The sequence below is a fragment of the Sphingomonas sp. genome, from assembly GCF_036387595.1.
In the GTDB taxonomy this organism is placed as follows: domain Bacteria; phylum Pseudomonadota; class Alphaproteobacteria; order Sphingomonadales; family Sphingomonadaceae; genus Sphingomonas.
The window spans coordinates 56845-113365 of the sequence record NZ_DASVTL010000072.1 but is presented as its reverse complement, the minus strand read 5'-3'; the positions used below and the strand labels follow the sequence as shown (position 1 = coordinate 113365).

At 66.2% G+C, this 56521-nt stretch carries 56 protein-coding genes and 1 tRNA gene (2 of these 57 running past the window's edge); 33 read left to right on the top strand and 24 right to left on the bottom strand.

Annotation, left to right across the window (positions count from 1 at the left end):
* The 11 genes from tsf to rpmE all read left to right on the top strand — a co-directional run.
* Window positions 1-72, top strand: partial view of a translation elongation factor Ts gene (gene tsf, locus VF643_RS06490; RefSeq protein ID WP_331042551.1) — the 3' end only. 882 nt of this gene lie to the left of the window's left edge; only the last 72 of its 954 coding nucleotides appear in the window; its start codon lies beyond the left edge, outside the window; the stop codon is at window positions 70-72.
* A 186-nt stretch (window positions 73-258) separates the two neighbouring features.
* Entirely contained in the window at window positions 259-996 is a 738-nt protein-coding gene (pyrH, locus tag VF643_RS06485) for a UMP kinase (protein ID WP_331042550.1), read from the top strand.
* Window positions 983-1540: a ribosome recycling factor gene (gene frr / locus VF643_RS06480; protein WP_331042549.1), complete on the top strand. Its 558-nt coding sequence runs from the start codon at window positions 983-985 to the stop codon at window positions 1538-1540. Before pyrH ends, frr begins: the two co-directional genes overlap by 14 nt.
* Before the next feature lie 73 nt (window positions 1541-1613).
* Window positions 1614-2339, top strand: a complete 726-nt coding sequence (locus VF643_RS06475) for an isoprenyl transferase (RefSeq protein ID WP_331042548.1) — start codon at window positions 1614-1616, stop codon at window positions 2337-2339.
* Window positions 2336-3157 (top strand): phosphatidate cytidylyltransferase, encoded by an 822-nt coding sequence (locus VF643_RS06470; protein ID WP_331042547.1) that lies wholly within the window; start codon window positions 2336-2338, stop codon window positions 3155-3157. The genes VF643_RS06475 and VF643_RS06470 overlap by 4 nt, the downstream gene beginning before the upstream one ends.
* A 10-nt stretch (window positions 3158-3167) precedes the next feature.
* Window positions 3168-4325: a 1-deoxy-D-xylulose-5-phosphate reductoisomerase gene (gene dxr / locus VF643_RS06465; RefSeq protein WP_331042546.1), complete on the top strand. Its 1158-nt coding sequence runs from the start codon at window positions 3168-3170 to the stop codon at window positions 4323-4325.
* Window positions 4322-5455 (top strand): M50 family metallopeptidase, encoded by a 1134-nt coding sequence (locus VF643_RS06460; protein ID WP_331042545.1) that lies wholly within the window; start codon window positions 4322-4324, stop codon window positions 5453-5455. The genes dxr and VF643_RS06460 overlap by 4 nt, the downstream gene beginning before the upstream one ends.
* Window positions 5456-5635: 180 nt before the next feature.
* Entirely contained in the window at window positions 5636-8305 is a 2670-nt protein-coding gene (gene bamA / locus VF643_RS06455) for an outer membrane protein assembly factor BamA (protein WP_331042564.1), read from the top strand.
* Window positions 8305-8973 carry an OmpH family outer membrane protein gene (locus VF643_RS06450; RefSeq protein WP_331042544.1) on the top strand — a complete coding sequence of 223 codons (669 nt, stop codon included), beginning with the start codon at window positions 8305-8307 and terminating at the stop codon, window positions 8971-8973. Before bamA ends, VF643_RS06450 begins: the two co-directional genes overlap by 1 nt.
* Window positions 8970-9461 (top strand): 3-hydroxyacyl-ACP dehydratase FabZ, encoded by a 492-nt coding sequence (fabZ, locus tag VF643_RS06445; RefSeq protein WP_331042543.1) that lies wholly within the window; start codon window positions 8970-8972, stop codon window positions 9459-9461. The genes VF643_RS06450 and fabZ overlap by 4 nt, the downstream gene beginning before the upstream one ends.
* Before the next feature lie 110 nt (window positions 9462-9571).
* Window positions 9572-9802 (top strand): 50S ribosomal protein L31, encoded by a 231-nt coding sequence (rpmE, locus tag VF643_RS06440; RefSeq protein ID WP_331042563.1) that lies wholly within the window; start codon window positions 9572-9574, stop codon window positions 9800-9802.
* Between the two features lie 58 nt (window positions 9803-9860).
* Here rpmE and VF643_RS06435 read toward each other — a convergent pair.
* Window positions 9861-9950 (bottom strand) — tRNA-Ser (locus VF643_RS06435).
* A 112-nt stretch (window positions 9951-10062) separates the two neighbouring features.
* Between VF643_RS06435 and VF643_RS06430 the strand changes: the two genes are divergently transcribed.
* The 7 genes from VF643_RS06430 (at window position 10063) to mazG (ending at window position 17493) form a co-directional block, all read left to right on the top strand.
* Entirely contained in the window at window positions 10063-11085 is a 1023-nt protein-coding gene (locus tag VF643_RS06430) for a lytic murein transglycosylase (RefSeq protein ID WP_331042562.1), read from the top strand.
* 79 nt (window positions 11086-11164) lie between these two features.
* Window positions 11165-12331 (top strand): D-alanyl-D-alanine carboxypeptidase family protein, encoded by a 1167-nt coding sequence (locus tag VF643_RS06425; RefSeq protein ID WP_331042542.1) that lies wholly within the window; start codon window positions 11165-11167, stop codon window positions 12329-12331.
* 12 nt (window positions 12332-12343) lie between these two features.
* Window positions 12344-13324: a DNA polymerase III subunit delta' gene (locus VF643_RS06420; RefSeq protein WP_331042541.1), complete on the top strand. Its 981-nt coding sequence runs from the start codon at window positions 12344-12346 to the stop codon at window positions 13322-13324.
* Window positions 13325-13572: 248 nt separating this feature from the next.
* The gene (metG, locus tag VF643_RS06415; RefSeq protein WP_331042540.1) at window positions 13573-15126 is read left to right on the top strand and encodes a methionine--tRNA ligase; all 1554 of its coding nucleotides are present in this window, start codon (window positions 13573-13575) and stop codon (window positions 15124-15126) included.
* Window positions 15126-15902, top strand: coding sequence for a TatD family hydrolase (locus VF643_RS06410; RefSeq protein WP_331042561.1), 777 nt, complete (start codon window positions 15126-15128; stop codon window positions 15900-15902). Before metG ends, VF643_RS06410 begins: the two co-directional genes overlap by 1 nt.
* A complete protein-coding gene (locus VF643_RS06405; RefSeq protein ID WP_331042539.1) occupies window positions 15899-16663 on the top strand; it encodes an MBL fold metallo-hydrolase in 765 nt (254 codons plus the stop codon). The genes VF643_RS06410 and VF643_RS06405 overlap by 4 nt, the downstream gene beginning before the upstream one ends.
* Before the next feature lie 119 nt (window positions 16664-16782).
* Window positions 16783-17493 carry a nucleoside triphosphate pyrophosphohydrolase gene (mazG, locus tag VF643_RS06400; RefSeq protein ID WP_331042560.1) on the top strand — a complete coding sequence of 237 codons (711 nt, stop codon included), beginning with the start codon at window positions 16783-16785 and terminating at the stop codon, window positions 17491-17493.
* Here mazG and hflX read toward each other — a convergent pair.
* From hflX to dusB, 7 genes are all read right to left on the bottom strand, one after another.
* Window positions 17474-18766, bottom strand: a complete 1293-nt coding sequence (gene hflX / locus VF643_RS06395) for a GTPase HflX (RefSeq protein ID WP_331042538.1) — start codon at window positions 18764-18766, stop codon at window positions 17474-17476. The two genes, mazG and hflX, sit on opposite strands and share 20 nt — an antisense overlap.
* Window positions 18763-19254 carry an RNA chaperone Hfq gene (hfq, locus tag VF643_RS06390; protein ID WP_331042537.1) on the bottom strand — a complete coding sequence of 164 codons (492 nt, stop codon included), beginning with the start codon at window positions 19252-19254 and terminating at the stop codon, window positions 18763-18765. The genes hflX and hfq overlap by 4 nt, the downstream gene beginning before the upstream one ends.
* A 133-nt stretch (window positions 19255-19387) precedes the next feature.
* Window positions 19388-20764, bottom strand: a complete 1377-nt coding sequence (locus tag VF643_RS06385) for a sigma-54 dependent transcriptional regulator (protein WP_331042536.1) — start codon at window positions 20762-20764, stop codon at window positions 19388-19390.
* A 1-nt stretch (window position 20765) separates the two neighbouring features.
* Entirely contained in the window at window positions 20766-22982 is a 2217-nt protein-coding gene (locus VF643_RS06380; RefSeq protein ID WP_331042535.1) for a sensor histidine kinase NtrY-like, read from the bottom strand.
* 68 nt (window positions 22983-23050) lie between these two features.
* A complete protein-coding gene (ntrC, locus tag VF643_RS06375) occupies window positions 23051-24481 on the bottom strand; it encodes a nitrogen regulation protein NR(I) (protein ID WP_331042534.1) in 1431 nt (476 codons plus the stop codon).
* A gap of 24 nt (window positions 24482-24505) precedes the next feature.
* Window positions 24506-25588: a two-component system sensor histidine kinase NtrB gene (locus VF643_RS06370; RefSeq protein WP_331042533.1), complete on the bottom strand. Its 1083-nt coding sequence runs from the start codon at window positions 25586-25588 to the stop codon at window positions 24506-24508.
* Window positions 25557-26555 carry a tRNA dihydrouridine synthase DusB gene (gene dusB / locus VF643_RS06365; protein WP_331042532.1) on the bottom strand — a complete coding sequence of 333 codons (999 nt, stop codon included), beginning with the start codon at window positions 26553-26555 and terminating at the stop codon, window positions 25557-25559. The genes VF643_RS06370 and dusB overlap by 32 nt, the downstream gene beginning before the upstream one ends.
* Before the next feature lie 76 nt (window positions 26556-26631).
* On the opposite strand from dusB, the gene VF643_RS06360 reads away from it, so the two are divergent.
* The 3 genes from VF643_RS06360 to VF643_RS06350 are packed head-to-tail and all read left to right on the top strand — an operon-like array spanning window position 26632 to window position 28801.
* Window positions 26632-27762 (top strand): bifunctional 2-C-methyl-D-erythritol 4-phosphate cytidylyltransferase/2-C-methyl-D-erythritol 2,4-cyclodiphosphate synthase, encoded by a 1131-nt coding sequence (locus tag VF643_RS06360; protein ID WP_331042531.1) that lies wholly within the window; start codon window positions 26632-26634, stop codon window positions 27760-27762.
* Window positions 27759-28274, top strand: coding sequence for a hypothetical protein (locus VF643_RS06355; protein WP_331042530.1), 516 nt, complete (start codon window positions 27759-27761; stop codon window positions 28272-28274). The genes VF643_RS06360 and VF643_RS06355 overlap by 4 nt, the downstream gene beginning before the upstream one ends.
* Complete coding sequence (locus VF643_RS06350) at window positions 28274-28801, top strand: CinA family protein (protein ID WP_331042529.1); 528 nt, start codon at window positions 28274-28276, stop codon at window positions 28799-28801. Before VF643_RS06355 ends, VF643_RS06350 begins: the two co-directional genes overlap by 1 nt.
* On the opposite strand, the gene VF643_RS06345 is transcribed toward VF643_RS06350, so the two are convergent.
* Window positions 28735-29220, bottom strand: coding sequence for a type II toxin-antitoxin system RatA family toxin (locus tag VF643_RS06345; protein WP_331042559.1), 486 nt, complete (start codon window positions 29218-29220; stop codon window positions 28735-28737). The two genes, VF643_RS06350 and VF643_RS06345, sit on opposite strands and share 67 nt — an antisense overlap.
* On the bottom strand, window positions 29213-30151 hold the full coding sequence (gene lipA, locus VF643_RS06340) for a lipoyl synthase (RefSeq protein ID WP_331042528.1): 939 nt from the start codon (window positions 30149-30151) through the stop codon (window positions 29213-29215). The genes VF643_RS06345 and lipA overlap by 8 nt, the downstream gene beginning before the upstream one ends.
* A 116-nt stretch (window positions 30152-30267) precedes the next feature.
* Between lipA and VF643_RS06335 the strand changes: the two genes are divergently transcribed.
* Complete coding sequence (locus VF643_RS06335; protein WP_331042527.1) at window positions 30268-30897, top strand: carbonic anhydrase; 630 nt, start codon at window positions 30268-30270, stop codon at window positions 30895-30897.
* A gap of 4 nt (window positions 30898-30901) precedes the next feature.
* Here the strand turns inward: VF643_RS06335 and VF643_RS06330 are convergent, their stop codons facing one another.
* The gene (locus VF643_RS06330; protein WP_331042526.1) at window positions 30902-31669 is read right to left on the bottom strand and encodes a polyphosphate kinase; all 768 of its coding nucleotides are present in this window, start codon (window positions 31667-31669) and stop codon (window positions 30902-30904) included.
* Between the two features lie 43 nt (window positions 31670-31712).
* Entirely contained in the window at window positions 31713-33506 is a 1794-nt protein-coding gene (gene aspS / locus VF643_RS06325; protein ID WP_331042525.1) for an aspartate--tRNA ligase, read from the bottom strand.
* An 85-nt stretch (window positions 33507-33591) separates the two neighbouring features.
* Between aspS and rnd the strand changes: the two genes are divergently transcribed.
* Window positions 33592-34767: a ribonuclease D gene (rnd, locus tag VF643_RS06320; protein ID WP_331042524.1), complete on the top strand. Its 1176-nt coding sequence runs from the start codon at window positions 33592-33594 to the stop codon at window positions 34765-34767.
* A 111-nt stretch (window positions 34768-34878) separates the two neighbouring features.
* On the opposite strand, the gene VF643_RS06315 is transcribed toward rnd, so the two are convergent.
* From VF643_RS06315 to VF643_RS06300, 4 genes are read right to left on the bottom strand one after another with little or no spacing between them, the layout of a single operon-like run.
* Window positions 34879-36384, bottom strand: coding sequence for a Ppx/GppA family phosphatase (locus VF643_RS06315; RefSeq protein ID WP_331042523.1), 1506 nt, complete (start codon window positions 36382-36384; stop codon window positions 34879-34881).
* A 4-nt stretch (window positions 36385-36388) separates the two neighbouring features.
* The gene (locus VF643_RS06310; protein WP_331042522.1) at window positions 36389-38554 is read right to left on the bottom strand and encodes an RNA degradosome polyphosphate kinase; all 2166 of its coding nucleotides are present in this window, start codon (window positions 38552-38554) and stop codon (window positions 36389-36391) included.
* Window positions 38551-39177 (bottom strand): HdaA/DnaA family protein, encoded by a 627-nt coding sequence (locus VF643_RS06305; RefSeq protein ID WP_331042521.1) that lies wholly within the window; start codon window positions 39175-39177, stop codon window positions 38551-38553. The genes VF643_RS06310 and VF643_RS06305 overlap by 4 nt, the downstream gene beginning before the upstream one ends.
* On the bottom strand, window positions 39174-40436 hold the full coding sequence (locus tag VF643_RS06300) for a heavy-metal-associated domain-containing protein (protein ID WP_331042520.1): 1263 nt from the start codon (window positions 40434-40436) through the stop codon (window positions 39174-39176). Before VF643_RS06300 ends, VF643_RS06305 begins: the two co-directional genes overlap by 4 nt.
* 65 nt (window positions 40437-40501) lie before the next feature.
* Here VF643_RS06300 and purM point away from each other — a divergent pair, with 65 nt between their 5' ends.
* The 4 genes from purM to VF643_RS06280 all read left to right on the top strand — a co-directional run bounded on the left by purM (window position 40502) and on the right by VF643_RS06280 (window position 43101).
* Window positions 40502-41593 (top strand): phosphoribosylformylglycinamidine cyclo-ligase, encoded by a 1092-nt coding sequence (gene purM / locus VF643_RS06295; protein WP_331042519.1) that lies wholly within the window; start codon window positions 40502-40504, stop codon window positions 41591-41593.
* Window positions 41586-42146 carry a phosphoribosylglycinamide formyltransferase gene (gene purN, locus VF643_RS06290; protein WP_331042518.1) on the top strand — a complete coding sequence of 187 codons (561 nt, stop codon included), beginning with the start codon at window positions 41586-41588 and terminating at the stop codon, window positions 42144-42146. Before purM ends, purN begins: the two co-directional genes overlap by 8 nt.
* Window positions 42143-42499 (top strand): MmcQ/YjbR family DNA-binding protein, encoded by a 357-nt coding sequence (locus VF643_RS06285; RefSeq protein ID WP_331042517.1) that lies wholly within the window; start codon window positions 42143-42145, stop codon window positions 42497-42499. Before purN ends, VF643_RS06285 begins: the two co-directional genes overlap by 4 nt.
* Window positions 42500-42576: 77 nt before the next feature.
* Window positions 42577-43101, top strand: a complete 525-nt coding sequence (locus VF643_RS06280; RefSeq protein ID WP_331042516.1) for a hypothetical protein — start codon at window positions 42577-42579, stop codon at window positions 43099-43101.
* Here VF643_RS06280 and VF643_RS06275 read toward each other — a convergent pair.
* The 4 genes from VF643_RS06275 to VF643_RS06260 form a co-directional block, all read right to left on the bottom strand.
* Window positions 43098-43619 (bottom strand): GNAT family N-acetyltransferase, encoded by a 522-nt coding sequence (locus tag VF643_RS06275; RefSeq protein WP_331042515.1) that lies wholly within the window; start codon window positions 43617-43619, stop codon window positions 43098-43100. The two genes, VF643_RS06280 and VF643_RS06275, sit on opposite strands and share 4 nt — an antisense overlap.
* The gene (gene ndk / locus VF643_RS06270) at window positions 43619-44041 is read right to left on the bottom strand and encodes a nucleoside-diphosphate kinase (RefSeq protein WP_331042558.1); all 423 of its coding nucleotides are present in this window, start codon (window positions 44039-44041) and stop codon (window positions 43619-43621) included. Before ndk ends, VF643_RS06275 begins: the two co-directional genes overlap by 1 nt.
* Window positions 44042-44121: 80 nt before the next feature.
* Window positions 44122-44562: a DNA polymerase III subunit chi gene (locus VF643_RS06265; protein WP_331042514.1), complete on the bottom strand. Its 441-nt coding sequence runs from the start codon at window positions 44560-44562 to the stop codon at window positions 44122-44124.
* A gap of 6 nt (window positions 44563-44568) precedes the next feature.
* Window positions 44569-46041, bottom strand: coding sequence for a leucyl aminopeptidase (locus tag VF643_RS06260; protein WP_331042513.1), 1473 nt, complete (start codon window positions 46039-46041; stop codon window positions 44569-44571).
* Between the two features lie 177 nt (window positions 46042-46218).
* Between VF643_RS06260 and VF643_RS06255 the strand changes: the two genes are divergently transcribed.
* From VF643_RS06255 to rsmA, 4 genes are all read left to right on the top strand, one after another.
* Window positions 46219-48444: an LPS-assembly protein LptD gene (locus VF643_RS06255; RefSeq protein ID WP_331042557.1), complete on the top strand. Its 2226-nt coding sequence runs from the start codon at window positions 46219-46221 to the stop codon at window positions 48442-48444.
* A 75-nt stretch (window positions 48445-48519) separates the two neighbouring features.
* A complete protein-coding gene (locus VF643_RS06250; protein WP_331042512.1) occupies window positions 48520-49866 on the top strand; it encodes a peptidylprolyl isomerase in 1347 nt (448 codons plus the stop codon).
* Between the two features lie 10 nt (window positions 49867-49876).
* Complete coding sequence (gene pdxA / locus VF643_RS06245) at window positions 49877-50887, top strand: 4-hydroxythreonine-4-phosphate dehydrogenase PdxA (protein WP_331042511.1); 1011 nt, start codon at window positions 49877-49879, stop codon at window positions 50885-50887.
* Window positions 50884-51699, top strand: coding sequence for a 16S rRNA (adenine(1518)-N(6)/adenine(1519)-N(6))-dimethyltransferase RsmA (gene rsmA / locus VF643_RS06240; protein ID WP_331042510.1), 816 nt, complete (start codon window positions 50884-50886; stop codon window positions 51697-51699). Before pdxA ends, rsmA begins: the two co-directional genes overlap by 4 nt.
* Window positions 51700-51702: 3 nt before the next feature.
* On the opposite strand, the gene VF643_RS06235 is transcribed toward rsmA, so the two are convergent.
* The 3 genes from VF643_RS06235 to guaB all read right to left on the bottom strand — a co-directional run bounded on the left by VF643_RS06235 (window position 51703) and on the right by guaB (window position 54941).
* Window positions 51703-52203: a hypothetical protein gene (locus tag VF643_RS06235; RefSeq protein ID WP_331042509.1), complete on the bottom strand. Its 501-nt coding sequence runs from the start codon at window positions 52201-52203 to the stop codon at window positions 51703-51705.
* Window positions 52204-52232: 29 nt separating this feature from the next.
* Window positions 52233-53411 carry an RsmB/NOP family class I SAM-dependent RNA methyltransferase gene (locus tag VF643_RS06230; protein WP_331042508.1) on the bottom strand — a complete coding sequence of 393 codons (1179 nt, stop codon included), beginning with the start codon at window positions 53409-53411 and terminating at the stop codon, window positions 52233-52235.
* A gap of 72 nt (window positions 53412-53483) precedes the next feature.
* Window positions 53484-54941 (bottom strand): IMP dehydrogenase, encoded by a 1458-nt coding sequence (gene guaB / locus VF643_RS06225; RefSeq protein WP_331042507.1) that lies wholly within the window; start codon window positions 54939-54941, stop codon window positions 53484-53486.
* Window positions 54942-55064: 123 nt separating this feature from the next.
* Here guaB and VF643_RS06220 point away from each other — a divergent pair, with 123 nt between their 5' ends.
* Window positions 55065-56033 (top strand): SPFH domain-containing protein, encoded by a 969-nt coding sequence (locus VF643_RS06220; RefSeq protein ID WP_331042506.1) that lies wholly within the window; start codon window positions 55065-55067, stop codon window positions 56031-56033.
* Between the two features lie 4 nt (window positions 56034-56037).
* Window positions 56038-56499 carry an NfeD family protein gene (locus VF643_RS06215; RefSeq protein ID WP_331042505.1) on the top strand — a complete coding sequence of 154 codons (462 nt, stop codon included), beginning with the start codon at window positions 56038-56040 and terminating at the stop codon, window positions 56497-56499.
* On the opposite strand, the gene VF643_RS06210 is transcribed toward VF643_RS06215, so the two are convergent.
* Window positions 56468-56521: the 3' end of a hypothetical protein gene (locus VF643_RS06210; protein ID WP_331042504.1), read on the bottom strand. Its footprint extends 387 nt past the window's final position; 54 of the gene's 441 nt are visible here — the last part of the coding sequence; its start codon lies beyond the right edge, outside the window; its stop codon occupies window positions 56468-56470. The two genes, VF643_RS06215 and VF643_RS06210, sit on opposite strands and share 32 nt — an antisense overlap.

The following is a 56521-nucleotide window of genomic DNA, read 5'->3' as shown; positions in this document are numbered from 1 at the left end:
TCCGATTTCGCCGCCGAAGTCGCCGCGGCCAGCGGCGTGCCCCAGAAACCCGATACGACGACGGAGGCTTGACCTGAATCCCCTCTCCCCCCGGGAGAGGGGCAAGCTCGCGCAGCGAGCGAGGGGTGAGGGCGAACGCGTCACCCTCACCCTCCCGCAGCCTTCGGCTGCTCCCTCCCTCTCCCGGTGGGAGAGGGGTTTATTCTACCCGCACCCGCGCCTAAGGTCCGGCGCCACCCCCATCACGATCGAGACCGCATGACGCCGCCGCGCTTCAAACGAATCCTGCTGAAATTGTCGGGCGAAGTGCTGATGGGCGAGGGCGGTCTTGCCATCGACCCGGCGGTCACCGCTCGCGTCGCCGGCGAGATCAAGGACGCGCGCGACGCCGGATATGAATTGTGCGTCGTCGTCGGCGGCGGCAACATCTTTCGAGGGCTTTCGGCCGCGGCCAAGGGCATCGAGCGCGCGACCGCGGACTATATGGGCATGCTCGCCACCGTGATGAACGCGCTCGCGGTGCAGAATGCGCTGGAACAGATCGGCGTCGACACCCGGGTCCAGTCGGCAATCCCGATGGCCAGCGTGTGCGAACCCTTCATCCGCCGTCGCGCCGAGCGCCACCTGGAAAAGGGACGCGTCGTGATCTTTGCGGCGGGCGTCGGCTCGCCCTTCTTCACCACCGATTCCGGCGCGGCGCTGCGTGCCGCCGAGATGAAGTGCGACGCCTTGTTCAAGGGAACCAGCGTCGACGGGGTCTATGATGCCGATCCCAAGAAGGTGCCGACCGCGACGCGTTATCACACGGTCAGCTACAGCCGCGTGCTGTCCGACGACCTGAAGGTCATGGACGCCAGCGCGATCGCCTTGTGCCGCGACAATTCGATTCCGATCGTCGTCTTCAACATCCGCGAACACGGCAACCTTGCCGCGGTGCTGCGCGGTGAAGGCGTGTCGACGATCGTCCAGCAGGAGATGACCGATGCCAGCCTATGACAAAGCCGACCTGCAACGCCGGATGACCGGCGCGGTCGATGCGTTCCGTCACGATCTGGGCGGCCTGCGCACCGGGCGCGCTTCGACGACGCTGCTCGATCCGGTCGTCGTCACCGTCTACGGATCGCAGATGCCGCTGAACCAGGTCGCGACCGTCTCCGCGCCTGAGCCGCGGATGCTGTCGGTGCAGGTGTGGGACAAGAGCAATGTCGGCCCGGTCGACAAGGCGATCCGCTCGGCCGGCCTGGGGCTGAACCCGATCACCGACGGTACGACCCTGCGCCTGCCGATCCCTGATCTGACCGAAGAGCGGCGCAAGGAACTCGCCAAGCTCGCCAATCAATATGCCGAAAAGGCGCGGATCGCGGTGCGCAACGTCCGCCGCGACGGCATGGATTCGCTGAAGGTCGACGAGAAGAAGAACGTCTTCGGCGAAGACGAGCGCAAACGCCACGAAACCGATCTCCAGAAGCTGACCGACACGACGATCGCCGATCTCGATGCAACCGCGGCTGCCAAGGAAAAGGAAATCCTCGGCAAGTGACGGGCAAACAGCGCACGCTGTTTAGCTCATGCCGGGGGCATGAGCGGCCCGGCGCTCGCTGGAGTGCCGGCCGGTGAGCACCGCGCCCCTCAGTGCCGTCGCCTCACCCGCACCGCCCGCCATCCCCCGCCACGTCGCCATCATCATGGACGGCAACGGCCGCTGGGCAAAGGCGCGGCACCTGCCGCGGTTTGCCGGGCACAAGGCGGGGGTGGATGCGGTGCGCCACGTCACCCGCGCCGCGCGTGCGCTGGGGATCGAGGCGCTGACCCTCTATGCGTTCTCCAGCGAGAACTGGCGCCGGCCCGAGGAGGAGGTCAACGACCTCATGGGGCTGCTGCGTCTCTTCATCCGCCGCGATCTCGACGAATTGGCGCGTGAGAACGTCCGGCTGCGGGTGATCGGCGACTATCGCCGTTTCGCCCCCGATCTGGTCGAACTGGTCGACGCGGCGATCGCGCGGACGGCTGCGAACACCGGCCCCATTCTGGCGATCGCGCTGAACTATGGCGCTCAGGCCGAACTCGCCGCCGCGGCCCGCCGGCTGGCCGCGCGCCTGGCGCCCGAGGACATTACCGAAGCCGCGATCGAGGCGGAGCTGGAGACGCGCGACCTGCCGCCGCTCGATCTGATGATCCGCACATCGGGCGAACACCGGCTGTCGAACTTTCTGCTGTGGCAGGCGGCCTATGCCGAGCTGCTGTTCGTCGACACGCTCTGGCCCGATTTCGACGGTGAAGCGCTCGCCGATGCGGTGGCGGCGTTCGGGCGGCGGCAACGACGCTACGGCGGGCTATGAGCGAGCCGCTGCCCGAAACGCCCGACGCAAGGCTGCGGACGCCCTCCAATTTGCGCCTGCGGATCGTCGCCAGCATCGCGATGATCGCGACCGCGCTGGTCGCGCTGGCGGTGGGCGGTGTTCTCTTCTGGCTGCTCGCGGTGATCGCTGCCCTCTTCATGATGGCGGAATGGGCCGATCTGGCGGGCGTCGGCGCGCGCGAGAAGCGGATCGCGCAATTCGCGCTGTCCGTCCCGCTCGCGCTGATGGCGCCCGCATCGCTGCTGATCGAGGTCCATGACTTCTTCACCCTCGGGCTGCTCGCCGGGGCGGCGTTCTTCGTCGTCATCGTCACCGGGGGGCGTCAGCTCGCGGCAGGCATCCTCTATTGCGGACTGCCGGTTCTCGCGTTGGTCGTCATGCGGCGTCAGGAGGAGGGCATCGTCTATGCCACCTGGGCGCTCGCGCTCGTCTGGGCGACCGATATCGGCGCGTTCTTCGCCGGGCGCACGATCGGCGGCCCGAAGCTGGCGCCCCGGATCAGCCCGGCCAAGACCTGGTCGGGCCTGATCGGCGGCATCCTGCTCGCCACCGCGCTGGCCGTCGCGATGCACGCGTATTACGGCCTGCCCTTGCGGCTGGTCGTCGCCACCCCGCTGCTGGCGATTCTGGCGCAGGTCGGCGACCTGTTCGAAAGCGCGATCAAGCGCCGCGCCGGCGTGAAAGATTCGGGCCACACCCTGCCTGGCCACGGCGGCGTCCTCGACCGGCTCGACGGTGTAGTGCCGGTGGCGCCGGTGGCGGCGCTGCTGGTGATGTTGCCGCTGCTGCTGGCATGAGCAACGTCCGATGAAGACGGTGACCATCCTGGGCGCGACCGGATCGGTCGGCACCTCGACGCTGGACCTGGTGGAGCGCGCGCCGCAGGATTTCCGCGTTCTGGCGCTCACCGCCAATTGCGACGTCGCGGGGTTGGCCGCCGCCGCGATCCGCACCCGTGCTGCCCTTGCGGTCGTTGCCGACGAGACGTGCCTGCCAGCGCTGCGCGATGCGCTCTCGGGGACCGGCACCGTCGCGAACGGCGGCGCGCACGCGGTGAGCGATGCCGCCGCGATGGGCGCGGACTGGACGATGGGCGCGATCGTCGGCTGCGCAGGCCTTGCCCCGACGATGGCCGCGGTCGCGCAGGGCGGCATCGTCGTCCTGGCCAACAAGGAACCGCTCGTATCCGCTGGCGACCTGATCCTCGCGGGCGCGCGAGCGAGCGGCGCGACCCTTCTGCCCGCCGATTCCGAACACAATGCCATCTTCCAGTGCCTGGATGCCGCGCGTCCGCAGGGAGTCCGCCGCATCATCCTCACCGCCAGCGGCGGCCCGTTCCGCGACTGGTCGCGCGAGGCCATGCGCAGCGTCACCCCGGCTCAGGCGGTCGCGCACCCCAATTGGTCGATGGGTGCCAAGATCTCGGTCGATTCGGCGACGCTGATGAACAAGGGGCTGGAACTGATCGAGGCCGCGCGGCTGTTCCCGATCGCGCATGATCGGATAGAGATCGTCATCCACCCGCAATCCGTCATCCACAGCCTGGTCGATCATATCGACGGCTCGATGCTGGCCCAGCTCGGCCCCTCCGACATGCGCGTGCCGATCGCGCACTGTCTGGCCTGGCCGGCCCGGATGGCGACGCCGATGGCGCCGATCGATCTGGTCGCGATCGGCCGCCTCGATTTCGAAGCCCCCGATGCCGTCCGCTTCCCTGCACTCCGCCTCGCGCGTCAGGCGCTGGAGGCCGGCGGCGCGCGCCCGGCCATCCTCAACGCCGCCAACGAGGTCGCGGTCGCCGCCTTCCTCGCGGGGCGAATCGGCTTCCTCGAAATTGCCGCAATCGTGGCCGATACGCTCGATCGCTACGATCCGCCCGCGCCGGAGACGCTCGACGCCGTGCTTGGGGTCGATGCAGAGGCGCGGGTGTATGCGGATGCCTGTGTGAAGGATTGCGTCATTTGATCCAGACTCCTGGCCTGCTGCTGACGATCGCCGCGTTCATCCTGGTGATCGGTCCGCTCGTCTTCGTCCATGAAATGGGCCATTACCTCGCCGGGCGATGGTTCGGGGTGAAGGCGGAAGCCTTTTCGATCGGCTTCGGGCGCGAGGTCGCCGGATGGACCGACAAGCGCGGCACCCGCTGGAAGCTCGGCTGGCTCCCGCTCGGCGGCTATGTCAAATTCGCCGGCGACATGAACCCGGCCAGCCAGCCCAGCGCCGAATGGCTGTCGCTGCCCGCCGCCGAGCGTCAGCGCACGTTTCAGGCAAAGCCGGTGTGGCAACGTGCGATCATCGTCGCCGCCGGACCGGTGGTGAACTTCGTGCTGGCGATACTTATCCTCGCCGGCTTCGCGGCCACCGTCGGTGTCGATCGCACCCCGCCCGTCGTCGGTACCGTCCAGGCGGGAAGCCCGGCGGCGCAGGCGGGGCTTCGCGCAGGCGACCGCGTCACCGCGCTCGGCGGACGCGGGATCGACACCTACCGCGATCTCCAGCTCTACGTCATCATGCGTCCGGGCGAGCGGGTCGCGATCGACTATGTTCGCGGACAGACGCCTGCCGTCGCGCAGGCCACCTTCGGCAGGGTCGCGATGCGTGATCGCTTCGGCAACGAGACCGCAATCGGCCGCCTCGGCATCAGTTCGGGCGCGATCGTCTATGAACCCGTGCCTCTCCTCGAAGCGCCGGTCGCCGGCGTTCGCATGGTCGGGGGTATCCTTCGCGGCACCCTCGACGGGCTCGGCCAGATCATTACCGGTCGGCGCAGCCTGGACGAACTCGGCGGGCCTATCCGCATCGCCAAGGTGTCGGGCGAGCAATTCTCGCTCGGCTGGTCGGCGCTGGTCCTCTTGATCGCGTTCGTTTCCATCAATCTCGGGTTCATCAACCTGCTGCCAGTTCCCATGCTCGATGGCGGGCATCTGTTCTTCTATGCGATCGAGGCGGCGCGGCGGCGGCCGGTGGCGGCGAGCACGCAGGAATGGGCCTATCGCGGCGGGCTTGCGGCGTTGCTCGCGCTGATGTTGCTCGTCACCGTCAACGATCTGGGCAGCCTGGGCTTGTGGAAAAGCCTGTCCGGGTTGATCGGGTGACGCAGGTAGGGCAGGGCGCGCGCGGGATGCGCCGGGCGACGTGGATCGGCGGGGCATGGGTTGGGCGAACGTGATTTAGGCGATCAGGGGTCGACGCGACTTTTCTGGGATGGGTTTTCTGTGACAGCGATTCAGAGTTCTTCTTACGTGCGTGCGGGCGCGATCCTGCTTGCGGGCACGATGCTGTCGGGGGTGCCGGTTCAGGCCCAGACCCCGGCCGCGCGCCCCGCTGCGCGCCCGGCCGCGCCGGCGCGGGTGGTGCCGCCGGCCGTCGTCGCCCCCGCCGCACCGCAGCGCACGATCACGACGCTCAGGGTCGAAGGATCGCAGCGGATCGAGCCGGACACGGTGTTGTCCTATACCAAACTGCGCCAGGGCCAGGCCTATACCAACGAGACGCTCGATCAGGCGATCAAGGACTTGTACGCGTCGGACCTGTTCGCCGACGTGTCGGTCAGCGGCGCCGAAACCGGCGAGATCGTGCTGCGCATCCGCGAGAATCCGATCATCAATCGCGTGATCCTGGAGGGCAACAAGCGCCTGAAGGAAGACAAGATCAAGAAGGAGATCAAGCTCGCGCCGCGACAGATCTTCACCCGCACCGCGGTGCGCCAGGACGTTGCGCGCATCGTCGAGCTGTACCGCCGGCAGGGTCGCTTCGCCGCGGTGATCGAACCCAAGCAGGTCAGCCTCGATCAGAACCGCGTCGATGTGGTGTTCGAGATCAGCGAAGGACCGAAATCCAAGGTCCGCCAAATCAACATCATCGGCAACGAGAAATTCTCCGACGATGCGCTGCGCGGCGAGATGGCGACGAAGCAGTCGCGGCTGTTCCGCCTCCTCTCATCCAACACGTCCTACGATCAGGACCGCCTGGCCTATGACCAGCAGAAGCTGCGCCAATTCTATCTAACCAATGGCTACGCCGATTTCCGCGTGACCTCGGCGGTGGCCGAACTCACCCCGGACAAGCGCGATTTCATCATCACCTACGTCGTCGAGGAAGGATCGCGCTACAAATTCGGCGACGTCACCGTCGACAGCGAAATCCGCGACTTCGACAACAAACGGCTGGCCGCGTCGCTGCCGCTCAAGAAAGACGACTGGTATAACGCCAAGCTGGTTGAAGATGCGATCGACTCGCTGAGCCAGTCGGCGGGGCTGTTCGGCTATGCCTTCACCGAGGTCAGTCCCGAATACGCCCGCGACAAAGACACGCTGACGATGGGGATCAATTTCGTCATCGCGCAGCAGCAGCGCAGCTACGTCGAGCGGGTGGACATCACCGGCAACACGCAGACCCAGGACAAGGTGATCCGCCGCGAGATCCGTCTGGCGGAGGGCGATGCCTTCAACAGCTTCCAGATGAAGCGGTCGCAGGACCGCATCAACAGCCTGGGATATTTCCAGGACAAGTTCGAAATCAAGCCGGTCCAGGGATCGTCGCCCGACCGCGTCGTGTTGGAGGCCAACGTCGAGGAGAAGTCGACGGGCGAGCTGCAGCTGTCGGCGGGTTATTCAAGCCTCGAACGCTTCATCATCCAGGCGTCGATCACCCAGCGCAACTTCCGCGGCAAGGGCCAGGAGCTGCGCGCGGGCGTCAATTATTCGACCTATTCCAAGTCGGTCGAACTCGGCTTCACCGAACCATATCTCTTCGACAAGAACATCGCGATCGGTGGCGACATCTTCCGCCGCGATTTCAACTCGTTCAACTTCAACGGCAACCAGCGCCAGACCACCTATTCGCAGGTATCGACCGGCTTCCAGGTTCGCGCCGGCGTGCCGCTCACCGAATTCTGGTCGCTTTCGGGTCGCTACGGTCTGTCCTATGACGAGGTCGGGCTCGACGAGGCCAGCTTCTTCACCAACGGCGTCTGCGATCCGCTCAAGGCCGGACGCTATCTGTGCGAGGCGATCGGCAATCGCTGGACGTCGTCGATCGGTTATTCGCTGATCTACGACAGCCTCAACAGCCGCCTGCGCCCGACCGCGGGCCAGCGCTTCTCCTTCAGCCAGGATTTCGCCGGGCTGGGTGGCGACGTGAAATATCTGCGGTCGCGCGCCGAGGCCTCCAAATTCTTCAACGTCGGCTCGGGCTTCATCTTCTCGCTGGTGGGTGAGGGCGGCTATATCCGTTCGCTCGAAAAGAGCCGGGGCGAGGGTGTGGACAAGGTCCGCATCACCGATCGTTTCTATCTGGGCGAACCGCAGTTCCGCGGCTTCAACATCCGCGGCGTCGGCCCGCGCGTGCAGCGTATCCCCTATACGACCGACGCCAATAACAAGCAGGTTCTGGTCACTGATCGCGACCAGATCATCGACGATGCCCTTGGTGGCACCGCTTACTATCTGGCGCGTGCGGAGCTGGAAATTCCGCTCGGCTCGGGCGCGCGCGAACTCGGCCTGCGTCCGTCGATCTACGTCCAGGCGGGCAGCCTGTTCAGCATCACCCGGCCGCTGCCGACGGTGACCTTCCCCGTCGCGGCGGATGGCACCGTCTTGCCGATCACGACGCCGTTGTTCGACAGTTCGGGCAATGCGCTCTACCTCGTCAGCGCGACCGATACGACCAATGCCGGCGCCATCACGACCTGCCGGACGGGCTTTTCCGCGACCTTGGGTGGCGCCTGCACGGGCACATCGGTGAACGGCGTCTATTCGTCCTCGACCGCGCCGTTCAAGGAAGTGTTCTACGGCAGCAACGCGCGGCCACGCCTGTCGGTCGGCATCGGCGTCAACTGGAATTCCCCCTTCGGTCCGCTTCGCATCGACGTGGCCAAGGCGCTGCTGCGGCAGCCCGGCGACGATCCCAAACTCATCACCTTCAACGTAGGAACCCAGTTCTGATGAATACCTTCCAGAAAACCGCCGCACTCGTCGCCGCACTTGCCGCGCCGCAGCTGCTCTCCGCTCAGGCCGCAGCGCCCGCTCCGGCCCCCGTCGCCTCGGCGCCGGCCTATCCCGCAATCGCGGACTTCGCCGCCGCCGTGCGCAGCTCGAACGCCTATCAGGCCGCGGCGCGCGCGATCCAGACGCAGTACAAGGCGCAGATCGACGCCTATAACGCGCGCAGCCAGCCGCTTCAGGCCGAGTTGCAGCGGTCTGCGCAGGAAATCCGCACGCTTCAGCAGGCAAACACCCCCGAAGCCACGATCAACCCGCGCATCCAGGCGTTCCAGGCGCGCCAGCAGGCAATCCAGACCGAACTGGCCCCGCTCGCCGCACCGTTCGAGCGTCCGCTGGCCTATGCCGAGGAGCAGATCACCGCGAAGCTCGATCAGGCGACCCGCAACGCGATGACCGCCAAGCGCGTCAACATCCTGCTGCGCCCGGAAGGCGTCGCCTTCGCGCTGCCGACCTCGAACATCACCGCCGACATCGCACAGCAGCTGAACGCGCTGGTGCCGACCGTCTCGACCGCAGTGCCCGCGAACTGGCAGCCGGGCGGGCAGGGCGGTGCGGCACCCGCCGCCGCCGCGCCGGCCGCCACGCCGCGCCGCAACCAGGGCCGGTGAGCGACGCTCCCCCGGCCCCGGCGGTGAGCAGCGCTTCCATCGGCCCGCTGGACATCACGCGGGTCATGGCGGCGGTGCCGCATCGCTATCCGATGCTGCTGGTCGATCGTGTCGAGGATCTCGTCCTCGACACGTCGATCGTCGCGATCAAGGCGGTGACGATCAACGAAGGCTTCTTCCAGGGTCATTTCCCCGGTCGCCCGATCATGCCCGGCGTGCTGATCGTCGAGGCGCTGGCCCAGGCGGCGGGCATCCTCGCGGTCGAGAGCCTCGGCCTCGCCGGTTCCGGCAAGCTCGTCTACTTCATGGCGATCGACGGCGCGAAGTTCCGCAAGCCCGTCGAACCCGGCGTATTGCTGCGGCTGGAGGCTGAATTCGTGCAGAAACGCAGTTCGGTCTGCAAGTTCGCAGGTCGTGCGAAGATCGACGGACAAGTCGTTGCAGAGGCCAACTTTACGGCAATGATCGCCGATCCTCCCAAAGCCTGAATACTGCCGCCTATGCGCGATGATAGAGAACTTTGACTTTTTGGAGCACGTCGGCTAGGCGGCGCGCTTCGCTCAGGCTGGTCGGAACCAGCCACGCCCGGAGATGCATGATGAAGCCCGATACCCACCCGAACTACCACATGATAAACGTCCAGATGACCGACGGCTCGGTATTCCAGACGCGCTCCACCTGGGGCAAGGAGGGCGACACGATGACGCTCGACATCGATCCGCTCGCGCATCCGGCGTGGACCGGCGGTCGCGGCACGATGCTCGACACCGGCGGCCAGGTCGCACGCTTCAACAAGCGCTTCGGTGGTGGCCTGACGCTGCGCAAGTAAGCCGCGACGGCGGTATCAGGACGGCGGTTCCCGGCGAGGGAGCCGCCGTTCGCATGTCTGGCGGAGGGAGTGGGATTCGAACCCACGGTGAGCTTGCACCCACGGCGGTTTTCAAGACCGCTGCCTTAAACCACTCGGCCATCCCTCCGGCCCGCAACCCGTTAGCCGCCGCGCGCCCCCGCGTGCAAGTGCTGCGACGACACGGGGTTCCGCACGCCGCTCGGCTATGGCAGGGTCGGGGCATGATCGGTCAAGCAACGATGGCGAGGATATGGCGCGGCGGCGCGCTGGCGGCGCTCGCGCTGCTCGGCGGCGCGCCGGCACAGGCGCAGGACGATGCCGGCTTCCAAGCCTATCTCGCCGGCTTGCGCGGGCAGGCGATCGCACAGGGCGTGTCGCCTGCCACGTTCGATGCGGTCGCGCCGACGTTAACGCTCAATCCTCGCGTCGTCGCCCTCGATCGCGCACAGCCCGGAAACGAGGCGAGCACGACCTCGCCTCCCTTCGCTCCTTATCGCGCGCAGCATGTCGACGCGGCGCGCATCGGTCGCGGTCAGCGCGTGTATCAAGCGCAGCGCGCGCAACTGTCCGCGATCGAGAGCCAGACGGGCGTGCCCGAGGCGATCATGGTCGCCATTTGGGGGCACGAGACGAATTACGGCGCGTACACCGGCAATTTCGACCTTCTGCGCAGCCTCGCCAGCCTCGCCTATGACGGTCGTCGCCGCGAACTGTTCCAGGGCGAGTTCATCGCGGCGCTCAAGATGCTCGACCGCGGCGTGCCCCGCGAGCAACTCAAGGGCAGCTGGGCGGGCGCCACCGGCAATCCGCAATTCCTGCCGTCGATCTACCTGCGTCTGGCCCGCGACGGCGACGGTGACGGCCGCGCCGACATCTGGAGCAGCCAACCCGATACGCTCGCTTCCATCGCCAATTACTTCGCCAGTGCCGGCTGGCGTGCCGGCGAACCCTGGGGCGTCGCGGTGACCGTGCCCGCAGAAATGGACCGCGCCGAAGTCCGCAATCGGCTGGTGTCGCCACGATGCCCGCGCGTCTTCGCCCGGCACAGCGGCTGGCGGACGATGGCCGAATGGCGCGCGCTCGGCGTGAGCGCGCAAGGCGCCTGGCCCGCCGATCGCACGCTTGCGACCCTGTTCGAGCCGGACGGCCCCGGCGCGACCGCCTATCTCCTGACCGGCAACTACCGCGTCATCCTCGACTACAATTGCTCGAACTTCTACGCTCTTTCGGTCGGGCTGCTCGCCGATGCGGTCGAACGCTAGCGGCGGGCGCGTGGCGGGGCTATGATGCACCCATGATCGCCAATCGATCCAATATGTTCAGCTACGGACCTGCCAGCTTATGAAACTGCCCGCCACTGCTTCCCTCATCGCGATCCTCGCCAGCGTGCCATCCGCGGCGGCCGCACCGCAGTTTCAGACGCCGGCGCCCGTCGCCTTTCTCCAGGACATGTCGTCGGGCGCGATCCTCTTCGCGCGCGACGCCGATCGCCGGATGCCGCCGGCTTCGATGGCGAAGATGATGACGGTCTATGTCGCCTTCGACATGATTAAGAAGGGCGAATTGAAGCTCAGCCAGCAGTTTCCCGTGCGGCCAGAAACCTGGCAGAAATGGCATGGTCCTGCCGCGGGCTCTACGATGTTCCTCTCCACGGGCGAGAACGTCAGCGTCGACAATCTGCTCAAGGGCATCGTGACGCTCTCAGGCAATGACGCCTGCGTCGTTCTGGCAGAGGGCATCTCGGGCACCGAAGAGGGCTTCGTCAGCCGCATGAACCAGGCGGCCAAGGAACTCGGCCTGACGAACAGCAACTTCGGCAATTCCAACGGCTGGCCCGATAACGGCGTGACCTATGTCACCGCGCGCGATCTGGCGAAGCTGGCCGCCGCGACGATCCAGAATCATCCGACGCTCTACAAAAAATATTACAGCCTGCCGAGCTTCACCTGGGGCAAGACGCTGGGTGCGGGTGCCGACATCACCCAGGCAAACCGGGATCCGTTGCTCGGCCGCGTGGCCGGCGCCGATGGGCTGAAGACGGGGCACACCGAGGAGGCCGGCTACGGCTTTACCGGTTCGGCCGAGCAGAACGGCCGGCGGCTGGTGATGGTGATGGCGGGGCTGACCAGCTTCAACCAGCGGATCAGTGAATCCGTCGGCTTCATGAACTGGGGGTTCCGTGCCTGGCAGGCCAAGCCAATCGTCGCCAAGGGCAAGCACGTCGAATTCGCAGACGTGCAGATGGGCAGCAGCAGCACCGTCGGCCTTGTAGCGCCGAAAGCATTGACCGTCACCCTGCCCGCGGGCGCGGTGCCCGAGATGTCGGCCAAGGTCGTTTACGACGGCCCGGTGAAGGCACCGATCAAGGCAGGCGACCACATTGCCGACCTGGTCGTGTCCTCGCCCGACATGCCCGAACAGCGGCTGCCGCTGGTCGCCGAAAGCGATGTTGCCGAAGCAGGCTTCTTCGGACGCGCCTGGGCGGGGCTTACCTCGCTTTTCGGGTGATCGGGTGACGTCGTGAGCCCGGTGTGGGGAAATGCCAGCGCCCAATCCGTGTTTCTGGCGGCGCTGGCGGGCGGCGCACTGCACCACGCGTGGCTGATCGCCGGGCCGGAGGGTGTCGGCAAGATGCGCTTCGCCCAGGCCGCGGCGACACGGATGCTGGCCGAGGCATCGGCCGGCGGCGTCGCCGAAGATGGGCTGGCGGTCGCGGAGTCGCACCCCGTTCACGCGCTCATCGCGGCCGGGTCTCACCCCGATTTCCGCATCCTGCGCCGCTTGCCCAAGGACGCCGAAAAGCCGGACCAGGATGTGGCGCGAAGCATCTCGATCGCCCAGATCCGGGCGCTTCAGCCGATGCTGGCGACAACGCCGTCCATGGGGCCACGGCGCGTTGTCGTGATCGACTCGATCGACGATCTGGAACGGCCGGGTGCGTCCAATGCCCTGCTGAAGAATCTTGAGGAGCCACCGGCAGGCACGATCTTCCTGCTTGTCAGCCACGCGCCGGGAAGGCTGCTGCCGACGATCCGCTCACGCTGCCGCCTACTCCGCTTCGACGTGCTGGATGCGCCCGACATGGCCGGCGCCATCCGCGATGCGCGCCCCGAAGCGAGCGACGACGAAGTGGCAGCGCTGATCGCGATCGGCGAGGGGTCGCCCGGGCGGGCCTTACGTTACGCGGGGCTGGATGTCGCCGCGCTCGACGCCGCGATTGCGGCGATCGCCAGCGACGGCGATCCAGGCAATGCGCGGCGCGTGAAACTCGCCAAGGCGCTAATCGGCAAGACGGCACAGCCGCGGTACGAGGCATTTCTGGACCGCGTTCCCGCCTATATCTCCGTTGCTGCGCAAGGCCGCCGGGGTGCTGCGCTGGTGACCGCACTCGACGCCCATGCCGCTGCGCGCGAATTGGCAAGCGCTGCGGTGGGCCTCTCGCTCGATCCCCAGGCGACGGTGTATGAGATGGCGGGTCTCGTCGCGCGCCTCCACGCGTGACGGCTTGCAATGTTGGAAAAAGTCGGATCAGGATTTGCCGACTGTCCATGCTCCTTCTCAGTGATGCGTCATGCGCTGCTGTCGCTAGAATGGTGACAGCAAACCAAGCCCGATCGTTATCAATTCGGGTGGCCTGACGTCCCGCAGGTATTTGCGTTACCTTCGTTACCTTTGCGAAGGCCGCCGGCGGGACATTGCGCCCTCCGCGCGGCTTCACCTCGCCTCGTGGATGCTCTACGAGCGCGTGCATGGCCGAACCCTATTACATCACCACCGCAATCAGCTATCCGAACGGCCGCCCGCATATCGGACACGCCTACGAAGCCATCGCGGCCGACGCGATCGCGCGATTTCAGCGTCAGGCCGGTCGCGACGTTCGCTTCCAGACCGGCACCGACGAACACGGGCTGAAAATGGTCCAGGCCGCGCGGGCGGAGGGCCGCCCGGTGGCGCAACTCGCCGACGAGATGTCGGGATATTTCCGCGACATGTGCGACGCGTTGAATATCTCCTACGATCGTTTCGTGCGGACGACCGAACCTGCGCATTACCGCGCCAGCCAGGCATTGTGGGAGGCGATGGCCGCCAAGGGCGATCTCTATCCCAGCCGCTACGAGGGCTGGTATTCGGTACGCGACGAGGCCTTTTATACCGACGCAGAGGTCGTAGAGGGTGAGGGCGGGATAAAACTCTCGCCCCAGGGCACCCCGGTCGAGTGGACGGTCGAGGAAAGCTGGTTCTTTCGCTTGTCCAAATATCAGCAGCCGCTGCTCGATCTCTACGCGCGCGACCCCGACTTCATCCGTCCGGACGGCAGGCGGAACGAGGTGACCCGGTTCGTAGAAGGCGGCCTGACGGACCTTTCGGTATCGCGGACCAGCTTCGATTGGGGCGTTCCGGTGCCTGGCGCCGATGGCCATGTCATGTACGTGTGGGTCGATGCGCTGACCAACTATCTGACCGGCATCGGTTATCCTGATGCCGACGCTGCAGAGCGCCGCTACTGGCCCGCGGATCTGCATCTGATCGGCAAGGACATCGTGCGGTTTCATGCGGTGTATTGGCCGGCCTTCCTGATGTCGGCGGACATTCCCCTGCCCAAGAGCGTGTTCGGTCACGGCTTCCTGCTCCACCGGGGCGAGAAGATGTCGAAATCCATCGGCAACGTCGTCGATCCACAGGCCTTGGTCGCGGCATTCGGGGTCGATGCCCTGCGCTATTTCCTGCTACGCGACGTCAGCTTCGGCCAGGACGGCAGCTATTCGGCCGAGGCGATCGTCACCCGGGTCAATGCCGAACTGGCGAATAGCTTCGGCAATCTGGCGCAGCGCACTTTGTCGTTCATTGCCAAAAACTTGGAAGGCGCGTTTCCATCGGTCGGCACGGCCGCCGAAGCTGATGGCATGTTGATCGAGGAAGTGGTCGTCGCTTGCGCCGGTCTGCGCGCCGCCTTCGGCGATCTGGCGCTTAGCCAGGGCATCGAAACGTGGATGCGCGGCGTCTTCGCCTGCAATCAATATATCGACGCACAGGCACCCTGGGCATTGCGCAAGACGAACCCTGATCGGATGCACGCGGTCCTGCGCACGCTCGTTCGCGCGATCCGGATGCTGGCCATCGCCATCCTGCCGGTCGTGCCGACTGCGGCGGCGAAGGTGCTCGACCAGGTCGGCGCGGAAGAACGCGATCATGCCGCCATCGACGACGATGGTTGGTATGAACGAGTTGCCGCCTCAGGCTTTCGTATCGCTCCGCCGGCGCCGGTCTTCCCGCGGCTGGAACTTCCTCCGGAGGCCGCGTGATGCTTGCCGACAGCCACTGCCACCTCAATTATGAAGGACTCGCCGAGGTTCAGGACGCGGTCCTTGCCCGTGCCCGCGCTCGCGGCGTCACCGCGATGCTCAACATCGCGACCCGCGAATGCGAATGGGATGCGGTCCTCGCCACCGCCGAGGCGCAGGCGGACGTGTGGGCAACGGTCGGCATCCACCCGCACGAAGCCGACGCGCACGCCCATGTCGATGCCGCCCGCCTGATCGCTCGCGCCGCCCACCCGCGCATAGCCGGGATCGGGGAGAGTGGTCTGGATTATCACTACGATCATTCCGATCGCGCCCGTCAGCAGGCGAACTTTCGTGCCCACATCGTCGCCGCGCGCGAAACCGGCCTGCCGATCGTCGTCCACACCCGCGATGCCGAGGACGATACCTTTGCGATCCTGGCGGACGAGATGGGGAAGGGGGCCTATTCCGGCGTCATCCACTGCTTCACGGCGTCGTCGGATTTCGCCGACAAGGCTTTGGAGTTGGGCTTTTACATTTCGATCTCGGGCATCGTCACCTTCAAGAACGCGCGCGATCTGCAAGCGATCGCAGCACGTCTCCCGATCGACCGGCTCCTGGTTGAAACCGACGCCCCGTTCCTAGCACCCGTGCCGCATCGCGGGAAACCTGGCGAACCCGCCTTCGTCGCCGACACGGTCGCGTTACTTGCGAAACTGCGCGGAGAGGATGTCACTGAACTGGCATCACGTACCGCAGAGAACTTCCACACTCTTTTCACGCGAACCCGCGCGTGAAAGTCCGCATACTCGGCTCGGGCACTTCGTCCGGCGTGCCGCGCATCGGCAACGACTGGGGTGAATGCGACCCCAATGAACCCCGCAATCGCCGAACCCGCGCGTCGATCCTGGTCGAACACGACGGCCATCGTATCCTCGTCGACACCAGCCCCGACATGCGCCAGCAGTTGCTGGACGCCGATGTCGCGACGGTCGACGCGGTGGTTTGGACCCACGACCATGCCGACCATTGCCACGGCATCGATGATCTCCGTCAAGTGTATCACGCGCTCGGCCACCCGGTCCGCGGGATGGCACATGCGTCGACGCTGACAACGCTGAAAACGCGTTTCGCTTACGCCTTTGCAGGCCGCACGGGCTATCCTCCGGTCGTCGTAGGAGAATTGCTGCCCGATCGGTGGACCTGCGATGGCGTGACGATCGACGTCGTCGAGCAACCACATGGAAGCATCGTCTCGGCAGGCCTTCGGTTCTCTGATGGCGGCAAGAGCATCGGCTATGCCACGGATTTCCATGCAATGACGCCCGCGATGGAGTCGTTATACACCGGGCTGGACGTTTGGATCGTCGATGCGCTGCGTCGTCGTCCGCATCCGTCGCATCCCGATCTCGCCACCGTCTTGGGCTGGATCGAGGCACTCATGCCAAAGCGTGCGATCCTCATCCACATGGATCACACGATGGACTATGCGACGCTCCGCGCGACCCTGCCGCCGAACGTTGAACCGGGGTATGACGGTTTGGAAGTTACATTGTGAACTCCACAGCCGTCGAAGTGGCGCACCGCGAAGTTTTACATAATGTACATTATCGGACTTTGTCGGATTGAGGAAATATTAACGTGGCGGGTTACTCTCTCGACCGTCTGGTCGCGATTATGGCGCGGCTCCGTGACCCGAACACCGGCTGCGAGTGGGATCGTGCCCAGACCTGGGCGACGATTGCTCCTTATACGATCGAAGAAGCCTATGAAGTGGCAGACGCCATAGCACGGAGCGACGTGGTCGACCTCAAGGACGAACTCGGCGACCTGCTGCTCCAGATCGTTTTCCACAGCCGGATCGCCGAGGAGTCCGGCGCATTTGCTCTGGACGATGTGGTGACCGCGATTGCGGACAAGATGGAGCGCCGTCACCCGCATATTTTTGGCGGCGCTCCCACGACGCGCGACTGGGAAGCGATCAAGGCTGAAGAACGTAGCACAAAGGCTCAGGTCGGCGCACTTGCTGGGGTCGCGGCGGGATTGCCCGCATTGTTACGCGCCGAGAAGCTTCAAAAGCGCGCCGCGCGTGTCGGTTTCGACTGGCCCGATCCATCCGGACCGCGAGCGAAAATCGACGAAGAATGTGTCGAGGTGGAAAACGCAGAGGGAGAAGCCGTCGCCGAAGAGATCGGCGATCTGCTGTTCGCGGTCGTCAATTGGTCTCGCCACCTGGGGGTAAACGCCGAAGCAGCCCTGCGTGCCGCCAACATCAAATTTGAACGACGTTTCGCAGCTATGGAGGAGATCGGCGGCAAATCGTTTCCCGCGATGGACCTGGCTGCGAAGGAAGCGCTTTGGCAGGCCGTCAAGAATCGCGGCGGATGAACCGGTCGTAATCGGCTTCGGACAGCCGAACATCGTAGAGCGCCCTGTCCTCCTCGACTGTGGTGCCGAGAACCTCGCCATGCGCATGCAGCCATGCCGCACCCGCACCATCGCCAGATTCTAGAATAATACGATACCGTCGATGGGCGGAGGTGAGTTTGGCCGCGACCCGGTCGACGAGCGCCTCCACCCCTTCCCCGTCGAGCGCAGATACGGCGACAACGTCGCGGCGGCGGCTTGCTTCACCGGCGACCTCCAAGCGCCTTTCCCCGTCCAACAAGTCGAGCTTGTTCCACACTTCGAACCGGGGCGTCGTGTCAGCCACGCCGATTTCGGCCAGCACCGTTTCGACATCGGCGCGCTGTGCTTCGCTGTCCGGATGCGCGATGTCGCGGATGTGGATCAGGAGGTCGGCCGATGTCACTTCTTCCAAGGTTGCCTTGAATGCGGCGACCAACTGGGTGGGTAGATCGGAGACGAAGCCGACCGTGTCAGAGAGGATTGCCTTGTCGATGCCCGGCAACGCGATCTGCCGCAGCGTCGGGTCGAGCGTGGCGAACAGCAGGTCTTCCGCCATGACATCGGCGCCGGTCAAGCGATTGAACAAGGTGGACTTTCCTGCATTGGTGTAACCGACGAGCGCGATGATCGGCCACGGCGCGCGTTGCCGCCGATCACGGTGCAGGCCACGTGTGCGAGTCACCTGGTCCAGTTCGCGCCGCAGCCGCGCCATACGGTCGCGAATCAGGCGTCGATCGGCCTCGATCTGGGTTTCGCCAGGGCCGCCGAGAAAGCCGAAGCCGCCACGTTGCCGTTCGAGATGGGTCCAACTCCGCACCAACCTTCCCGACTGATAGTCGAGATGTGCGAGTTCGACCTGCAAGCGCCCTTCCGCGCTCGCCGCGCGTTCGCCGAAGATCTCGAGGATCAAGCCCGTGCGGTCGATCACCTTGGCACCCAGCGCGGTTTCGAGGTTGCGCTGCTGGATCGGCGAGAGCGCAGCGTCGAAGACGACCAGTCCCGCTTCTTCCATCCGCACCAGCGTCGCGATCTGCTCGGCCTGCCCGCTTCCGATCAGCGTCGCGGCGCGTGGCTCGCGCACCTTGAGCGCGACACGATCGACGACAACGACGCCGATCGCGGCTGCCAACCCGGCAGTTTCCGCCAGCCGGGCGTCGGCATCGCGCGAGGCGTCCCCGCGGTCCGGCAACACCACGATCGCGCGTGCGCCACGCGCAAATTCGTCACGGTCGCGCTCGAAACCGGCACTCATTCGTCCACCGATCCCGCTTGCTCTTCGGCCAGGTTCAGCGCCTGCGCCGGCTGAATCGTCGAAACCGCATGTTTATAGACCAGCTGTGCCATGCCTTCCCGCTGCAGGACCATGCAGAAGAGGTCGAAGCCCGCGATTTGGCCCTGAAGCATGACGCCGTTGACCAGGAACATGGTGACGCTCGTTTCGGACTTCCGCACCGCGTTGAGAAATATTTCCTGCAACAACGGCTGCTTGCGCTGCGCTTCACCCACCGCTTCGACAAGGCTCGCAACGTCGATGGTGCCCGCCGGCATGATGGTTGAGATCGCGTGCTTGTAGATCAGCTGTGACTGCCCGTCGCGGCGCAGCAACACCGAAAAGTTGTCGAACCAGGTGACGATACCCTGGAGCTTGACGCCCTTTACCAGGAACATGGTCACCGGCGTTTTCGAGCGGCGAAGTGTGTTGAGGAACAGATCCTGGAGTGAACCTTGCTTGTCGGCCATGATGCTAGCCCCTTCTTATTGGCGAAGCGTTGCTCCGCGATGGCGCCGTTCGTCGGCGTTCGAAAACCCCTGGGGCGCAAGCCCGTGAGGCCAGCCCATCTATGGTTCCCGCCCCCAAACGTAAAGAACCGTATCAGTCATCGCGCGTCTCGGTGATCCCGAGCAGCTTGAGCTTGCGGTGCAGCGCCGAGCGCTCCATGCCGATGAAACTGGCGGTACGCGAGATGTTGCCGGAAAAGCGGCGGATCTGAACCCGGAGATATTCGCGCTCGAAGGTCTCGCGTGCTTCACGCAGCGGCGATCCCATGATGGCGGTCGCACCCCCGCCCCCGATGTCGCCAGGATGGCCGAGCACTTCGGCGGGGAGCAGATCGAGGTCGATGCTGCCGATCCGGTCTCCGGGTGCCAGGATGATCGTGCGTTCGACTACGTTGCGCAGTTGGCGCACATTGCCGGGCCAGTCGTAGGATTGCAGCGCGACCATAGCGTCCCCCGCAACGCCGGGCGTGGGCACCCGGCGTTCGGCCGCATAACGCGCGACGAAATGCTCCACCAAGGCAGGAATGTCCTCGCGGCGCTCGGCAAGCGAGGGAAGTACGACGGGAACGACGTTGAGCCGATAGTAGAGGTCTTCGCGAAAACGCCCGTCGGCGATTTCCTGGGTCAGTTCGCGCGCGGTTGCCGAAACGACACGCACGTCGACCCGCACGATCCGCGTGCCGCCGATCCGAGTGAAGCTCTGGTCGGTCAACACGCGGAGGATGCGCCCCTGGGTGGCGATCGGCATATCCGCAATATCGTCCAGGAACAGCGTGCCGCCATGGGCCTGTTCCAACAGTCCCGGACGCACCAGATCGCCCGCCTCCTCGACGCCGAACAGTTCCTCCTCGACCCGTTCGGGCGTCATCCGTGCCGCGCTGACGATGACGAAGGGCGCGTCGGCACGGTTGCTCCAGCCGTGAAGGAGGCGGGCTGCAACTTCCTTGCCGACGCCCGCGGGGCCGACGAGCAGCACCCGGCTACCAGTTGCCGCGACGCGTTTGAGCGTCGCACGGACGTTGTTGATCGCAGCGGAGCTACCGGTCAGGTCGGTCTCGCGGCCGACCGCGGCGCGCAGGCTGGCGACCTCGCGGCGCAGGCTCTCGGTTTCGGTGGCGCGCGCGACCATCAGCAGCAGGCGCTCGGCCTCGAACGGCTTTTCGATGAAGTCCGCGGCTCCTCGGCGGATGGCGGCTACTGCGGTATCCAGATTGCCGTGCCCAGAGATGACGAGGACAGGGATGGACGGATCGCGCCGCTTAATCTCGTCCAGCAACTCCAGCCCGTCGAGCTTCGATCCCTGAAGCCAGACATCGAGCAGCACGAGCGAAGGTCGCCGCGCGGCGATCGCTTCGAGCGCTGCGTCGCTGTCGGCGGCCGAGCGGGTGTCGTAGCCTTCGTCTTCCAGCACGCCGGAGACGATGTCGCGGATGTCGAGTTCGTCATCGACGACGAGAATATCGAGGGCCATGTCAGTTCCGATTACGCGTGAGTGCGGTGAGCTGGCCCCCCCCGGCCGGCTCGGATGTATCGTCCCCCTCATCACACGCGGCCAACAGCCCCGTGTCCAAGGTCATCGTCACGATCGTGCCGCCGCCGGGACGATCGGTGAAGGTGATCGTCCCGAAATGCTCTTCGGCGATCTTCTTGACGATCGCCAGCCCCAGCCCCGTGCCGCGTGCACGCGTCGTCATGTAGGGTTCGATGATGCGGTCGCGCTCTGCGGGCAGACCGACTCCGGTGTCCTCCACGGAGATCGTTGCAAAGCGCGCGTGTTGGCCGGCCAGAATCATCGTGACGCTGCCGCCCGCATCGCCCTTGGCTTCAATGGCTTCGACCGCGTTCTTGACGATGTTGGTCAACGCCTGCCCCAATTGGCGGCGGTCCATCACCAGCGCTGCTGGTGCTTCGTCGGCAACAAGCGTGAAAGTGACGTTGGGATGAGCGACTTCGTGAAGGAAGAGGGCCTGCCGGGCGACGTCGATGAGCGAGTCCGACCGAAACACCGGCTTGGGCATACGTGCGAAGGAGGAGAATTCATCGACCATCCGGCGCAAATCGCCAACTTGCCGCACGATCGTCTCGGTAAGCCGCGCAAAGGTTCCGTCATCGGCGGCGATCTTGCCGCCGTAGCGCCTTTGAAGTCGTTCGGCCGCCAGCTGGATCGGGGTCAGCGGGTTTTTGATCTCGTGCGCGATGCGGCGCGCGACGTCGGACCAGGCGGCCCGCCGCTGATCGAGCAACTGCTGGGTGATGTCGTCGAATGTCAGGATCGGACCCGCATCGGTGCGCACGATGCGAACCGCCAGGGTTCGTGTTTCCCCGCCCAGCCCGGCGATCTCTGCGATCGCCTCTCGTCCTGCGGTGTCGAGCAGAGCATCGAGCTGCGGCGCGACCTCAGCCAGTCGTCGCCCGGCCAGACCTTCGCTGCCCGTGCCGAGCAGCGTCGTTGCGGACGTGTTCGCGATGCGGATCGTGCGATCCGGCCCGGTCGCGATCACGCCTGCCGACACGCCGGCCATCACCGCCTCGATCAGCGCCCGGCGCGCGTCCAGCTGATCGTTGGCGGTGACCAATGCGCTGTTCTGCTGCTGGAGACGCCCGGTCATCTGGTTGAACGCCCTGGCCAGCGTGCCGACCTCATCGCGCGCTCGGGGATCGGGCACGCGCGCCGTCAGATCTCCGGCGGCCACGCGCCGGGCCGCCTCGACCAATTCACCCACCGGCCGCACCAACCGGTCTGCGACCGCCAGCGCGATCCACACGGCCACGCCGACGATCAGCAACGAAAGCGCAAGAAGCGCGACGTTGAAGCGAAGCTGGAGCGAGCGCGAGCGCGATTGCAGCGCGCGATAGTCCGATGACACCGCGGCGCCGCGTTGAAGCTGATCGGCCACCTGTTCGTCGAACACCCGCGAGGTATAGAGATAGGCATTGCTGCCATAGGCTAGCGGCACCAGCGCCGCGGCCCGATCGCGGCTGCGCAGCGTCAACACCTTGGCGCCTGCATCCAGCTGAGCCATCATCGCGGGTGTCACGATATTCTCCATCGGCCGCCCGTAAGGATTGAGAACGACCAGCGGATCACGCTCGTCACGGCGCAGGATCATCGCGTCGGACAACTCGCGATTGTAGGTTTGCAGGAGCAGCAATTCGCTGAACCGCTTGCTCTCGATCGGCATCGCGCGGAGATAGCCCCCGACGTCCGCCGCCATCGCAGTCGTTTGACTCGCGGTGCGATCGATCTCGCGCTGGACGCTAGCCCTGACCAGCCCGGTCGCGCTATCCAGGATCGCACGCGCCCGCTGCGACGAGCCGAACTCCACGCCATATTGCATCAGGAGAGACGCGACGATGGCAACAAGCGTGATCGGCACCGCCGCCATCACCGAGAAGAGGACGACGAGGCGAACGTGGAGCCGCCCCCTACCCCCGACCGGCGACCGGGCGGCACGCCGCATCGCGATCCGCCGCCCGGCCAGCATGATGAGCATGATCCCGGGAACGAGGTTCGCGACCAGCAGGACGGCGACGAATGACGGAGCGAGCAGCGGGCTGCGGCCATCCACACCGGACACGGCCATGTAGCTTCCGACGGCAACCAATATGGCAATGGCAAGCACCGCCAGTTCGACCGCGGCGTTCACGGCAAACCACCCGCGGGCGGCGGCATCGTCACTATCGGTCATCGCGGAAGCGAGCATTAACTCCGCGTTACAGCGTCCGGTGTTGCATGGAAACCACATAATCGCGCAAATCAGTGCGGCGCAGGCTCCTCGGGGCGTGCTTCGATCCCCAAAGTATCGAGTCGCTTGCGCAGCGTGTTGCGGTTGATCCCCAAAGCGCGTGCGGCGCGGAGCTGATTATGGCCGTGACGCGCCAGCATCGCCTCGATCAACGGCCGCTCGACCTCGCCAATGATGTGGTCGTACAGCGTTCCATCGTCGAGTGCGGTGGGTCGCTCCCGCGCGATCCGGTCGATCAGCGCGCGCACCGCGGCGGCCAGATCGACGGCGACAACCGGCCCCGCCGGTAGAGCGGTGCCGATCATCGCGCGGATCGCCTCGGCGTCGATCACCTCGTCGCGTGCCAGGACCGCCAGGCGGCGCATGACGTTCTCCAGCTCGCGGACGTTGCCGGGCCACATGTGCTGCTCCAGCGCGACCAGCGCCTCGGCGGTCAGCCGACGGCGTGGCAGGCCCTGTTCGACCGCGCGATCAAGGAAATGGTACGCCAGCAAAGCGATGTCGCTTCCTCGTGCGCGCAACGGCGGCAAGGCGACGGGAACGACGTTGAGGCGGTAGAACAGGTCTTCGCGGAACAGCCCGGCAGCGACCTGAACCCCCAGATCGCGATTGGTCGCGGCGACGATGCGGACGTCGGCCCGGATCGTCCGCGCGCCGCCCACGGTCGTGAATTCGCCCGATTGCAGGACGCGCAGGAGCCGGGTCTGCGCCTCGATCGGCATGTCGCCGATCTCGTCCAGGAACAAGGTGCCGCCGGCCGCCTGTTCGAACCGGCCGGCGCTGCGTGCGGCGGCGCCCGTGAACGCGCCTCGCTCATGCCCGAACAGTTCGGCCTCGATCAGCTCGCGCGGGATCGCCGCCATGTTGATCGCCACGAAGGGCGCAGCATGGCGAGGCCCGAGATCATGGACCGCGCGCGCCACCAGTTCCTTGCCCGTGCCTGATTCGCCCGAGACGAGGACCGTCAGATCGTTCGACACGATGCGGGCGATGACGCGATAGACGTCCTGCATCGCCGGTGATCGACCGATCAGCGGCAGGGCGCGGTCCTCTGCCACAGGCGCTTCGCCCGCCTGCGCCCCACCCCGCGCAAGCGCGCCCGCAACGGCACGACCCAGAACGTCCAGGTCGAACGGTTTGGGGAGGTAGTCATAGGCGCCAGCTTCCGCAGCGCGGACCGCGGTGGTGAGCGTATTCTGGGCGGAGAGAACGATCACCGGCAAAGTCGGAAAGCGCGCGGCGATCGAGGCCAGATGCGCCAGACCATCGCCATCAGGAAGGATGACGTCGGTGACCAGCACGTCCGGCGCGCCGTTCGCCAGAAGCCGGTCGAGCTGGGCCAGGCTTTCGGCCGTGGTCACACGGTGTCCGGAGCGTCGGAGCGACTGCGCGACCACCGTGCGGATCGCGGCATCGTCGTCGACGACCAGTATTTCGCTCACCGATCGGGGCTCACAGGGCTGCGCTCACGATGCCGCTCTGGGCAGAAGCAGGCGGAAGACCGTCATCTCGGGGATTCCTTCGCGCGCATATTGCACAATGCCGTCCATGTCGCGGACCAGCTTGTCGACAAGAGCGAGGCCCAGCCCCTGCCCCTCGGGTCGCCCAGAAACGAACGGATCGAACAGGTGCTCGGCGATGTCTTCGGGCGCACCGGGGCCGTTGTCGAGTACGCAGATCTCGATCGGAAGGGGTCGGCGAGGACGCCCCGGTGCGACGCTGACCGCCAGGCCGTGCCGATAAGCGGTGGTCAGCACGATGCGCGGATTGCGTACTGCGCGCGCGGCTTCGCGGGCGTTCTTCAGCAGGTTGATGATGATCTGGAGCAACGCGTCGCGATTGATGCTGGCGGGCGGCAGGGAAGGATCGAACCGCTCCTCGATCACGATCCCTCGCGCGAAGCCCGCGAGCGCCACGTTGCGCGCATGATCGAGCAGCGGATAGATGTTCTCGGCCGAACATGGCAGTGGGCGTGTGTCGCCGAAATCCTGCATCCGGTCGATCAGCGCGGCAATGCGATCCACCTCGGTCACGATCAGCGTGGTGAGTTCGCCTGCACCCAGCAACTGGGCGGCGCCGCGGATACCCGACAGCGGGTTCTTGATCTCGTGCGCGAGCATCGCCGCCGCGCCCACGGCGGCGCGGCTGCCCGCGGTACGGTCCGCAGAATGGCCGAGGCGGCGCGATCCTGCCGAGCCGTGAAGCGTGATTGTCCGCCAGCCGGCATGGTCGGGCACCTGCGCTTCGACGAAATCGACCCGGATGCGATGGCCGCGGGCAGTCGCGATCTCGGTATCGTAGATGGCGAAGCCGTGGCCATCGCGCAGCCCCGCCCCCTCCGGCAGTGGCAGGATGGCCGCGAGCGGCTGGCCTACCATCAGCCGTTCCGACAAGTTCAGCAACTGCTCGGCCAGCGCGTTGGCGTGCGCGATCCGATCCTGGGGATCGACGACGACGACCGCCACCGGAAGCGCGGCGAGCAGTTCGGCAAAGCCCGGACGGCCATGACGGGCCGGATCAGGCAGCGTCGCGCCGACGCCAGGGAGCATAGAATTCGGCTAACATTGCCTTGACCCGGTCAGCGTCGGGTACCTGGTTTACGGTGTTGCGGAACTCGGCCGAACCGGGCAGCCCCTTGGTGTACCACCCGATGTGCTTGCGCGCCATGTTTACGCCCGTCACGCTCCCATAATGCTCAAGCATCGCGTCATAATGCTCTGCGATGACGTGATATTGTTCGTCGATCGACGGATCGGCCAAGCGCCGTCCGCTACGAAACCATTCCATGACCTGCCCGAGCAGCCAGGGACGACCATAGGCGCCGCGCCCAATCATCACGCCATCCGCGCCCGATTGATCGAGCGCGGCCTGTGCGTCGTCGATCGAGCAGATATCGCCATTGGCGATGACCGGGATCGTCACCGCATCCTTGACCAAGCGGATGAAGCGCCAGTCGGCCTCCCCCCGGTACATCTGGTTGCGGGTGCGGCCGTGGACGGTGACCAGGCGGATGCCCAGATCCTGGGCGATGTGCGCGAGTTCGGGCGCGTTCAAGCTGTCGTGGCACCAGCCCATCCGCATCTTGAGCGTCACCGGCGCGGCCACAGCCTCGACGATCGCCTGGATCAGTTCGGCGGCCAGCTTCAAGTCACGCATCAGCGCCGATCCGGCATCGCCGTTGGTCACCTTGCGAACCGGACATCCCATGTTGATGTCGATGATCGCCGCCCCACGATCCTCGGCCAGTTTCGCCGCCTCGGCCATTTCGTAAGGCGTGCAACCGACCAGCTGCATCGACACGGGCTCTTCGGAAAGGTGCCATGCCGCCTTTTGCAACGACTGCCGCGTCTCGCGGATGGCGGCTTGGCTCGCGATCATCTCGGTGACGTTCAACCCAGAGCCGTAGCGCCGAACCAGCGTGCGAAACGGCATGTCTGTGACGCCGGTCATCGGCGCCAGCACGACGGGGCTGTCGATCCGGACCGGGCCGATCTGAATAGGGGAGAGCGTGCGCATGATGTGCCTGAAAATCAGGCACTAGGCGAAGCGGGACCTACTGGCAAGCGCGCAGCCCAAGCGCTAGGCGTCGTGTATGAGCCGCCGCATCGTCGCCATTCTCGTCGCCGCCGGAAACGGAACGCGTGCCGGTGGTACGCGGCCCAAGCAATTCGCGACGCTCGCCGGACGGCCGATGGTGGCTCATTCCTATGAAGCGCTGGTCTGCCACCCCGCCATACGGAAAACGATCGTCGTCGCGGATCCTGCGCTTGCTGCCGAAATGCTCCCGGGCGCGTCGATCGTCGCCGGGGGCGCCACCCGTCGCGAGTCGGTGGCTCGCGGACTGGATACCGCAACGACCGCGGGCGCAACGCACGTCCTGGTCCACGATGCGGCAAGGCCATTCCTTGCCGCCACGGTGATCGACGCAGTCGTCGCAGCGCTCGATACGCATGACGGCGCGATTCCGGTTCTGCCGGTCGCGGATACTCTGGCTTTCGGCTGCGATATGCTCGGCGACACCGTGGACCGTGCCGCGCTGGTCCGTGTTCAAACGCCCCAGGGGTTTCGGATCGACATACTGCAGGCAGCTCACGCCGGCTGGCCCCCCGAACTGGAAGCGACCGATGACGCGCAGATGGTGCGCAGGCTTGGCGGGCGCATCGCATTGGTGCAGGGCGACGCGATGCTCGAAAAGGTCACCTACCCCGAAGACTTTGCGGCGGCCGAGGCACGGCTGGCCATGGAGACGCGCACCGCGATGGGCTTTGACGTGCACCGGCTAGAGGCGGGCGTGGAACTGTGGCTCGGTGGCGTGCTGATCCCTCACGACAAGGGGCTGTCGGGGCATAGCGACGCCGACGTGGCGCTGCACGCGCTCACCGACGCGCTGCTGGGGACGATCGCCGCGGGCGATATCGGCACCCATTTTCCGCCGAGCGACCCGCAGTGGAAGGGCGCCGATTCGGCGCGCTTCCTGCGCCACGCCGCCGATCTGATCGCCGCCAGGGGCGGGCGCATCGACTTCGTCGATCTGACGATCGTCTGCGAGGCGCCCAAGATCGGCCCGCACCGCGCCGCGATGACCGCGCGGATCGCCGATCTGCTAGCGCTCTCGCCCGACCGGGTCAGCGTGAAGGCGACGACGACCGAGCGGCTGGGCTTCACCGGGCGTGGCGAGGGGATCGCGGCGCAGGCGGTGGCGACCGTGCGGGTGCCGCGATGAAGCGCCTTGCCGCCCTGCTCGCGATCGTCGCGACACCCGCCACCGCGCAGACCCGCTGCGTCACCGACGTAGAGGCGCAGGCCTTCGCCTCGGTCGCGATGCCCGAGATCATCCGCCAGACCGGCCGCGTGTGCGCCACCGCGCTGCCCGCGACTAGCCTCGTCCGCCGCGCCACCGGTCCCTTCCTCGCCAAATACGATGCCGAGGCGAACCGCGCCTGGCCGGTCGCGCGCACCGCGATCGTCAAGCTGAGCGACCCCGCGATGGAAATGCTGGTGCAATCCGAATTCGCCCGGCCGCTGATAACCTCGTTGCTCGTGCCGCAGCTGGTCGGCCGCATCGCTGTCGGCGATTGCCCGACGATCGACCGGCTGATCGCGCTGCTGGAGCCGCTGCCGCCGCGCAACACCGCCGGGATCGTCGTGGCGACGCTGAAATACCTCAAAGCCGAAAAGGCGAAGGGCCGCACCGTCGACGTCCCCGATCTGCCGCTCTGCGCGGAGCCACGCTGATGGACACGCTCCTCCCCGCCGACCTGGTCGAGGCGGCGTCGCGCGTCATCGCGGCGAACCGCGCCGCCGGGCGGCGGCTGGCGGTGGCGGAGAGTTGCACCGGCGGGCTGGTCTCCGCCGCGCTGACCGAGATCAACGGTGCCTCGGACGTGTTCGATGCCGGCTTCGTCACCTATGCCAATGACGCCAAGATCTCGATGCTGGGCGTCAGTTCGGACGTGCTGGAGACCTTCGGCGCAGTGTCGATCGCGGTCGCCTGGAGCATGGCGCAGGCGGCGTTGTGCAAGAGCGGTGCCGATGTGGCGGTGGCGATCACCGGCATCGCCGGGCCGGGCGGCGGAAGCGTGAAGAAGCCCGTCGGCACCGTGGTCTTCGCCCGCGCCGAACGCGACGCCGATCCGGCGGACGTCCACGCCGACCGCAAGGAATTCGGCGACCTGGGGCGTGGCGGCATCCGCCTTCAGGCGGCGCTATGCGCGCTCGAACTGCTGATGCCGCGCTCCGCGCCGCCTGCCGAGGCGCCGTAAAGCTGGTCCGCGCGCGCTTCGAACGCGCCGATCATCTTGCGCAGCGCGATCCCGAACACCTGCCCCGCCATCATCTCGAACATCCGGTTCTTGAACGCGAAATCGACGGTGAAATCGACCGCGCACCCCTCCCCCTCGGGCTTGAACCGCCAGGCGTTGCGCAAATATTTCAGCGGCCCGTCGACGTAATCCACGTCGATCGCGGTCGCGCGCTGCTTGCGGACGCGGCTGGTGAAGGTCTCGCGCAGCCCCTTGAAGCCGACGATCATGTCGGCGGTCGTCTCGGTTGCCGAATCGGCGCGCACCCGCATCGCGGTGACCCAGGGCAGGAACTCGGCATAACGCTTCACGTCGGCGACCAGATCGAACATCTGCTCGCACGAATAGCGCAGGTGCCGGACCTCGTGATGTTTAGGCACGGGCGGGGACATGGACGGGAACCCCGCCGAGCTTGGGGTCACGTGCCATGCGCAATTTAGCGAAATCATCGCCCGCGTGATAACTTGAACGGGTCAGCGGTGACGACGCAACCAGCGCGAATCCCTTCGCGCGCGCGATGCCAGCATAAGCGTCGAACGCCTTGGGCGTGACGAATTCCGCCACCTTGGCATGGCGGGGCGTCGGCTGGAGGTACTGGCCCATCGTCAGGAAATCGATGTCGGCACAACGCATGTCGTCCATCACCTGATGGACCTCCAGTCGCTCCTCGCCCAGCCCGAGCATGACACCCGATTTGGTGAAGATCGAAGGGTCGTGGCGCTTGACGCTTTCGAGCAGCCGCAGCGAGGCGTAGTAGCGCGCGCCGGGACGGATCGTCGGATAGAGCCGCGGCACCGTCTCCAGATTATGATTATAGACATCCGGCCGTGCCTCGACGATCCGCTCGATCGCGGCCTGCGCCTTGTTGCGGAAATCGGGGGTAAGGATCTCTATCGTCGTGATCGGGTTGGACCGACGGATCGCCTGAATCACCTTGACGAACTGCGACGCGCCGCCGTCGGGGAGATCGTCACGATCCACCGAAGTGATGACGATGTGCTGCAGGCCCATCTGTGCCGCCGCGTCGGCTACGTTCTGCGGCTCCATCGGGTCCACCGCGCGCGGCATACCGGTCTTTACGTTGCAGAAGGCGCAGGCGCGGGTGCAGGTGTCGCCCAGGATCATCACGGTCGCATGCTTCTTCGACCAGCATTCGCCGATGTTGGGGCAGGCCGCCTCCTCGCACACCGTCGTCAGGCTCTTGGCCCGCATAAGTTCGCGCGTCTTGGCGAAGCCCGCCGAGGTCGGCGCCTTCACCCTGATCCAGTCGGGCTTGCGCTGGCGCGTGACGATCGGGGCCATGTCGTTCATGCCGATCCAGATAGTCCGCGCATGCGCAGGGCACAACCGCGCCGGTCGGTCGATTGCCGGTTGGCAGCGGCCAATGAACATGACAAAGGTGTCATGTAATCACTGGCGAGGACGGCATGACGCGTTTCAACGACCTGATCGAGGGCTATTACCGCTTCCGTGGCAACGAGTGGCTGGAAGAGCGCGAACGCTGGACCGAACTGTCCAGCGGGCAGTCGCCAAAGGTGATGATTATCGCGTGTTCGGACAGCCGCGTCGATCCTGCGACGATTTTCGGCAGTAGGCCGGGCGAGGTGTTCGTCGTGCGCAACGTCGCCAATCTGGTGCCGCCTTACGAAACCGGCGGCGGACGGCACGGTGTGTCGGCGGCGGTGGAATTCGCGGTGACCAAACTGAAGGTCGAGGAGATCGTCGTCTTGGGACACGGTGCGTGCGGCGGCGTGAATGCAGCGCTGACCCGCAGCCTTGAGGGGGCGGCACGCGGCGAAGGCGGGTTCGTCGCGGACTGGATCGGGCTGCTCGACGCCGCCCGCGACAAGGTTGTGACCGAGCATGGCGATGGCGAGGAAGGTCAGCGCGCGCTGGAGCAGGAGGGCGTCCGCGTCTCGATGCGCAACCTAATGACCTTCCCGTTCGTCAGCGAAGCGGTCGAGTCGGGCGCGCTGGCGATCCACGGCGCGGTGTTCGCGATCGCCGACGGCAAGCTGCGCGTGCTTGACGCAGACGATACCTTCACGCCCGCGTGAAGGTCTAGCCGAGCGCTTGGCGCGCAACGCGCTCGACTTCGGGGTCGAGGGGCGGCGGCTCCATCGGGACCGCCGCTTCCAGCCGATCTGCAATGGCGTTCAGGGCAGCAATCCGTGCGGCTTTCTTGTCATTGCCGTCGATCACGATCCAGGGCGCGCGCCCTGTGTCGGTGCGCGCGAACATGGTGTGCATCGCCTCGAGGTAGGCGGCCCGTTTGGCGCGGTTGCGAAAATCGTCTAGGCCGGTCTTCCACCGCTTCCACGGATCGTCCAGCCGCGCGCGCAGGCGTTTGTCCTGCTCCTTTTGGGTGATGTGGACGAACAGCTTGACCAGAGTGACGCCGGCCGCCGCCATGTCGGTCTCGAATGCGTTGATCTCGCCATAGCCACGCTCCCATTCCTCAGGGGTGGCATAGCCCTCGACCCGCTCGACCAGGACGCGGCCGTACCAGCTGCGGTCGAACACCGCGATGTTGCCCGGCGCGGGCAGGCGGTTGCGGAAACGCCAGAGGAAGTCGTGCGCCTTCTCCTCCGCGGTCGGCGCGGCGATCGGGAAAACCTCGAAATTGCGCTGGTCCCATTCGGCGACGAGTCGCTGGATGATCCCCCCCTTCCCCGCCGCGTCCCACCCCTCGAACATCACCACCGCCGCGCGATCGTGGGCGATGTGCGCGACCTGGACATGTTCGAGCCGCGTCTGGAGCGCGGCGAGATCGGCCTTGTAATCGCCCTTGTATTTATGCCCGCGTTCATAATCGGCGAGGTCGATCATCTTGGCGTTCCTTCCGGCTATTCGCGGACAGCATCCTACCGAACTATCCCTTCGCCGCCTCCAACGTCGAACGCAGGTTCAATTCGCGCAACTGCTTGGGGCTGGCGAAGTTCGGCGCACCCATCATCAGATCCTCCGCCTTTTGCGTCATCGGGAAGACGATCACCTCCCGGATGTTGGGTTCGTCGGCCAGCAGCATGACGATGCGGTCGATGCCCGGCGCCGAACCGCCATGTGGGGGCGCGCCGAACTTGAACGCGTTTATCATGCCCGCGAAGTTGGTATCTACGTCGGCCTGCGTATAGCCCGCGATCTCGAACGCCTTGTACATGATCTCGGGCCGATGATTACGGATCGCGCCCGACGACAATTCGATGCCGTTGCAGACGATATCATATTGATAGGCGAGAATGTCGAGCGGGTTCTGGGTCTCCAGCGCCGCCATCTCGCCCTGCGGCATGGTGAAGGGGTTGTGGCTGAAATCGACCTTCTTCATATCCTCGTCATATTCGAACATGGGAAAATCGACGATCCAGCAGAATTCGAAGCGACCCTGGTCGATCAGCCCGAGCTGGTCGGCGATGCGGGTGCGCGCCAGCCCGGCCAGCTTGGCCGCCTGCGGCTCCTTGCCCGCGGCGAAGAACAGGCCGTCGTCGGGACCGAGGCCGAGCGCGTCGGCCATCGCCGACATCTTCGCCTCGCCGTGGTTCTTGGCGATCGGGCCGCCCCATTCGCCGCCCTTGCGCGTCGCATAGCCGAGGCCCGCGAAGCCGTCGCCCTGCGCCCAGCCGTTCATGTCGTCGAAGAACTTGCGGCTCTTGTCCGCGGTGCCCGGCGCCGGGATCGCGCGGACGACGTCGCCCGCCTCGACGATCGACGCGAAACGCCCGAAACCAGAGCCTTGGAAGGCTTCGCTCACGTCCGAAATGAGGATCGGGTTGCGCAGATCGGGCTTGTCGTTGCCGTATTTCAGCATCGATTCGCGGTACGGGATGCGCTTGAAGGGCAGCGCCGACACGCTGCGCCCCTTCCCCTGCCAGTCGGCGAATTCCTCGAACACCCCGTGCAGCACCGGCTCGATCGCCGCGAACACGTCGTCCTGCGTCACATAGCTCATCTCGAAATCGAGCTGGTAGAATTCGCCTGGGCTACGATCGGCGCGCGCATCCTCGTCGCGGAAACATGGCGCGATCTGGAAATAGCGGTCGAAACCGGCGACCATAAGCAGCTGCTTGAACATCTGCGGCGCCTGCGGGAGCGCGTAAAACTTGCCGGGATGGACGCGGCTCGGCACCAGATAATCGCGCGCGCCTTCGGGGCTGCTCGCGGTCAGGATCGGTGTCTGGAACTCGGTGAAGCCCTGCCCGATCATGCGCTGGCGGATCGAACTGATGACCTGCGAGCGCAGCATGATGTTCTGGTGCAGCCGCTCGCGCCGCAGGTCGAGGAAGCGGTAGCGCAGGCGGATATCCTCGGGATATTCGGCGTCGCCGGCGACCGGCATCGGCAGCTCCTGCGCATGGCTCTGCACGGTCACGCTCTGCGCGAACACCTCGATCTCCCCGGTCGCCAGGTTCGGGTTCACGGTCGCTTCCGAGCGCCGCTTGACGAGGCCGTCGATGGTGATGACCGATTCGACACGGATCGCCTCCAGCACCGGCAGCGCTGGGGAATCGGCGTCGGCGACGATCTGGGTCAGGCCGTAATGATCGCGCAGGTCGATGAAGAGCACGCCGCCGTGGTCGCGCTTGCGGTGGACCCAGCCGGACAGGCGGACGGTGTCGCCGACGGCGGCCGCATCGAGCGCGGCGCAGGTGTGGGTGCGATAGGCGTGCATGAGATATTCCGGTCTTGAAGGATGCGGGCGCTTCTCCGCCACGCCCGCCTTTGTCAAGGCGCGCGACCCTCGCTATGGCGAGCCGATGCACGTACACCCCCTCATCACCGACAGCGCCGCGCTGGCCAATCTCTGCTTCCGGCTCGCCGATGCGCCTTTCGTCTGCGTCGATACCGAGTTCATGCGCGAGAGCACCTTTTATCCCCAACTCTGCCTGATCCAGATCGCCGACATGAACGAGGCCGCGGCGATCGACCCGATGGCGCCGGGGTTGGACATGCAGCCGCTGCTCGACCTGCTGACGGATAACGAGGACGTTCTGAAGGTCTTCCATGCCGGCGGGCAGGATATCGAAATCGTCTACAATATGACCGGCAAGACCCCCCATCCGCTGTTCGACACCCAGGTCGCGGCAATGGCGCTGGGGCAAGGGGAGCAGATCGGCTATTCCAATCTGGTCGACAGCTGGCTGGGCATCCAGATCGACAAGGGCGCGCGCTTCACCGATTGGGCGCGGCGGCCGCTGGATGCGCGACAGATCGAATATGCGATCGGCGACGTGACGCATCTGGCGGTGATCTTCCCCAAGATGCTGGAGCGGCTGAAGAAGACCGGGCGCGGCGGCTGGCTGGATCAGGAGATGGAGCGCCTGGCCGATCCCGATCACTACGCCAACGATCCCGAGGTCGCGTGGAAGCGGGTGCGCATAGCAAGTCGCAAGCCCGAGGTTCTGGGGCGGCTGAAGGCGCTGGCCAAATGGCGCGAGCTGGAGGCGCAGTCCAAGGACTTGCCGCGCGGGCGCATCGTCAAGGACGAGACGCTGGGCGACATGGCGGGGCATCCGCCCAAGCGGCAGGCCGAATTGGCGAAGGTGCGCGGCCTGTCGGCGACCTGGGCGCAGAATGACATTGGTGGCCGGCTGATGGCCGCGATCGAAGGCGCGAAACCGCTCGGCGAAGACGAGCTGCCGCCACGCGACGACCGCAAACCGGGGTTGGGCAAGGAGGGGGCACTGGTCGCCGACCTGCTCAAGCTGCTGCTGAAGATACGCGCGCGCGATATCGACGTGGCGTCCAAGCTGCTGGCGCGGTCCGAGGAACTGGAAGCGCTGGCCGCCGGCGTGCGCGACGGCCTGCCGATGCTCCAGGGCTGGCGCTACGACCAGTTCGGGCGCGATGCGGTCGATCTGGTCGAGGGGCGGCTGGCGTTTGCGGTCAAGGACGGCAAGCTGAAGATGACGCGTGCGGAGGTTGGGGAGTAGACTTTCCTCGAACAGTCACCCTCACCCTTCCCACCCGGCTACGCCGGGCGGGCCGCTTCCCTCTCCCATTGGGAGAGGGAGAGACGCGCAGCGTCCAAGGGTGAGGGTGAGTCATGTAGGTTTGAGCGTCGCCTTGCGCGCCATCGCCGATGCCAGCGCGATGTGGCGTTTCTCCACCGCTTCGCCGTAGAGCGCGCGGTCCTCGCTCTCCAGCTTGAGGCGCAGATGGGCAGCATTGATCTCCAGCGCCGATCGCTGGAGCGGCCCCGCCAGCCCGCCGCTGAGCCGCTGTCCCAGCCGGATCGCCAAGCCCCAGGTGCGCGCGGTCGCCAGATCGGCGGGGTTCGCCAACCGCGCGAGCGGATCGGGCGAGGCGGTGCCGCCGCCGAGGCTCGTGAACAGCGCCTGCGCCAGGCACGCACGCTCCGACGCGTCGATCGCCACCCAATTGCCGTGCAGCGCCACCTCGACGCCGCGTTCGGCGCGGAATTCTGGGTTCGCACGCCAGCCCACGTCGGCGAGCAGGCAGGCGGCGTGGCGGATGCGCGCCTGGCCTGCACTTTCGCCGGCGAACAGCGGCGCGATCCAGGCGTTGAGCAGGTCGCCGTGTTCGGGAAAGCGGCCGAGCAGCCGCCCCTCCTCGCGCGTCGCGACGATCAGCGGATCGAGCGTGCGGGTGGCGGCGTCCAGCCCGGCGTAGAGCAGCCCTTCGCGCAGGCCGAAGGCGGAGACGATCGTCCTGGTGCTGCCGAGCTGGCGCAGCAGCACGCCCAGCAGCGCGGTGGCATCCCCCAGCGTCGCGGCGCGCGCCGACGACAGCCCCTCGACCGCGCGCATCCGCGGCCGGCCGAGCTGCGCGATCGCGCGCGACAGGCGGGTGATGGTGTCGCTCGCCATCGCATATTGGTGGATGACGGGGAGCGGATAGCCGGTCAGGCTCATGTTCAGCCGCGCCAGCGCGCGCCAAGACCCGCCGACGAGATACAGCGGCAGGCCCGCCCCCTTCCCCGCCCAGCCGGCATCGCGGACCAGCCGCGCGACATGGCGTTCGAGCACCTTGCCGCGCTGGGCGCGAATGCCTGCGATGCGCAGCACGCCGAGCGGGAAGGACACCCGGTCCTCGATCGCGCCTTTGCGGATGCGGACGAGTTCCAGGCTGCCGCCGCCGAGGTCGCCGACGATGCCGTCCGCCTGCGGGATCGCCGACAGCACGCCCTCTCCCGCCCCCTTGGCCTCCTGCTCGCCGGTGAGGATCTCGGGGTCCAGCCCGAGCGCGCGCGCCGCGGCCAGCAGGACTTCGCCGTTCGACGCATCGCGCACCGCCGCGGTGGCGACGGTGCGCACCGTCGTCGCCTCCATCTCGCGCGCCACCGCGGCGAAGCGTTCGAGCGCGACCTGCGCGGTGGCCAGCGCGGCGGCGTCGATCGCCCCCGACGCCGCCAGCCCGCGGCCCAGCCCGGCCATCACCTTTTCGTTGAACAGGATCGCCGGCAGCCGCTGCGGTCCCTGATAGACGACGAGGCGGATCGAGTTCGAGCCGATGTCGATGATCGCGGTACGCGGCTGCGCACCCGTATCGGCGCGGTTGGCGGCGAGGCGGAAGAGGCGCGTCGCCACGCCGTTAATGCCCGCGCCGCAGCGACAGCGTCGGCACGATATCCGCGCCGTCCTGCGCCGCGCCGCGCCCCGACAGCGACGGGTTGGTCATGAAATACCGATGCAGGTTGAATGGCTTGTCGCCGGGATCTTCGCGCGCATAGGTGCCATCCGCCATCAATTCCCAGCTTTGTTCGGTGTCGATGAGGTTGGCGACCATGACCTGATCGAGGATCTGGTCGTGGACGGTCGGGTTTTCGATCGGGAGCATGTATTCCACGCGTCGGTCGAAGTTTCGCGGCATCCAGTCGGCCGACGATATGAACAATTGCGCGCCGTCGTTGGGCAGCGCCTTGCCGTTGCCGAACGCCCAGATGCGGCTGTGCTCCAGGAAGCGGCCGACGATCGACTTGACGCGGATGTTGCTCGACATGCCGGGCACGCCGGGACGCAGGCAGCATATGCCGCGGATGATGAGGTCGACGACGACCCCCGCCTCGCTCGCCTCGTACAATTTCTCGATGACGGAAGGATCGACGAGACTGTTCATCTTCGCCCAGACCGCCGCGGGGCAGCCCGCGCGGGCGTTGGCGATCTCGACGTCGATCAGCCCGACCAGCCGCGCGCGCAAATCGTGCGGGCTGAGGATCACCGATTTCATCGCGACGGGTTCGACATAGCCGGTGATGTAGTTGAACATCTGCGACGCGTCGGAGCCGATCTGGCGGTCGGCGGTGAAGAAGCTGAGGTCGGTGTAGATCTTGGCGGTGATGGGGTGGTAATTGCCGGTGCCGAAGTGGCAATAGGTGCGAAACTGGCCGCCCTCTCGCCGAACTACCAGCGACACCTTGGCATGCGTCTTCCAGTCGATGAAGCCGTATACGACCTGCACCCCTGCCCGCTCCAGCGCCGAGGCCCAGACGATATTCTGCTCCTCGTCGAACCGCGCCTTGAGTTCAACGACCGCGGTAACCGACTTGCCGGCCTCGGCCGCGGCGATCAGGGCGTTGATGACCGCCGGCTGCTTGCCCGCACGGTAAAGGGTCTGCTTGATCGCCACTACGTCCGGGTCCGCAGCGGCTTGCTTCAAAAAGGCCAGGACGACGTCGAACGTCTCATAGGGATGGTGGACGACGATGTCCTTGGACCGGATCGCTGCGAAGCAATCCCCGCCGAACTCGCGGATGCGTTCGGGAAAACGGGGCGTGAATGGTGGAAACTTCAGGTCGGGGCGTTCGGCATCGACGATCGCTTCGAGATCGTTGATGCCCAAAAGGTTACCGCTTTCGGTGATGATCGCGTCGGTGCCGCCCAGTTCCTCCTTGAGGACCGCGGCCAAAGCGTCGGGCATGCCCGTTTCGAGTTCCAAGCGGATCACGCGGCCGCGGCGGCGTCGCTTGATGGCGTTGGCGAAATAGCGGACGAGATCTTCGGCTTCTTCCTCGATCTCTATATCGCTGTCACGCAACACGCGGAAAGTCGCCGCGCCGTGGACGACGTAGCCCGGAAAGAGCAACGGCGCGAACCGCTTGAGCACCGATTCAACCGCGACGAAGCGGTCCTCCACCCCCGGCAGGCGAACGAAGCGCGGCATCGCGGCAGGCAGCATCACCAATTCGCGGATCGGTTCCTCGTCGGACACGCGGACGAGATCGAAGATCACCGACATGCCCTTGTTCGGGATGAACGGAAATGGATGCGCAGGGTCGAGCGCCTGCGGCGTCAGGATCGGGAATATCTGTTCACGGAAATGGCCTTCGAGCCATTCTTCGGTCGCGCCATCAATCGAGTCGCGGCGCAGCACATGCAGGCCGGCGCCGTCGAGCAGCACACGCAGGTCGCCCCAGACCGCCTGCTGGCTTTCCATCAACCGATCGGCCTCGGCGATGATCGCGCCGAGTTGCTGCACCGTCGTCAGGCCATCGACGGACCGGCGATCGACGTCCTGCGCCTGCTGCCCTTTCAGCCCCGCCACGCGCACCATGAAAAATTCGTCGAGATTCGAGCCGGAGATCGACAGGAAGCGCAGGCGTTCGAGCAGCGGGTGCGCGGGGTTGCACGCCTCCTCCATCACCCGCCGGTTAAACGCGAGCCATGACAGCTCCCGGTTGAAATACCGGCCGTCGCTCGCGCCAGCATAGGGTTCGTCGTCGTCCTGGTCGAGCCGGGCGATATGGGCGGGGCGGGTCATGTATCCTCGCTGGGCCGGGCGGGCGATATGATGCCGGCGTCGACCAAGGTGATGCGTGCAAAGGGAATGGACAGACGCTTGCGCCGTTCCATCGCTTCCTGATCCAGAGCATCGACCGCGCGCATGACAGCCACATGACTGCGCTCGATACGGGCGGCCAGCCATTCGATCAGGTCGTTGCGCGCATCGAGTGCACGGCGGTCGAACAGGCGGCCGAGAAGCTGCGGCATCAGCGCGTCGTCGGGCGGCTGGATCGCGGCACGCGCGCTGGCAGCGAGGCGCGAACGCAGGTCTGGCAACTTGACCGGCCAGGTCGGCGGTTCGGCTTCGGCGACGATCAGCAGGGGGCGGCGGGTTTCCTGCGCCTGGTTCCAGGCGTGGAAGACGTCAGCTTCCGCCAACCGATCGGCATCATCCAGGATCGTGCCGCCGCTCTTGGCTGCGAAGATGCGCGCCAGCAGGCTGCGGCCGGATTTGCGCGGGCCGGTCAGCAATGCGGCCCGCGTCGGCCAGGTCGCCCAATGCTCCAGCGTGTGGACGGCTGCGGCATTCGACTCCGAGACGAGGAACGCATCGGCCCGCGGGTCCGGGGGCCATGCGAGCGGGAGGGCCATCTGGCTCATGGAACGGCCGTTCCGTCCGCGGGAAGATCGGGCGGGAGAAGAGCCGCCGCTCGGCGGATGCGCACCGTCTGGCCGCGGCCGAACACCTGATAGCCGCGTGCCTCCAGGCTGCTGCGGAATTGTGCCGGATCGCCATCGAAGATGACGCGCATGATCGATACGCCACCGAGTGCCAGGCTGGTGGTCTGTGCCGAGCGGACGCCAGGAACCGCGCGCATGGCCGCCTCGGTCCCCGAAATCGCAGATGCGGCGGGGGTATCGAACTGCACTGTGACGGGTATGCCCTGCCCCGCCGCGGTGGTGCTCGCGAGATCGGCCAGGATCGCGTCGATGTCGCCGTCGCCCGGAACGGGTTCGTCGACGGGTTTCGCAGTTTCCGGGGATGGCGGCGGCTGAAGCGTGGGATCGGGTTCCAGCAAGCCTTCGCGCAGCGCGCGCTGGTACAAAGCGTCGATGCGCTTCACGCCCGCGTCGAGCAGTTGCGGCACACCGGCCGCGTTGCCCACCCGCAGCGTGAAGCTGCCGATCATACGATTGTCCGGACCATGCCGCGCGGTAAACGCGCCGATCACCGGTCCGCCGGGCCATTGTCGGTACAGTCGAACACCGGGGATCAAAATATCCGACGCGCCATATTGGTCGATGATCGTCCGCCACCAGCCGCGACCCGGACGCGTGGTCTGGCCGAAATTCAGCAGGAGCGCATCGGCTCCCGATCCGGACGGCCGCACATAGTCGATGATGCTGTTGCCGGTGCGAAAGCGCGCCCAGGCCGCCTGCCAGTCGCTGCGCTGTTCGAAGGTTTGCGCCACGCCGCCCGACATTTGCACGGGAAGTATCAACATGGCCGGCGAACGCGCCGCATAAGCCGAGATACCCAGCAGAGCCCCCGCGCGGCGGCGGTCGAACAGAACACCCAATTTCCCCAAATACCGCGTCGGGCCGATATGTTCGCGCTCGACAACGATCCCGGAGACGAGCCCGTCCAGCGTGCCGTCCGATACGGCGCGCCCGCCGGCGCCGAGCCGCTGCGACAATTGCGTCCAGGCGCGGCGCTGCGCCAGCCGCCAGCCGCCGAGCCGGGCCGCATCGGCGGTCTTGGCGGAGACATCGACGGTGACGCCCGAGACTTCATAGGCGCCCGAACTGTCGATCGGCGCGACGCCGCGCGCACCGCCGTCGATCTGCGCGACGAGCGAAGCGGTGCCGAGCGCGAGGACGAGCACGGCGGCCAGGGCAGGAAGAGGACGGATATGCATCACGTTCGCGCCTTTTGGCGAAGGCGGCGTGGAAATCCAAGCGGCATGTCGGTAATGGCGAGAGTATGGCCCAGAACGAACCTTATACCTACGCCGAGTCCGGCGTGTCGATCGCCGCCGGAAACGCGCTGGTGCGTGCGATCGGCCCACTCGCCAAAGCCACCCGCAGGGCGGGCGCGGACGCCGAACTGGGTGGGTTCGGCGGGTTGTTCGATCTGAAGGCTGCGGGCTTTTCCGATCCGCTGCTGGTGGCGGCTAACGACGGCGTCGGCACCAAGCTGAAGCTGGCGATCGAATGGGACCGGCACGAGGGCGTCGGCATCGATCTGGTCGCCATGTGCGCCAATGACCTGATCGTGCAAGGCGCCGAGCCGCTGTTCTTCCTCGATTATTACGCCACCGCCAAGCTCGACGCCGGCGTTGCCGAGCGGGTCGTCGCTTCGATCGCCGAGGGCTGCCTGCAAGCGGGCTGCGCGTTGATCGGTGGCGAAACTGCTGAGATGCCTGGGATGTATGCCGAGGGCGACTACGACCTTGCGGGCTTCTGCGTCGGCGCGGTCGAGCGCAACCAGGTGCTGACCGGGCGTGAGATCACCGCCGGGGACGTGATCCTGGGTCTTGCCTCATCGGGCGTCCATTCCAACGGCTTTTCGCTCGTCCGCCGACTGGCAGCGGATCGCGGGTGGAAGCTGGATCGTCCCGCCCTGTTCGATCAGGATCGCCTGCTGATCGACCATCTGATGGCGCCCACCCGCATCTACGTTAAAAGCCTGTTGCCGTTGCTGCGTGCAGGGTCGATCAAGGGCCTCGCGCACATCACCGGCGGCGGTTTGCTGGAAAATGTTCCGCGGGTGCTGCCGGCCGATGCGCATGCCGCGATCGACGCCGACGCCTGGGAACAGCCGCGGTTGATGGCCTTTCTTCAAGCACAAGGCGCGATCGAGCCGGAGGAGATGGCGCGGACCTTCAATTGCGGGGTCGGCATGGCGGTCGTGGTTGCCGCCGAAGCCGCCGACACAGTCGCTGGCGCACTGGCGGCTGCGGGTGAGACAGTGCTCCGGATCGGCGTCATCGAACGCGGTTCGCGTGGATGCACGGTGCGCGGATCGGCGGAAACGTGGAGCGCGCGCGCCGACTGGACAGCGACGCATGCCTGACAAGCAGCGGGTCGCGATTCTGATCTCGGGCCGCGGATCGAACATGATGGCACTGGTGGAGATGGCCGAAGCATATGAGGTCGTGCTGGTGGCGTCCGACAAGCCCGATGCTGCGGGCGTGGCCTGGGCAGAGGCGCGTGGACTGCGGACGTTCGCGCTCTCGCCACGTGGGATTGGCAAGGTGGCTTACGAGGCGGCGCTCGATGCCGCGCTCCGCGCCGCGGGAACGAAAACGATCGCTTTGGCGGGGTATATGCGGCTGCTTTCTGACGATTTCGTAGCCAAGTGGCGGGGGCGGATCGTCAACATCCATCCTTCCCTGCTGCCCAAGTACAAGGGCCTGGACACGCATGCGCGCGCCATCGCAGCCGGCGACGCGGTGGCCGGATGCTCGGTCCATGTCGTGACGGAGGAACTTGACGGCGGCACGGTTCTGGGCCGAGCCGAAGTACCGATCCTGCCGGGCGACGATGCGGATGCGCTGGCGGCGCGGGTCTTGATCGCCGAACATGCGTTGTACCCGCGCATATTAGCGGAGTTCGTGCAGCGATGACCATTCTGGACCGCATCCGCGAAACCGCACTGGCGTTACCGGAAGCCGAGGAGCGGGTGAGCCACGGCCAGCCGACGTTTTTCGTAGGGAGCAAGCAATTCGCGCAGGTCCGTGACAATCATCATGGCGACGGGCTGATCGTGGTCTGCGTTCGTACCGTGGGACCGGACGAGCAGGCGATGCTGATGGAGGCGGCGCCGCAGACGTATTCCAGACCCGCCTATCTCGGGCCTGCTGGTTGGGTGTCGATGAACCTGAGCGACGATCCCGATTGGGCGCTGATCGACGATCGCATCGCGCGCAGCTGGGAACTCGCGGCGCCGGCCCGGCTACTGGAGGCTGGCGGCCGATGAGCGAGACTCCGGCGGATCGCCATGAAGCGGCCGCTACCCGGCGGAGGTGGGTAACGCTTGCGGAAGTCGTCGCGGTCATGGGTTTGCTCATCGGCGCAGCGACGCTGTGGAACAGCTGGTCGGAACGGCGCGACGCGGCGCAGGTGCGCGAGGACGCGCAACGCACCGGGCGTGAGGCAGCCGCATCGGAGCGCCGCCGGATTGGATTGATCGCAACCGATGAGGGAGGCGCAAGTCTCGCGTTCAAGGGCGTCGCTTGCGCGTTGCAAGTGACTACCATCACCTTCCCGCCAGCGTTGCACCTGGCGGATCGATCGACGGTGACGGTGCACGAAATGGAGGCCGACTGGTTGGCCGACCCGCTGCTGAAGCTGACCGATGGTGGTGCCGATACGCGTCAAGGCCGCCTTCCCGTGCTGATCGACAGTGATTGCCAGGACGAACGCGGCGCCAGATCGGAACGTGCGATCTATGATCTTATCTGGCGGACCCACCCCAGGCCACTTCGCGGCCGGGCTCTGGAGATCCGTGGCATGGTATTGCGCGAGGGCGGCGGAACTCCCGCGCGGCTCGATGCGCTGTGGGCGCGCGCGAAGCCCTAGACAGTGCGTGCGAGGATGAAGTCGTCATTGACGGTGTTACCCACGATGAACTTGCGCTCTCCGATCGCGGCAAAGCCCTGACGCTCGTAGAATGCGTGGGCGCGCAGGTTCAGCTTGTTCATGCCGAGCAGGACGCGAGTAGCGCCGCAGTTGCGCGCGTCCTCTATAGCGCGGACGATCAGCGCCCACCCCAGGCCTGCGCCATATGTCGTCGCCAACGCGTAAATGCGGCGCAACTCTCGATCGCCTGGTTCGAGCGAGATGGGCAGGTCTGGGAGCGTCAGCAAGCTAAAGCCTATGGGTGCGCTGCCCCGAGGATGTTCCGCGATGGTCAGCACGCTGCCCGCATCTTCGGCCCAGACGGCATAGGCTTCAACCGAGTTCTTGACGGCGCAATGCGCGACGATATCGGCCGCGGGCAACATGCCGGCATAGGTCTCGAGGAACGTGGCATTTGCGACCAGTGCGACAGCGGCGGCGTCGGCGGCTGCCGCACGCCGCAACTGCCAGCCGGTCATCAGCCGACGATCTCGTCTGGCTGGAAGAAATATGCGATCTCGATCTCGGCATTTTCATCTGAATCCGATCCGTGAACCGAATTGGCCTCGATCGATTCGGCCAGTTCCTTGCGGATCGTGCCCGCGTCGGCATTGGCCGGGTTGGTGGCACCCATGACGTCGCGGTTGCGCTGCATCGCGTTTTCGCCCTCCAGAACCTGAACGACGACCGGCCCCGAAATCATGAAGCTGACGAGGTCGTTGAAGAACGGCCGCTCGCGGTGGACGCCGTAGAAGCCCTCGGCCTGTTCGCGGGTCATCTGGATGCGCTTGGATGCGACGACGCGCAGGCCGGCTTCCTCCAGCATCTTGGTGACCGCACCGGTCAGGTTGCGGCGCGTGGCGTCGGGCTTGATGATCGAAAAAGTACGGTTCGCGGCCATGACGGTCACGGGCTCCTGTCTGCTCGAGGGGGTTTTCGGGAAGTGGCGGTCCCCTAGTCGCGAGGGGCCGTAGATGCAAGCTAGGCTGCCTGCGTCCACTTACCGTGATCGTCCTGCTTCCAATAGCGGCGTTCCACCTGTTCGCGGCCGGCAAGTGCCTTCCATGCCGCACGAGCGGGAACGATCGCCTGTTCGTCAAATAGGTGGAACGCGCGGTCGAACGCGAGCGCCTCGTCGCGCCACAGGCCGTCGGCAATCAGGATGTTGCCCGCGCCATTGGCGGCTACGGCCTCGGCGGCGATGAGGATGGGCTGAGCCGCATCATCTTCGTCACCGGCCTGGGCGTGTGGCAGGAAGCTGTCGGGTGCGCATATCCATAGCAATTTGTCGATTTGCGCACGTTGCGCGCCCTCCCCCGCCACCACCAGAAGGCGCGCGCCGATCCTGAGCACCTTTTCTGCCAGCATCGGCAGGACGCGGTCGATCGGTGAGGCGGTCAAATGATAGAAGTCGACCTGCACGCCCCCTCAACCCTCGCAATGATCCGCGACGAAGCGGTCGAGCAGGCGGACACCGTAACCTGTCGCACCCTTGTCGTGATGGCTGCCCGGCTTGTCGGACCAGACCATTCCCGCAATGTCGAGATGCGCCCACTTCACGCCTTCATCCACGAAGCGCTTGATGAACTGCGCCGCAGTGATCGAGCCCGCGCCCTTGCCACCGATGTTCTTCATGTCGGCAATGGGGCTGTCGATCATCTTGTCGTAAGTTTCCGACAGCGGGAAGCGCCACAATTTGTCCCCGCTTGCCAAGCTGGATGCAAGCAACTGCTCCGCCAGGGCTTCATCATTGGCGAACAGGCCACCATATTCGTTGCCAAGGCTGACGATCATCGCGCCCGTCAGCGTCGCCAGATCGACGATCGTCTTGGGGCGGAAAGTCTTTTGCGTCCAGGTGATCGCGTCTGCCAAAACCAGCCGGCCCTCGGCATCGGTATTGAGGATCTCGATCGTCTGGCCGCTCATCGACGTGACCACGTCACCGGGGCGCGATGCGGCGCCGTCGGGCATGTTCTCGACCAGGCCGCAGACGCCAACCACGTTGGCCTTCGCCTTGCGCCCCGCGATTGCCTTCATCGCGCCGACGACGGCGCCCGCACCACCCATGTCCCACTTCATGTCTTCCATGCCGGGTCCAGGCTTCAGCGAGATGCCGCCGGTGTCGAAGGTGACGCCTTTGCCTACGAACGCGATGTCCGGATCGCCCTCTCCCGCCCCGCGCCACATCAGCGCCAGCACCCGCGCTTCACGTACCGAGCCGAGGCTGACCGCGAGCAGCGAACCCATGCCGAGGTCGCGCATCTGCGCCTCGTCCAGCACCGTGATTTCCAGACCAAGGCCCGCGACGTCCTGCGTCACGCGTTCGACGAAGGTCTCGGGATAGAGAATGTTGGGCGGTTCGGCCACGAGGCTGCGGGTGAGCGCCATGCCATCGGTAAGCGCAGACTGCGCCGCCCAAGCCGTATCGGTGCCTGACGGCGCGCCCGCGATCGTGATGGTGGCCAGCGTCGGCTTCTGCGCATCGGCAAGCCTGGTGCGATAGATGTCGTGTCGCCAGGCGCGTTGCGCAGCGGTCCCGGCGAATCTGGCGATCGCGCGCGACGAGGGTGCGACACCCAGCGCGGAGAGATCGACGGTGACTTCGGTCACCCCCGAGGTCAGCAGCCTGGCTGTCAGCGCACCGCCCGCCTTTTCCCAATCGACGTCGGCACCGCTGCCGATGCCGACGAGCAGCACTTGGCGAAAGCCGCCGCCGTGAGCCACGAACAGTTCGACGATTGCGCCGGCATCGCCGGTGAAGCGTGCAGCGGCAGCAGCAGCGCTCGCCTGCGCAGCGGCGTCGATCACGCCCCACCGCACACGCGGCAGGCCATCCTTCTCGACAGGCAGGACGAGAATGGCGGCATCGGTGCCGGCTTCCGGGCGAAAGGCGATATGCATGGGAAAAGCGGGCTTTCGGATCAGTTGTGAATTGGCTGTATGCCCCTCGGGCGATCAAGCCAAGCACGACGATTGCCGTGCCGCCTTTCGGATGCGATAGGCGGCGTTCGTGGCGTCCGGCTTGGCGGCGGGCGCGCCGGATGGGATATTCGTATCATCGTGTCGCGTTTCCACCTGATGGCCGGTTGTGCGCTGGCGCTGTCCGCCGCCCCGGCCCTCGCGCAGGATCTTCAGGACCGTGCGGTGCAACCACCGCCGCCGTCCAGCGAGCCTGCTCCGCCGCCCGCCGCCGACGGAGCCGATCAGGTACAGTTCAGCGCAGGCGCGCTGGAATATGATACCAACGCCGACATCGTCACCGCGATCGGCGACGTCAGAATGGCGCGCGAAGGCGAGCGGCTGCGTGGCGACAAGGTCGTGTGGAACCGCAGGACGGGGCGCGTAGTCGCAACGGGCAATGTCGCCGTGACGAATCCCGAAGGCGACATCGCCTATGGCGATTCGATCGACTTAAGCGACAGTTTGAAAGACGGCGTGGTCGCCAACATGCTGATCGTGCTGGAACAGGGCGGCCGACTAGCGGCCGACCGCGGGCGGCGCGAGTCGGACGGCACGGTCGCACTGGATCACGCCGCGTACACGCCCTGCGCCGTGGTGACGTCGGCGGGGTGCCCCAAGGAACCGACCTGGAAGATCACGGCGGTGCGCGTGACCTACCGGCCGGATCGCAAGCGGGTATATTACGCCGGAGGGCGGATCGAACTATTCGGCTTGCCGACGATCCCCCTGCCGAAATTCTCCCACCCGATCGGCGACGGGAGCGACAGTGGGCTTCTGAGCCCGGACGTGCGCTATGGCCGGGTCAACGGATTTTCGGTCGCGGTGCCGTATTACTGGCGGTTGGCGCCCGATAAGGGGCTGACGATCACGCCGCGGGTCTATTCCGCAGCGCTGCCGATGGTGCAGGGACAATATCAGCAGTTGACCTCGATCGGCGCGGTGAGCATCACCGGCTATGCCACGTCCAGCCGGCGCAGCGACGATCTGTCGACGACCACCGTGGCCGCGACCGAAAAGGCGTTCCGCGGGTATCTGGACGGGATCGGGCGATTCCAATTCACTCCCGAGTGGAGCCTATCCACCTCGCTGAGGCTGGTCACCGACCGCACGTTCCTAAGGCGCTACGACATCTCGCGTGATGACCGGTTGCGCACCACGCTGTCACTTCAGCATATCGACGCGGACAGTTATCTGGCGATCAACGGCTGGGCCGTGCAGACCCTGAGGGTGAACGACCTGCAAGGCTTGCAGCCCATCGCCTTTCCGGAGATCGACTATCGCCGCCGGCTGGTCGATCCGCTGATCGGCGGGCAGGTGCAATTGCAGGTCAACACGCTCGCGATCGGCCGCGCCGCAGGACAGGATACGCAGCGTGCGTTTGCCAGCGCGCAATGGGATCTGCGCCGGGTGACCCGCTGGGGCCAGGAACTGACGCTGACCGCGTTCGCGCGCGGCGACCTGTACCACTCCTCCGACCTGCTCACGAGCCCGGCGATCTACAGCGGCGAAGGCGGATTTCAGAACCGGGCCATCGCGGCCGTCGCCGCCGATCTCAAATGGCCGCTGATTGGCTCTTTCCTGGGCGGCACGCAGCGGTTGACCCCGCGCCTGCAGATCGTCGCCGCACCGCGGGTGCGCAATTTCTCGATCCCCAACGAGGACTCACGATCGGTCGATCTCGACGATTCCAATCTGTTCGCGCTCAATCGCTTTCCCGGTTACGATCGGTTCGAGGATTCCACGCGCGCGACCTACGGCGCGCAATGGGCGATCGACTTGCCGGGGCTGACCTTCGAGACGGTCATCGGCCAGAGCTATCGGCTCGATAGACGGGCGACCATCCTGTACCCCGGCACCGGACTCGCCGATCGCTTTTCCGACATCACGGGGCGCAGCGAGTTGCGCATCCGCGACGTCACCTCGATCGTCCACCGCTACCGGCTCGACAAGGATGGCTTCGCGGTGCGGCGCAACGAGGTGGATGCGACGATCGGCTCGCGCTCGACCTATCTGCTGCTGGGTTACCTGCGACTGAACCGCGACATCTTCCCGGCGATCGAGGATTTGCAGGACCGCGAGGAAGCCCGCGTGGCGGGCCGGGTGCAGTTCGCGCGCTTCTGGTCGGCCTTCGCCTCGGCGGTCGTCGATCTGACCGACCGGCGTGAGGATTCGCTGTCGCTTTCGGATGGGTTCGATCCCGTGCGACACAGGCTGGGCGTGCAATATGAGGACGATTGCCTGCGCCTGGGGGTGACGTGGCGGCGCGACTATCAGGATACCGGCGACGCGCGCGGCGGCAACAGCTTCCTCTTGACGCTGGCGTTCACCAACCTCGGTCGCTAAGCCGCGGTTCAGTTATTCTGCGGCAGGTGCGCCATATCGGGCAAGCATCTTTCCCGAGACGACGAAGGTACAGGCGTGACGAAGCAGATGTTCTTGGGGCGCGCGGCGGGGTTCGCGCTGGCGGCGGTCCTGGCGGGTGGCGCGATCGCGCAGACGGTGCCGGACGGCCAGGTGCCCGAAACGGGCGGGCTCGACATCCCGGCCAATCTGCAGATCTTCGGCAAGGTCGATCCCAACGTCCGCAAGGCGACGGCGATCGTCAACGGCGCGGTCATCACCGGCACTGACGTCGACCAGCGCGTATCGCTGATCGCGGTGGCGAACGGCGCGACGTTGACCGCCGAGGAGCGTGAGCGGCTGAAGGTTCAGGTGTTGCGCCAGCTGATCGACGAGACGCTGCAGATCCAGGAAGCGCGCACCAACGACATCACGGTCACGCCCGAGGAGATCACCCGCAGTTTCGCCGGTGTCGCGCAGCGACTGGGCCAGCCGGCAAACGGACTGGCCGCCTATCTTCGCAAGGCGGGAACCTCCGATCGTTCGCTTCGGCGTCAGATCGAAGGCGAATTGGCGTGGACGCGCTATCTGCGCCGCCGAGTGGAACCGTTCGTCAACGTCGGTGACGAGGAGGTCAACGCGATCCTGGAGCGGGTCAAGGCCTCGCAGGGGACGGAGGAGTTCGCGCTGAAGGAAATCTATACCGAGGAAGGCGCCGATGCGCAGGCATCGCTCGCCAGCGCGCGCGCGATCATGGCCGAAGTGCAGAAGGGCCAGCAGCCGTTCGAATATTATGCGCGCCAGTTCTCGGTCGCCTCGACGCGCGGGGTGGGCGGAGACCTGGGATGGGTGCGTGCGGCGCAGCTCCCCGATGCCCTCGCCGCGACGGCGCAAGGGATGCAGATCGGTCAGGTCGCAGGACCGATCCAGATTCCGGGCGGCTATTCGATCCTCTATCTCACCGACAAGCGGCGGATCGGATCGGCTGATCCACGCGATTCACGGCTGAGTTTGAAGCAGCTGACCGTCCGTTTTCCGCCGAACACCAGCCAGACGGACGCGGCGGCACGCGCCGCCGCGTTCGGCAAGGCTTTGCAGACCGTCCGTGGTTGCGGCACGGTGGCCAGGATCGCGGCGACCGTCAACGCCGAGGTCGTCGACAATGACACGATCCGTATCCGCGATCTGCCGCCGCAACTCCAGGAAATCATGTTGAAGCTTCAAGTGGGCGAGGCGAGCCCGCCGTTCGGTTCCGCTACCGAGGGGGTGCGCGGTCTGGTGCTGTGCGGCATCGACGCGCCGCAGGGGGCCGCAATTCCACGCGCCGACCAGGTGCAGGGCCAGTTGGAGCAGCAGCGGGTGAACCTGCGCGCGCAACAGAAGCTGCGCGACCTTCGCCGCGATGCGATCGTCGAATATCGCTGAGGATGAGCGGATGACTGCCCCGCTCGCCGTCTCCATGGGCGACCCCGCGGGGATTGGTCCGGAAGTGATCGGCAAAGCCTGGGAAGCGCGCCTTTCCCGCCGGCTCCCGCGCTTCGTCGCGGTAGGTGACGCCCGCGCGCTGACGCGGGTCTGGTCGGGGCCAGTCGCCATCGTCGAGGACGTTGCCGCCGGTGCCGAGCGCTTCGATGCGGCCTTGCCGGTGCTGCATGTCGAAAACACGGGCGAGATCGTGCCTGGGGTGCCCGACGCGGCGGGTGCCGGGTGTGCGCTGCATTCGCTTGAATTAGCGTGCGATCTCGTACGGTCGGGCAGTGCGCGCGCGCTGGTCACAGGGCCTGTTTCGAAGGCACAGCTTTATGATATCGGCTTCACCTGGCCCGGGCAGACGGAGTTCCTCGCCGAACGCTGCGGCGGCGTGGGTGCAAATGCGGTGATGATGCTGGCCGGCCCGGGATTGCGGGTCGTGCCGGTCACGACGCACGTGCCGTTGGCCAAGGTCGCCGGGTTGTTGTCGATCGATATGCTGGTCGCCAAGGCGCATACGACCGCGCGTGGGCTTACGCAGAACTTCGGGATCACCGCGCCGCGTCTGGCATTCGCGGGTTTCAATCCCCACGCCGGCGAAGGCGGCGCGATCGGTCACGAAGAGATTGACATCCTGGAGCCGGCGATCGCGCGGCTGCGGGCGGACGGGATCGACGCCAGCGGCCCGTTCGCAGCCGACACGATGTTCCACGCCCGTGCGCGCGAAGGCTATGACGTGGCGATATGCTGCTATCACGATCAGGCGCTGGTGCCACTCAAGACGCTGTACTTCGACGACGGGGTGAACATGACCCTGGGCCTGCCGATCGTGCGGACCTCGCCCGACCACGGCACCGCCTTCGGAATTGCTGGGCGTGGGTTAGCGAATGCCGGGGCGACGATCGCGGCGATCCTGATGGCGGGTGAAGCTGCCGACCAGCGCGCCTACGCCGGCGAGAGACGCGAGCCCGCGTGACCGCGCTGCCGCCGCTCCGCGACGTGATCGCGCGCCACGGGCTGTCGGCCAGCAAGGCGCTTGGGCAGAACTTCCTCTTCGACGGGCAGTTGCTCGCGCGGATCGCGGCAGTGCCGGGTGATTTGGTCGGCGCAGAGGTGCTGGAGATCGGCCCCGGGCCGGGTGGCCTTACCCGCGCGCTGCTTGCCGCTGGTGCGCAGGTGACCGCGATCGAGCGGGACCGACGGTGTATCCCGGCGCTGGCCGAACTGGCAGAGGCTTATCCAGGCAAGTTGACCGTGATCGAGGGGGATGCGCTTGCCGTCGATGCACCGGCATTGTTCTCGGGCAAGCCCCACATCGTTTCCAACCTGCCCTACAATGTCGGCACCTCGCTGCTGGTCGGTTGGTTGTCGGGGGCGTGGGCGCCGTGGTGGCAGTCGTGCACGCTGATGTTCCAGAAGGAGGTTGCCGACCGCATCGTGGCGGTGCCTGATACCTCGGCTTACGGCCGGCTGGCGGTGCTGGCACAGTGGCGCAGCGCTGCACGGATCGCGATGCCGGTGCATCGCTCCGCGTTCACTCCACCGCCCAAGGTCATGTCGGCGGTCGTTCATATAATTCCCAGCGAACCGCCCCAAGGCGTCCGCTTCGCCACGCTGGAACGGATTACCGGGGCAGCATTCGGCCAGCGCCGCAAGATGCTGCGCCAGAGCCTGAAGAGCGTGGTGGGCGCGCAGGAGGCGATGGCGGAAATCGGAATCGACCCGACCCGTAGGGCCGAGACGCTGTCGGTTGCCGAGTTCGTCCGGCTCGCCAGAACGCTGGGCTGAGCCTTATTCCTTGGCCGTCGCGGGCTTCGTCACAACGGCGGCCGTTGTGATCGGTGGCCCCTTGGCGATGACTGCGGCCAGCGCAGTCGCATCGGCACACCCCGTCTTACACAAAGTACGTATCTTGGCGAGATTAGCTCGCGCCCGGACGATCGCACCCTTGGCAACGAGCGCCTCGCCCTGCCCGCGCAGCGCCGCCAGGTCGTTGGGTTCGAGCAGCAATGCCTCACGATACAGGCGAATGGCCTTGCCGGGAAGATCGCGCGCCTCGGCGACTTCGGCGAGCGCGACGAAGGCCGCGCGATTGCGGGGATCGACTGCCACCGCAGTTTCCAGGGAATCCGTCGCGCCATCGAAATTACCCGCGGCCTTTTGGGCACGGCCCTGTTCGAGCAACTGCATCGAGCGCGGGTCGATCGCCGGATCGGGCTTCTGGCCGCTCAGTGAGGTCGTGATCGACACCACCGCAAGCGCAGCAGCCAAAGCGACGGACGAGGTGCGCATGATCGTCTCCAGAATAGGCACACCGCGAATTAGCACGCGCGTAGCAGCCGTGCGACGAAAAAACCGTCCGTGCCACAGGTCGCCGGGGTGAGCCGCAAGCCGGAGCCGCGAGCGTCGCCGCACGGCAGATCGACCGGTTCCGCGGCCCAACCCGTGTGCGCCGCGAGAAAAGCGTCGACCTGCTCCGGCCCCTCGCGATCGAGCAGCGAACAGACGATATACACAAGTGCCCCGCCGGGCCGCACGAGCGCGGCGGCAACGTCAAGCACATGGGCCTGCGTCTCGACCAGGCGGTCCAGCCGCACCGGGCTCAGGCGCCAACGCGCTTCGGGATTGCGGCGCCACGTGCCCGTGCCCGAACACGGCGCGTCGATCAGCACAGTATCGGCGCTGTCGACCCAATCCGCGAGTGCCGCCTTCTCCCCCGCGGGATCGAGCAGTCGCTTCTCGACGATGCTTACGCCCGCGCGCGCCGCTCGCGGAGCAAGCCGCGACAGGCGGCCACGGTCGACGTCACAGGCCAGGATGACCCCCTCGTTTGTCATCGCTGCTGCCAACGCGAGCGTCTTGCCCCCAGCACCCGCGCATAGATCGACGATGCGCTGGCCCGGCTGCGCCGCAACCGCCATGCCGACGATCTGGCTGCCCTCGTCCTGAACCTCGATCGCTCCGTCGCGGAAGGCGGGCAGCGTCTCCACGTTCGTGCCGGACGCGAGGCGAAGACCCTCCGGTGCGTATAGGGTCGGCTCCGCGCCCGGAATATCGGCGCACACCATATCTCGCGTCGCCTTCAACCGGTTAACCCGCACGTCGAGCGGCGCGCGGTCGGTGAGCGTTGCGGGATCGACCCCGGACGCCATCAGCATTTTTGCCAGCCACGCGGGTGCGGAACCGGGTTGCGCACGCGGCTCGTCCGCGGTGATCGCGGCGGGAGCATGGGTCGATCCGTCGAACGTCTGGGCAAGCGCGTGATCGTTATCGGCAAGCGCCACCACCGCGGCGCGACCGTCCTGCGGCAGTTCACCGGCCTGCCGAATCGCGGCGTAGACAAGTTCGCGAACGGCTCGGCGATCCTTGGAACCGGCATAGCGACGCGTCCCGAAATAGCGCGCGATCAGCGTGTCCGCCGCTGCGCCGCCTTCGCGAGCGGCAATTACGATCGTGTCGAGCAATTCAATGGCGGCTTGAGTTCTGGCGGGCGGGGTCATGGCTGGATGCTGCCCTTTGCGGCACGTACCGCGCGAACGGCACCATGCATTGGATCTGGAACGGCCGGAGCCTCAATGCGACGGATAGTTCGGCGCCTCTCGCGTGATCGTCACGTCATGGACGTGGCTTTCACGCAGGCCTGCGCCGGTGATCTGGACGAATTGCGCGCGCTCGCGAAGGTCGGCCAGCGTCTTCGATCCGGTATAGCCCATCGACGCCTTGATGCCGCCGACGAGCTGGTGGATCACGTCGCGCGCCGGCCCCTTGAACGCGACCTGCCCCTCGATGCCCTCGGGGACGAGCTTCAGCTGATCCTTGATATCCTGCTGGAAATAGCGATCGGCCGAACCCTTCGCCATCGCCGCCATTGAGCCCATGCCGCGATAGGATTTATAGGCGCGGCCCTGGTAGAGGAAGGTCTCGCCCGGTGCTTCCTCGGTGCCCGCGAGCAGCGATCCGATCATCACGCAGGATGCCCCCGCCGCCAGTGCCTTGGCGATATCGCCCGAGGTGCGGATGCCGCCATCGGCGATCACCGGCACGCCTTGGCGATGGCCTTCCTCGGCGCAGTCCATCACCGCGGTCAGCTGCGGCACGCCGACGCCCGCGACGATGCGCGTGGTGCAGATCGACCCCGGCCCGATGCCGACCTTCACCCCATCCGCGCCCGCACCGATCAGCGCCCTGGTGGCTTCGGCGGTGGCGACGTTGCCGGCGACGACCTGGACGTGGTTGGACAGCTTCTTCACCCGCTCGACGGCACGCGCGACGTCGCGATTGTGGCCGTGCGCGGTGTCGATGACGATCAGGTCGCATTCGGCATCGACCAGCGCCTCGGTGCGGTCGAACCCCTTGTCGCCGACCGTCGTCGCCGCGGCGACGCGCAGGCGGCCGGCGCCGTCCTTGGTCGCATCGGGATAGGTCACCGCTTTCTCGATATCCTTGACGGTGATGAGGCCGACGCAAGCGTAGGCGTCGTCGACCACCAGCAATTTCTCGATGCGGCGGTGGTGGAGCAACCGGCGCGCTTCCTCCTGGCCGACGTCGGTCGATACCACCGCGAGATTTTCGTGCGTCATCAGTTCGGCAACAGGCTGGTTGGGGTTCGCGGCGAAGCGCACGTCGCGATTGGTCAGGATGCCGACGAGTTTGCCGTTGGCCTCGACCACGGGGATGCCGCTGATCCGGTTCTCGACCATCAGCGCGCGCGCCTGCGCCAGGGTGGCGGTCGGCGCGATCGTGATTGGGTTGACGACCATGCCGCTTTCGAATCGCTTGACCTGGCGCACCGCGGCGACCTGTTCGTCGATCGTCAGGTTGCGGTGGAGCACGCCGATGCCGCCCAGTTGCGCCATCACGATCGCCATGCTGCCCTCGGTCACCGTGTCCATCGCCGCCGACAGCATCGGGATGTTGAGCGCGATCGTCCGCGTCACCTGGGTGCGGGTGTCCGCCTGGGTAGGCAGCACGTCGGACTCCGCCGGACACAGCAGGACATCGTCGAAGGTGAGGCCGAGGCGGATATCCATGGGCGTGCCGAATCCTGCGGGGGTCAAGGAGGTGGCGCGCCATGTAACCAAAGCGCAGCGGTACGGCTAGGCCCCTGCCCCGCCGCCGTGCTAATCTGGTTCGAAACTTGAGGAACCGCTTCGATGGCCCTTATCGCCGCCGCCCTCGCGCTTGCGCTGGTGCTCTTCTATCTGATGACTTCGATCAAGATCGTCCGCCAGGGCTATCAATATACGATCGAGCATTTCGGCCGCTACACCGCCACCGCCTCGCCCGGCTTCAACTTCTATCCCGCCTTCTTCTATCGTGTCGGCCGCAAGGTGAACATGATGGAGCAGGTGATCGACATTCCGGGGCAGGAGATCATCACCAAGGACAATGCGATGATCTCGACCGACGGGGTCGTCTTCTTCCAGGTGCTCGACGCGCCCAAGGCGGCGTATGAGGTCAGCGACCTCTACGTCGCGCTGCTCCAGCTGACGACGACGAACCTGCGCACCGTGATGGGGTCGATGGACCTCGACGAGACCTTGTCGAAGCGCGACGAGATCAACGCGCGCCTGCTGCGCGTCGTGGATCATGCGACCACGCCGTGGGGGGTGAAGATCACCCGCGTCGAGATCAAGGACATCCGCCCGCCCGCCGACATCGTCAACGCGATGGGCCGCCAGATGAAGGCCGAGCGCGAGAAGCGCGCCAACATCCTCGATGCCGAGGGGACGCGGGCGTCCGAAATCCTGCGCGCCGAGGGGCAGAAGCAGGCACGCATCCTGGAGGCCGAGGGACGCAAGGAATCCGCCTTTCGCGACGCCGAGGCACGCGAACGCGCCGCCCAGGCCGAAGCCGCGGCGACCAAGGCGGTGTCGGAAGCGATCCAGGGCGGCAACACCCAGGCGATCAATTATTTCATCGCGCAGAAATATGTCGAGGCGATCGGCAAGTTCGCGACCAGCCCGAACGCCAAGACGATCCTCTTCCCCGTCGAGGCGACGCAGTTGATGGGCACGCTCGGTGGCATCGGCCAACTCGCCAAGGATGCGCTGAGCGACGCGGTTGCCAGCCCGCCCGCGCCCGCCCCCAGGCGCGGGCCGTTCGAGCTGCCGCAGGGCTGAGGCGATGAACGACGCAGGCTGGTGGCTGATCGCGGCGCTGGTGCTGGGCATCGCCGAACTTGCGATGCCCGGCGTATTCGCGGTGTTCCTGGGCGTAGCGGCGGCGATCACCGGCGCGGCGCTGCTCGCGCTGCCAGATCTGCCGCTGGCCGCGCAACTCGCGTCGTTCGGGGTGTGGAGCGTGGCCGCGGTGGTAATCGGGCGGCGCTGGTACAGCGATTATCCGGTCGCGTCCGATGCTCGGCTGAACGATCGCAGTGCGCAGATGATCGGCGCCGTCGTCACCGTCGAGATCGCGATCGAGGAAGGCGCTGGTCGGGTGCGGGTGGGTGATGGAAGCTGGCCCGCGCGCGGGAGCTATGCCGATCTGGGCGACCTCGTGCGGATAGTCGGCGTCGAGGGCGGCGTGGCGATCGTCGAACGCGTGGGGCAGGTCACGGCAACGGCGCTCGATCCGGCGCAATGAAGCCGCGGCGGGCCTGCACCGA

Coding starts and splice junctions, on each gene's coding strand:
- pyrH (WP_331042550.1), top strand. CDS start 259: ATGACGCCGCCGCGCTTCAAACGAATCCTGCTGAAATTGTCGGGCGAA.
- frr (WP_331042549.1), top strand. CDS start 983: ATGCCAGCCTATGACAAAGCCGACCTGCAACGCCGGATGACCGGCGCG.
- VF643_RS06470 (WP_331042547.1), top strand. CDS start 2,336: ATGAGCGAGCCGCTGCCCGAAACGCCCGACGCAAGGCTGCGGACGCCC.
- dxr (WP_331042546.1), top strand. CDS start 3,168: ATGAAGACGGTGACCATCCTGGGCGCGACCGGATCGGTCGGCACCTCG.
- bamA (WP_331042564.1), top strand. CDS start 5,636: ATGCTGTCGGGGGTGCCGGTTCAGGCCCAGACCCCGGCCGCGCGCCCC.
- VF643_RS06450 (WP_331042544.1), top strand. CDS start 8,305: ATGAATACCTTCCAGAAAACCGCCGCACTCGTCGCCGCACTTGCCGCG.
- rpmE (WP_331042563.1), top strand. CDS start 9,572: ATGAAGCCCGATACCCACCCGAACTACCACATGATAAACGTCCAGATG.
- VF643_RS06430 (WP_331042562.1), top strand. CDS start 10,063: ATGGCGAGGATATGGCGCGGCGGCGCGCTGGCGGCGCTCGCGCTGCTC.
- VF643_RS06425 (WP_331042542.1), top strand. CDS start 11,165: ATGAAACTGCCCGCCACTGCTTCCCTCATCGCGATCCTCGCCAGCGTG.
- metG (WP_331042540.1), top strand. CDS start 13,573: ATGGCCGAACCCTATTACATCACCACCGCAATCAGCTATCCGAACGGC.
- VF643_RS06410 (WP_331042561.1), top strand. CDS start 15,126: ATGCTTGCCGACAGCCACTGCCACCTCAATTATGAAGGACTCGCCGAG.
- mazG (WP_331042560.1), top strand. CDS start 16,783: ATGGCGCGGCTCCGTGACCCGAACACCGGCTGCGAGTGGGATCGTGCC.
- hflX (WP_331042538.1), bottom strand. CDS start 18,766: ATGAGTGCCGGTTTCGAGCGCGACCGTGACGAATTTGCGCGTGGCGCA.
- hfq (WP_331042537.1), bottom strand. CDS start 19,254: ATGGCCGACAAGCAAGGTTCACTCCAGGATCTGTTCCTCAACACACTT.
- VF643_RS06385 (WP_331042536.1), bottom strand. CDS start 20,764: ATGGCCCTCGATATTCTCGTCGTCGATGACGAACTCGACATCCGCGAC.
- VF643_RS06380 (WP_331042535.1), bottom strand. CDS start 22,982: ATGACCGATAGTGACGATGCCGCCGCCCGCGGGTGGTTTGCCGTGAAC.
- VF643_RS06370 (WP_331042533.1), bottom strand. CDS start 25,588: ATGCTCCCTGGCGTCGGCGCGACGCTGCCTGATCCGGCCCGTCATGGC.
- dusB (WP_331042532.1), bottom strand. CDS start 26,555: ATGCGCACGCTCTCCCCTATTCAGATCGGCCCGGTCCGGATCGACAGC.
- VF643_RS06360 (WP_331042531.1), top strand. CDS start 26,632: ATGAGCCGCCGCATCGTCGCCATTCTCGTCGCCGCCGGAAACGGAACG.
- VF643_RS06355 (WP_331042530.1), top strand. CDS start 27,759: ATGAAGCGCCTTGCCGCCCTGCTCGCGATCGTCGCGACACCCGCCACC.
- VF643_RS06350 (WP_331042529.1), top strand. CDS start 28,274: ATGGACACGCTCCTCCCCGCCGACCTGGTCGAGGCGGCGTCGCGCGTC.
- lipA (WP_331042528.1), bottom strand. CDS start 30,151: ATGAACGACATGGCCCCGATCGTCACGCGCCAGCGCAAGCCCGACTGG.
- VF643_RS06335 (WP_331042527.1), top strand. CDS start 30,268: ATGACGCGTTTCAACGACCTGATCGAGGGCTATTACCGCTTCCGTGGC.
- VF643_RS06330 (WP_331042526.1), bottom strand. CDS start 31,669: ATGATCGACCTCGCCGATTATGAACGCGGGCATAAATACAAGGGCGAT.
- aspS (WP_331042525.1), bottom strand. CDS start 33,506: ATGCACGCCTATCGCACCCACACCTGCGCCGCGCTCGATGCGGCCGCC.
- rnd (WP_331042524.1), top strand. CDS start 33,592: ATGCACGTACACCCCCTCATCACCGACAGCGCCGCGCTGGCCAATCTC.
- VF643_RS06310 (WP_331042522.1), bottom strand. CDS start 38,554: ATGACCCGCCCCGCCCATATCGCCCGGCTCGACCAGGACGACGACGAA.
- VF643_RS06305 (WP_331042521.1), bottom strand. CDS start 39,177: ATGAGCCAGATGGCCCTCCCGCTCGCATGGCCCCCGGACCCGCGGGCC.
- VF643_RS06300 (WP_331042520.1), bottom strand. CDS start 40,436: ATGCATATCCGTCCTCTTCCTGCCCTGGCCGCCGTGCTCGTCCTCGCG.
- purM (WP_331042519.1), top strand. CDS start 40,502: ATGGCCCAGAACGAACCTTATACCTACGCCGAGTCCGGCGTGTCGATC.
- purN (WP_331042518.1), top strand. CDS start 41,586: ATGCCTGACAAGCAGCGGGTCGCGATTCTGATCTCGGGCCGCGGATCG.
- VF643_RS06285 (WP_331042517.1), top strand. CDS start 42,143: ATGACCATTCTGGACCGCATCCGCGAAACCGCACTGGCGTTACCGGAA.
- VF643_RS06280 (WP_331042516.1), top strand. CDS start 42,577: ATGGGTTTGCTCATCGGCGCAGCGACGCTGTGGAACAGCTGGTCGGAA.
- VF643_RS06275 (WP_331042515.1), bottom strand. CDS start 43,619: ATGACCGGCTGGCAGTTGCGGCGTGCGGCAGCCGCCGACGCCGCCGCT.
- ndk (WP_331042558.1), bottom strand. CDS start 44,041: ATGGCCGCGAACCGTACTTTTTCGATCATCAAGCCCGACGCCACGCGC.
- VF643_RS06260 (WP_331042513.1), bottom strand. CDS start 46,041: ATGCATATCGCCTTTCGCCCGGAAGCCGGCACCGATGCCGCCATTCTC.
- VF643_RS06255 (WP_331042557.1), top strand. CDS start 46,219: ATGGCCGGTTGTGCGCTGGCGCTGTCCGCCGCCCCGGCCCTCGCGCAG.
- pdxA (WP_331042511.1), top strand. CDS start 49,877: ATGACTGCCCCGCTCGCCGTCTCCATGGGCGACCCCGCGGGGATTGGT.
- VF643_RS06235 (WP_331042509.1), bottom strand. CDS start 52,203: ATGCGCACCTCGTCCGTCGCTTTGGCTGCTGCGCTTGCGGTGGTGTCG.
- VF643_RS06230 (WP_331042508.1), bottom strand. CDS start 53,411: ATGACCCCGCCCGCCAGAACTCAAGCCGCCATTGAATTGCTCGACACG.
- guaB (WP_331042507.1), bottom strand. CDS start 54,941: ATGGATATCCGCCTCGGCCTCACCTTCGACGATGTCCTGCTGTGTCCG.
- VF643_RS06220 (WP_331042506.1), top strand. CDS start 55,065: ATGGCCCTTATCGCCGCCGCCCTCGCGCTTGCGCTGGTGCTCTTCTAT.
- VF643_RS06215 (WP_331042505.1), top strand. CDS start 56,038: ATGAACGACGCAGGCTGGTGGCTGATCGCGGCGCTGGTGCTGGGCATC.